Raw genomic sequence first — 54,926 nt, forward strand, 5'->3', positions numbered from 1 at the left:
GGTGGTCGCTGACGTGCGCGATGACTTCCGCCACCGAATAGATCAGGCGCTCGGTCCGGCATTCGATCCGTACGTCCTCGCCGGTGGCGAGGGTGATGCCGAGCCGGTCGGGGTCGGGGATCGCGTCCGTGGTCACGATCCACGGGCCGCACGGCTTGAAGCTGTCGGTGCCCTTGGCCCGCAGGTGGTAGGTGACCCTCATGTCCCCGTGCTCGAAGCCGGGCGCGGCCCGGGGCCGGCCGCTGTGCCGCCGGTTCAGCTCCACTGCCCCGGAGCCCGGTACCACCACCGTGTCGCCGGCCCGCAGCCCATGGGCGCGGACACGTCGTCGGTCAGGGTGTATCCGAAGACGTGGTCCAGTGCTTCGGCCGGTCGATCCGTGCCCTGCCGTCCGATCACCACGGCCGGCTCCGGCTCGGGATGGACGAGTCCGAACGACGGCCGGAGCCGGATCGGCTGCCGGTGTCCGACCAGCGCGGAACTGGGTGAGAAGAAGAACGGCGGATGGTCGGGGACGCTCGACGCGAACGCGGCGAACACCGGGCTGTTGAAGCCGACGCCCGTAGGTGACCGGCGGCAGCATCAGCGGCAGCAGGAAGGCCAGGATCAGCAACTTCTTGGCCGGGAAGTTCCCCCTTGCCAGCACATACGCCGCCGGTGCGCCGATGATCACGGCGAGCGCGGCCACGACCACCGCGATCCGCAGGGTCTTCCAGATCGTCTCGCGGAGATACGGATCCTCGAAGAACCGCTGCTAGCTGCTGAAGGTCCCGCCCTTGTCGGGGGTCACCGACAGGCCGATGCCGTAGGCGATCGGGTACAGGAACAGCACCCCGATCAGCGCCACCGCGGGCAGCATGGCCGGCAGCCCCCAGCGGATTCCGTGACGTCGCAGCCACGCCCGCCGGCGGTCGCCCGAGTCGGGCGGGTCTCCCGGCGCCCGGTCGGCGCGGGCCGGTGCGGTGTCCACGGTCGCCGTCATGACAGCGCGCTCGGTTCGAGAGCCGTGGACTCGCCGTCGTCGGAGCCCTCCGCCGGGGCGGTGGAAGCCTCTCCCGCGGCGAAGGCCCGGACGCTCGCCACCGGGACCGACAGCTTCAGCACGTGCCCGTTTCAGGCCGCACCGGTGTCCGTACGGACAGGGCCGCGCCGTCCGGCAGTTCGGCCTGCACGGTGAAGTCGCGGCCGTGGTACGGCGTGGAGCGCGCCACCGCCTCGAACGTGTTCACCGCGGAGGCGGAGTCCGTGACGCTCACCTCCTCCGGCCGGATCCGCACGGTCACGGACTGTGCGGGCCGCAGGTCTCGCGGGCGGGAACTCGGGGTGCGACGGTGTTCGGGGTGAGACAGTGTCCGTATGTCCTCACGCTGGCCGACAGGGTCACACAACTCGCTGCTGTCCATCGGGTGCACGGATTCGGTGCTGTCCATCGCCTCGGCCGGGTCGGTCCTGTCGATCGGTTCGGTGGCGTCGGTCCTGTCCATCGGGTCGCTCGGATCGATGATGTCCGCGACGTCCATCGGCTCGTTCCAGTCGGCCGGCTCGCTGCTGTCGGGCCAGTCGAATCGCTCCGCGCTGAGCTGGCAGTCCAACGGCGCCGTGCTGGCCTACCGTAAGGCCAGCCGGCCGGGACGGTTTCTGCCGCACGCGGCCCTCGCCGTGACCGCCGCCGCTCTGGCGGGAGCGGCCTGGTACACACTCCGTCGGCCCTCCGGCGCGTAGCCACGGCGACGCGGTGATCGGGGCGGGACGCGTGTGGAGGTGATCTCGGCGCGACGGCTGGCGGAGTCGTCGGCCAGGCGGGACGAAGGGCGGTCTGCCTGGCGGGAGTTGGGGGAACTCGTCCGTAGCCCCGTCCCGGAGCGACCGGCTTCACCGCTCCCGGTCAGCTCGGCGTCGGCGGAGCTGCGGGCGCTGGAGCGGGAGCCGGGTGACCTGCGGCGCGCGCAGGCGCTCAGCGTCACACTCGCGGAGCGCGCCGCCGTCGATCCGGACTTCCGCGCGGGCCTGGACGATTGGCGGCGCGGGAGCCGGGATGAGCCCAATGACCCCGCCTCCGCAGCCGGTTCGGCGAGCGACAGCGCTACGAAGAGGCGGCCGACCACCTCCGGCAGGCCGTCGCGCTCAGCCGGAAAGCGGTGCGCGCGGGCGAAGCGGAGTCGCAGAACCGCCTGGGCCTGGCCCTGTCCAAGACCGGTCAGGAGGCGGACGCCACTGCCGCCTTTCGCCAGGCGCTCGCCGTCTTCCGTGAACGCGGCGACAGCGAGCGCGAGGCGATCGTCCTCACCAACCTCGGCTCACGCCTCCTGGCCTCCGGATGCCCCGCGGAAGCCGACCTCGCGCTGCGACAGGTGATGACCCTCTGCCAGAGGCTCGGCGACATCCCCGTGAAGTCCGTGGCCGCGACGCTCCTGCTCGCAAGCCGCCTCAGCAGGTCGTCCGGGGCGTAGTGAGGAATCGGCGCGCGGCTGCCGCTCGTCGCCGGGAGCCGGCGCCGATTCCATGCCCTACGGGCGTCCCGCCCGGGCGATGACGGGCGCTTCCGGCTGCCGGGCGTCGCCACCGTCCGCCGGATCGACGGTCTCGGGTGCTATCAGGTCGAGGAGTTCTTCGGTGCCGCCGTGCGCGAGGGCGGCGCGCTGGCGTGCCGCACCGGTGCCCTTGTCGAGGAGTCGTCGCACGCCGGAGGTCACCCGGTCGAGGTCGTCGAGCTCCTTCAGGGCGGGGGTGACGCAGTCCAGGAGGGCGCCGAGTACGTCGGCGGCCTGGCCCGGCTCATTGGTGCGGGGGTCGACCAGGTTGGCGGTCAGGCCGTGGCGGGCGGAGTGCCAGCCCGCGGCCTGGAGGACGCTGGCCGGCGGGTCGAGGGGAGGGCCGCCCACGCTGCCCTCGCGCAGTGCGGTGACCACCAGGCCGCGGGCGAGCCCGGCGAGGGTGATCGCGCTGTCGACGTCGAGCTGGACGTCGGGGGCGCGGACCTCCAGCGTCGGGTACTCGTCGGAGAGCCGGGCGTGCCAGTAGAGCTGGTGCCGGTCGGCGATCACCCCGGTGCCCAGCAGGGCGTCGACCCGCTCCTCGTAATGGGAGGCACCGGAGAAGAACGGCGGCGATCCGCTGACCGGCCAGCGGCCGAAGATCACGGTGCGCCAGCTGGCGAAGCCGGTGTCCCGCCCGTCCCAGAACGGGGAGTTGGCTCCCAGCGCGACCAGAAGCGGCAGCCAGGGACGGATCCGGCCCAGCGCGGCGGCTCCGGCGTGGCGGTCGGGCACGGCCACATGGATGTGCATGCCGCAGATCAACTGCTCGTCGACCAGTCGCGCCGCGTCCACCCGCATGTCCCGGTACCGCTGCTCGCCGGTCACCGGCACCGACGCCTCGGCCATGAGGGGTGCGCCGCCCGTCGCCGCCAGTCGGCAGTCCACGCTGCGCGCCGCGGCGCTCAGCGACTTCCGGAACCGTGTGAGATGCGCGGCGACCTCGTCCAGGTCGGAGCACACCGGGGTCGCGACCTCCACCAGGGATTGCAAAAGCTCGGTGTCGACCTCCTCGCTCCCCAGGTCGGGCTCGCGCTCCGCCGCGATCCGGAGCCGGCCGACGCGTGGCGCCGGCAGTGCGGTCCTGCGGTCGAGCAGCAGGAATTCCTCTTCGACCCCAATGGTCACGCCTGTCGTCATAGCCGTCTGCTACCCCCGAACGGCCTCGTCACGGAGTAGACCTGGCATCGATCGGCATCTCGGGCCGCGCTCCCCGTCGAGCCCTCTCCCCCTCGGCGGCGAAACGGGCTCAGCCGAGACCGCGATGGGCGGCCCACAGCGCCCCGGCCCGGCCGGCGGCGCCGTCGACCAGGGCGGCGAGTTCGGGTCTGTCGGGGACGGGGAAGGAGACGTAGGCGCCCCTGCCGCCACCGACCGGCCGGCCGTAGGCCTTGGCGGCGAGTCGACCGTCCGGGAGCAGCCGGACGTTGAGTGTGGTCAGCGTGAACTCCTCGCCGCGTCGGGTGTCCGTCCAGCGGAGCTCGTGCGGGATCGTCACGTTGATCGCCAGAGCGCTCACTTCCAGGTCGCTGCTCATGGACCGATGATCCCACGCGGGTCGCGCGCCCCCGGATCGTGAGGTTCGCACGTCGGCCACGGCCCTGTCCGCGCCCCCGTCATCCCTGTGGCGCCGCCGCCAGCCGTCCTCGCGCGGCGGCCTGGATCTGGGAGGGCCCGAGCCCCCATTCGATGGTGCGGCCCACGGCCGTCGCGAGGGGCCTGTCCCAGCCGGTGCGGACGGCGGCCGGGCGGTGAATGCCCAATTCGGTACGGGCCCAGCCGGGGAGGAGTCCGACCGAGGCGTTCATGAGCCGGCCGACGACCAGCCGCTCCCGTCGTGTGCGTCCGAAGCGGCGCAGGAACCGTACCGAGTCCAACGCTGCTGCCGTGGCGTGGAGGTGGGGGCGCAGGCGGGCCAGGTAGCGCTCGGCTTCGAGGGATGTGCGCGGTATGTTCCGCGCGCCCAACGCCTCGGCCACGGGGGCGGCTTGGCGGTAGTAGGCGTCGCACTCGGCGGGAGTCAGCCGCAGCGGCCGGGGCGCGTAGGTCTGGTGGCCGGCGAGGAAGCTGCGCACCTCGGCGGTGTGCACCCAGGTGAGCAGATCGGGGTCGTCCGCACGGTACGGGCGGCCGTCGGGGGCGGTGCCGTGCACGCGGGTGTGGATCCGCCGGACGAGGTCGATCACCTCGCGGGCGGCGGTCGAGGAGCCGAAGGTGGTCGTGGTGATGAACCGTACGGTGCCGTTCAGCCGTCCGACCGGATCGGCGCGGAAGTCGGAGTGGTCGTCGACCCCCGCCATGGCCAGCGGATGCAGCGACTGGAGCATGAGCGCCGCGAACCCGCCGGTGAGCATCCCGGTGGCGTGCCCGTGCACCCGCCACACCGGGTCCCCCGGCGCGATCCCGAACAGTCCGGGATCGCCGGGCGGCGCCCCGTACCGTCCCAGTTCGAGGTCCCCGCCGTGCATGGTCGCGGTGAGTTCCCTCGCGATCCGTTCCCGCAGTCCCACCAGCGCCTCCAGGGGCCGTCTCCCTCCGCCGAGGGTACCGAGCCCGCCCGGCGATCGCGGCCTCCAGGACGAGCGGCCCGCACCGAGGGCGCCGAACCCCAGGAGCGGCGCGCCGCGGTTGACGCATGCCGATATAGGCATACGATGGATTCATGGCACGAGCGGCGACGACCTCGGACGCGTTCAACGCGATCGCCGAGCCGCAGCGGCGGGCGATTCTGGCGCTGCTGCGGGGCGGCGAGCGGCCCGTGACCGAGCTGGCGCGGGACCTGGGGATGACCCAGCCGCAGGCGTCCAAGCATCTGCGGGTGCTCCGCGAGGTCGGGCTGGTGCGGGTCCGCGGCGCGGGCAAGCAGCGGCTCTACGGACTGGACGCCCGCGGGCTGCGGCCGATCCACGAGTGGACGGGCGGCTTCGAGGAGTTCTGGAACGAGACCTTCGACCGGCTGGACACATACGTACGAGATCTGAGACAGGCAAGGCAGGAGGAACCACCGGATGACGACGACCAATAGCGGCGACGAGGCGGGCGACGCGGCGGCGGACCGCGAGATCGTGGTCTCCCGGACCATCGGCGCCCCACGGGAGCTGGTGTTCGAGGCGTTCACGCGGGTCCGGCACCTTTCGCGGTGGTGGGGCCCCGAAGGGTTCACGACCACGACGCGGTCCTTCGAATTCCGCGTCGGCGGGGTCTGGGACTTCGTGATGCACGGGCCGGACGGGACCGACTACCAGGAGTGGATCACCTATACCGAGATCGTCCCGTCGCGGCGGATCGCGCTGCTGCACGGCGAGTCCCGCGACGACCCCAACACCTTCGAGTCTGTCCTGACCTTCGAACCGGCGGACGAGGAGACCCGGCTCGTGATGCGCACGGTGTTCCCCACCAGGGAGCTGCGCGACGAGGCGGCGGAGAAGTACCACGCGGTCGAGGGCGGCGAGCAGACGCTGCGCAATCTGGCGGTCTACGTCGCCGAACTCACCGGGAACGGGACCGCGTCGAAGGGAGCGGATGACTGATGGCAGGCAAGGTGTTCTTCAGTGTGACGATGTCGCTCGACGGCTTCATGGCGCCGGACGCCGTGCCCGTCGAGGACGTCTTCTCGCCCGAAGGTCAGAGCGACCCCAGGGTCCGGCGCTGGATGGCGAAGTGGTCGGAGCTCCAGGCGTGGATCTTCCCGCAGCGGTGGTTCCGCGAGAACCTCAAGCTCGGCGAGGGCGGCGAGGAGGGGATCGACAACGACATCGCCCGGGCGACGTACGAGCGCACCGGCGTGAGCGTCATGGGCAAGCGGATGTTCGACGCCGGAGAGCTGGCATGGCCCCAGGAGGCGCCGTTCCACACCCCGGTGTTCGTCGTGACCCACGTCGAGCGTGACCCGTGGGAGCGGCCGGGCGGCACGACCTTCCACTTCGTCAACGACGGCATCTCCAGCGCGCTCGACCGGGCCCGCGAGGCCGCGGGCGACCGCGACATCCGTATCTCCGGCGGCGCCGAGACGATCCAGCAGTACCTGGACGCCAGCCTGGTCGACGAGTTCTCGATCACCCTCGCGCCCGTGCTGTTCGGCACCGGCATCCGCCTGTTCGAGCGCGTGGACCCCGACCGTCTCGCCCTCGACCAGGCCCGCACGGACGCGTCGTCCCGGGTGACCCACCTGACCTACACCGTCAAGCAGCGGTAGCGGGCGGCCCGGCCGCTCGGGAGCTGTGCGGAGACGTCACCGGGTGCGGAGGCTTCACTGACGCAGGATGTCAGTGAAGCGCCGGACAGTGGTGCCATGATCCTCAGTCGGCACTCCCGGCGGGCCGAGCGGCTGCTCGTACCCGCCGCCTTCGCCACCGCTCTCGGCAACAATGTCCAGCTCATCGTCGGTGCGCTGCTCATGATCAGGGAACAGCGCACCATGATGGCCGTCGGCTGGCTCTTCATCGCCGTCGCCGGGCCGCAGGCGTTGCTGTCCCCTTTCTTCGGGCGGCTGGCGGACCGCTTCGACCGGCGGGCCCTGTGGATCGGCTGCGACCTCTCCAGCGCGGTGCTGGCCCTCGCCCTGCCGCTATGGCTGGTCCGCGGCGGCTCTCCGGGAGCCGGGATCTACGGCGCCAATCTGGCGCTCGCCGTGGTCGGCGCGCTGTTCTTCCCCGCGAGCTCCGCCCTGATCAAGGAACGGGTCCCGGCGGACCGGCTGCGGCGGTTCAACGCCCGCTACGAGATGGGGACCCAGGCGGGGATGCTGTTGTCGGCGACGGTCGGCGGGCTGTCCGTCCAGGCGTTCGGCGCCGTGCCGCTGCTGGTGTTCAACGCCGGGACCTTCGCCGTCTCGGCGCTGTGCGTGGCCGCGGTGGGGCGTCGCCCGGAACGGGCGCCGACGGCCACCGCCGCCGGGGAGTCGGCGCCGGTGGCGGCGGCGCGTACGCCGATGCGGACACCGATGCGGATGCGGCACTTCATCCTGCTCTACGCCCAGGGAAGCGTGGTCGTCACGGTCTTCAACGCCCTGCTGCCCACCGCGGTCATCGGTGAACTCCGTCTGGGGGCGGGGACGTTCGGCGCGGTGGACGCTTTGGGCTGCCTCGGCTTCCTGGCAGCGGCCGGTGCGTACCGGATCGTCAGCAGACGCAGTCCCGACCTCCGCATCGCCGTCGTGGGCTTCCTGCTCTGCGCCGTGGGCCTGGTACTCCAGAGCCAGTTCGGGATCGCCGGCTATCTCATCGGAGTGCCGGTGGGCGCGTTCTTCTTCGGGCAGGCCCGGATCGCTTCGCGGACCATGCTGATGACCTCGGCCGACGACGCCTCGGTGGGCAGGGTCTTCGGGCTGGCGAACGGCGGCGGGCTGGCGGCCACGGTCGCGGTGATGTTCCTGGTCGGGAAGGTCACCGACAGCACCGACACGCGCTACGGCTTCGGGGTCCTCGCCGCTCTCGCCCTGCTGGCGACCCTGTCCGCCGGAGTGCTGCTGCGGTCGTCCGCCCCTGCCCGGCCGGGCGAGTCCGCCGGCCGGTACCGGTCGAGCACGGCCGCCGCCCTCTCCGCGATCGCGCGGCGCAGCTCCTCGGGGCCGAGCACCTCGATGTCCGGGCCCAGTGACAGCAGTACGGGCACCGCCAGCTCGACCGATTCCAGCGGCACCGTAGCCGTCACCCAGCCGTCCGCGTCCGGCGGCCCCGCCGAGGTCTCGACAGCGCGGACCAAAGCCGCGTCCAGGCGGTCCGGCAGCGCGGACAGCAGCGCGGGAGCGATCCGTACGGAGCCCTGAAGCCGCAGCCTTCGGGCGTCGTAGACGGCGAGGTACCGCTGCCAGTGAGCGGCCAGGTCGAACCCGTCCGGCCGCTCGAAGCCGGTCGTCCCGACGTCCAGGCGGAGGATCGAGGACACCCGGTACGTGCGCACCACGCCGTCCACCGCGGCGACGAGGTACCAGACCCCCGCCTTGAGGACCAGGCCGTACGGGTCGAGGTCGCGCTCGACCTCTTGCGGCGCGGCCCAGCGGCGGTAGCGCACCCGGATCCGCCGCTGATTCCACACCGCGTCGGCGAGCGGTACGAGAGCGGACGGGGAGTCCTGTTCCCGGTACCAGCCGAGAGCGTCGAGGTGGAACCGCTCACGGATCCGCCCGGCCCGGTCCCGCAGCGGTGGCGGCAGGGCCGCGGTCAGCTTCAGCTCCGCCGCCGCCAGCACCTCCCCCAGGCCCAAGTCGTCCGCCGCGCCCGGCAGTCCGGCCAGGAACAGCGACTCCGCCTCGTCGACATGCAGCCCGGTCAGCCTGGTCCGGTAGCCGCCGAGCAACTGGTATCCCCCGCCGTGCCCGGCGTCCCCGTACACCGGAATGCCCGCGGCGCTCAGCGAGTCGATGTCCCGGTAGACGGTCCGCACCGAGACGTCCAGCTCCTGCGCCAGCTCACCGGCCGTCAGCCTCCCCCGGTTCTGCAACAGGAGGATGAGCGAGAGGAGCCGGGCGGCGCGCATGGCCCGATCATTCCAGGTCCGGGAGCGGGGGCGCCGGATCGACGGCGACCGCACGGGCGGTCGGGCGGTCGGGCGGTCGGGCGGTCGGGCGGTCGGGCGGTCGGGCGGTCGGGCGGTCGGGCGGATAAAGCGGTGGCCGTCCGTCCGGCTCGCCTGCCACGCTCGGGGCGTGACCACGTTGTTCCTGATGGTCGGCCTGCCCGGGGCCGGAAAGACCACGAGGGCCCGCCTGCTCGCCGCGGAGCACGGCGCGCTGCGCCTGACACCCGACGAGTGGATGATCCCGCTGTTCGACAGATCGGACGCGGACGGGAAGCGCGACGTGCTGGAGGGCCGCATGCTCTGGCTCGGCCTGGAGGCGCTCCGGCTCGGCACCAACGTCGTGGTGGACTACGGCTGCTGGTCCCGGGACGAACGGTCCGCGATCCGCTGGCTCACCGAGGCCGAGGACGCCCGCTTCCGCATGATCTACCTGCCGGTGGACGACGCGACCCAGCGTGCCCGGATCGCCCGGCGCTGGGCGCACACCCCCGCGCAGACCTTTCCGATGACCGACGCCGACCTCCTGCGCGGGCGAGCCCACTTCGAGGAGCCCGAAGCGGCGGAGCGGACAGGCCGCGAGCCCGCCCCCGCCCCACCGCCCGGTTGGACGGACTGGCACCAATGGGCCGCCCACCGCTGGCCGTCCTTCGCCTGAAGGCTCCGCCCCTGCGGCGCGGAAGGCGGGCCGGGTCAAGGGGATCTGACATTCGGCTGGCGGTCGCTGAATTCGGCTGGCGAGGACTTGTGGAATCTGACGGAGTCCTGAATCGGGGTGTCTTGAGCGGGGGCCGGTTTCCCTGGAACCTTGAGGTTGAGGTGCGGCGCATTTCCGGTGCCGGTGTGGCCTCGACTTTCCCGACCGCGCGAAGAAGGATGTGTGATGACCGACTCGATCGATTCTCGTCAGCTGCGCGTGGTGCGCGGTTGTGCGACTCCTGAGGAACTGGCCGCGCTTGTCGCCGTGCTCTTCGCCCGTACGGCGGCGGGGCCCGATCTGCCGGTGGCGGGGGACGTGGTGTCGGTGCCCGCCGCGCGGTGGCGGCGGTCGGAGCGGGTGCACCTGTTCGACGCGCCTCGCGTCTGGCACGCGTACGCGCGCGCGGCCGGATGAGCCGCTGAGGTCCTGAGCCATGAGGAACCGGCCGGCTCCCGCCCGAGGGCGGGGGTCGGCCGGTGGGGTGTTCAGGCGCTCGGGAGCAGAGTGCTGAAGTGCCGGTAGAGCAGACCGGTGCCGCCGAGGTCCTTCAGGACCGGCTCCCAGACGGCTTCGATGTGGGCGACGGCGTTGGCCTCCGTCACCCATTCGGAGAAACTGAGGACGCTCGTGCCGTCCACGCTGATGTGCATGTTCGCCGATATCCCGCCGGGGTAGTCGCGGTCCTGGCCCTCGGTGGCCTCCTCACCGGCGAACAGGGCGTCCACGAAGGCACGGGCGGCCTGGTCGTTCTCCGCGCCGAAGAAGGCCACGGGGAAGGACTCGGCGACGGGGGCGGGGTCGGCGATGCCGGAGCCGCGGACCGCGCGGTACAGGCGATAGGGCACGGGCGCCGGGGCGCCGGGGACGGCGGACGCCGTGTCGGAGAGGCTGCCCTCCTCCTTCAGGGACTGCCGCAGCGGCTCCTGCGCGGACCACTGCGCGTAGGTCAGCACCGAGTCGCCTTCGCTGCTCGTGTAGACCGTGAGCGACAGCAGCTCCGGCGGCCACTCGCCGGACCGCCAGTGGGCGACGACGGCTTCCGCGGTCTGCGCCGCCTTTCCGCTCTCCGTCGGCACCGTGCCGACGAGCACGATGTCGCTCTGGGGATTCTCGATGACGGGCCGCGAGGTGGACGCGTGGGACATTCTTCGGCTCCTCGGGAATGAGGTGGCTCCACGAAAGGCGCGGGCCACGGCGTGGTACGGAACATTCTCCGACCAGCGGTGACCCGCGCCCAGGAATCCCGGCTCAGGATTGTGAAAAGAACATCAATTCCGCTTGTGACACCTTCTGGGGACCGTCAATTCCTGCCGGTACCGCCGGTGCGCCTCCGGTGCTCCTCCAGGATCCGCTCGGTGGCAGCGTCGAGGCGTTCGGCCGCGTCCGGCGCGAAGGACCTGTCCTTCACCCCGATCCGAAGCCCCTCGACGAACGCGCTCAACGGCTCGGCGGGAGGGGCGTCGATGGCGTCGACGATCGGCGGGAGGGCGGCCTCCACCGGCTTGGCGAACGACTGCATCGACAGGATCTGACGCAGCGTCACCTCGTCGTACTCGCCGGAGAAGCTCGTCGCGGTGACGCCCGGGTGGATCAGGACGTAGCGGATGCCGCTGTCCCCGTACCGCTCGGCGAAGGTGACGCCGAGCAGGTCGTTGAGCTTCCCGCCCTGGCCGAGCGCGGCGCCGCCGTGGTAACCGTGGCGCAGCTCCAGGTCGTCCCAGCGGACCACGCTCAAACTCGCGCCGGGACCGGCCACATTGACCACCACGGGCCGTTCGGCGGCGGACAGCGTGTCGACGAGGCCGTGTCCGAGCAGGTAGCGGCTGAGGTAGAACAGCGCGAAGTTCTCCTCGATGCCGTCGGCCGTGAGGGCGCGCTCGGTGCGGTAGTGGCGGGCGCACAGGACCAGGGCGTCGATCCTCGGGAACCGTGCGCGCAGCTTCTTGAGGACCCGTTCGTTCTCGCCCAGCAGGCTGAGGTCGGCCGGGATGAAGAAGGCCCGGTCCTGGGCGCCGACGGTCGCGGCGGTCTCCAGGAACGCCTTCCCCTTCACCTCGCTGCGGCCGATGACGACGACGGTGTCGCCGTTGCCGAGCCGGGTGGCCGCCAGCGCCTTTCCGATGCCGTCGGTGCCGCCGGCGATCACAATGGTCTTCACAGGGTGTCCCCTTGGGCGGCCAGGGAGGCGGGAGCCTCCGCGGAGCGGATGTCGGAGCCGACCGCGGAGTGGACGTCGGATTGGACGTCGGCGTGCTGTTCCTGCGGCGTACCGCCGTCGGATTCCTGCGGCTTGGGACGGCCCGGCAGTTGGGTCGCGGCGATCAGGGCGAGGACGAGCGCGCCGGTCACGCCCCAGTATGCGTGCCGGAAGCCGCCGAGGGCGTCGCCGCTGCCCGCGCTCTGGACGAGCAGCGCGACCAGGGCGATGCCGATCGCGGCGCCGAGCTGGTTGAGCATGTACAGCACGGTGCTGCCCTGAGGCACCAGATGCGGCGGGAGCGTGCGGTAGAGGGAGGCGATGGTGGGCGCGCCCACGCTGCCGAGGCCGAGGCCGATCGTGAACGCCACCACGGCCGTCCAGACTTGGGACGTGTCCGCGCTGAGCTGGGTGAAGGCCAGCGCGCTCAGCGTGGCGACCGCGCCGCCGCACATCACCAGAGTCCGTGATCCGACCTTGTCGGACAGCCGTCCGGTCAGCGGCATCGACAGGGCCGACCCCACACCGAGCGGAGCGAGCAGCAGCGCGGACGCGAAGGTGTCGTGGCCGCGTACCTGCTGGTAGTACAGCGGCAGCGCGAACAGGCTTGCGAAGGTCGCCAGACCGACCAGGGCGCCGACGGTGACGCTGGCGGAGAAGCTGCGCGAGACGAACAGCCGCAGGTCGATGAGTGGTTGCGTGGTGCGCTCGCGGAGCGCGTGGAAGGCGTAGGCGCCGAGCAGCACGACCGCGGCGACCAGCGGGACGAGCACCTGCCAGGCGGAGAACTCGGTCCGCTCGGCGTACTGCGACAAGGTCAGCACGGCGGCCGCGACTCCCGGGCCGATCAGCGCGACGCCGACGGTGTCGAGCTTGCCCACCGGCTGCTCGCCGGTCGGCTTGTCGTCCGGGATCACCCGCAGGGCGAGCACCAGCGCGAGCAGGCCGATCGGGACGTTGACCAGGAACATCCAGCGCCAGGACACGCCTTGCAGGATGAATCCGCCGATCACCGGGCCGAACACCGGGCCGCTGGAGCCGACGACGCCCATGAGGCCCATGACCCGTCCGATCCGGCTGGGTCCGGCCGAACGGGCCAGCAGGGTCAGCATCAGCGGGTCGAGCAGACCCGCGCCGAGTCCCTGGAGCACGCGGAAGGCGATCAGACTGCCGATGTTCCACGCGAGTCCGGAACTGATGGAACCGGCGAGGAAGATCACCAGGCCGAGCAGCCACAGCCGTCGACCGCCGAACCTGTCGACGGCCCAGGTGGTGACCGGGATGCTCACGGTCAGGGCGAGCAGATAGCTCGTGGACACCCAACTGACCGCACTGAGTGAGGTGTCGAAGTCCTTGACCAGGGTGTCCGCTGCGACGGCGATCATCGAGCCGTCGAGGATCCCCATGATCCCGCCTAACAGGATCACTCCGATCAGTCGCCGCAGCGCGGGGTCAAGGCCCTCGTTCGACGGATGCGCCATGAGTCTCTCCGGTGGCGTGAAGTGGCATGAGGTGGCATGAGGCGGCCGCGCGTCAGGTGGCGGCACGTCGGATGACAGCGAGCCAAATTGCACTCGCCAGTGCAGATTAGGGCACCACTCAGGACGCTGACAACGTCGGTGGGCAACAAACTGCACCGGCCGGTGTAACTCAACGCCCGTATCGGGTACGCTGCGAGGGTGGGCGGAACTGTGACACCGGCATCAGGCAACCGAACGGCCTCGCGAGGCCGCATCGACAAACGTCAGGCGATCCTCGACGCGGCCTTCGCCGTGTTCGCCAAGCGGGGGTACGCCGGTGCGTGCATGGAGGAGATCGCCGAAGTGGCGGGCGTCGCCAAGCACACCGTCTACAACCACCTCGGCGACAAGGAGAACGTCTTCCACGCCGCGATGGAGGCGACGGGGAACGCGGTGATGGACGGAAACCTCGCCCTGGCCGAGCAGTTGACGGTCGAGGGCGGCGCGAACAGCCGAAACGGCGAGGCCGGCGAGGAGAGCGGGGACGGCGAAGGCTCCGACCCGGTCAGGTCCCGCTTGGAGGAGGTCGGATACCGCATGCTGCTCCAGTGTTGCGACCCCCGCTCCTGGGCGCTGCGCCGACTGCTGCACGCGGAGATCACCCGCTTCCCCGGACTGCTCGAAGTCGTCTGGGGGCGCGGCGCCGACCGGCTCCGGCAGACCCTCGCCGACCGGATGGCCCGGCTCTCCCTGGCCGGTCTGCTGCGCCCCTGCGACCCCGTCGAGGCCGCGGAGCAGTTCCTCGCTCTGCTCACGGGCCCCATGGAGGCGCGGTCCCAACTCGGCACCCGACCCGTACCGGACACCGAACTCCACACCGTGGCCGACGCCGCGGTCGACACATTCCTGCGCGCGTTCCGAGATGTCCAGCAGAACCGCTCCCTGCCGGTGACCGCTCCCTGACCTCTGACGATTCGACACGGTTTACCGCGCCTTCCCGCGAACGGATATGTCCGAAGCGGATCCGCGAAGTCCGTGTGTCCTCGCATGAACTCCCTGGCTCGAATCGATGAGAACGGTTTGAGAATCCGCGCCGCGGATCAGCACTAGATGGATGTGTCCACCTAACAGCTATGCAGGCAATGGAGCTTGCGGCCGTGAATCCACCTTCGGTCCGTACAACTCCAAGGGAGATACCGTGCGCATACTCGTTGTGGAGGCGCAGGAGCACGAAGCCGCGGCGCTGGCCCGCAATCTGGAGCGGTACGGCCACGAGGTGACGACCGTGGATTCCGGAACCGCGGCTCTGGAGACCTTCGGGCAGGCGAACTTCGTCCTGCTCGATCTCGATCTCCCGGACATCGACGGCCTGGCCGTCTGCCGCAGTATGCGGGAGACGGGTGACATCCCCGTCATCGCGTTCGCCAGCGGCGGCACCGAGCTGGACCGGGTCCTGGGGCTGCGGGCGGGCGCCGACGACTGCATCGACAAGCCGTACGAGATCCGCGAGTTGGCGGCCCGCATGGAGGCCGTCATGCGGCGGCGGGAGCCGCGCCGACCGGTGGTCACCCCCAAGACGACGGTGTCGATCGGCGGTCTGCGGATCGACGCGGCCTCGCGCAAGGTGCAGGTGCACGAGAAGCCGGTGAAGCTGACCCGCAAGGAGTTCGACCTGCTGTACTACCTCGCGCGGCACCCCGAGATGGTCGTGACCCGGCAGCGGCTGCTCGCGGAGATATGGGAGATCCCGACGGTGCTCGCGGTCGGTTACCAGGCCAGCCGCACGGTGGACACCCATGTCAACTCGCTGCGCAACAAGTTGGGCCGAAGCAGTTGGATCGTCACCGTCCGCGGGGTCGGATTCCGCGTCGGCCTCGGCTGATCCGGCCCCCGGACCCGCCCGCGCGGCGACGGAAAAGGAAGCGGAAGCGCGCGTACGGTGTGGGCCCCCACCGTACGCGCGCCCGCGTCACGCTCCGCTCAGCGCGGCATGTCGCTCACAGGTACAGCGAGTTGGGCTCAAGGCCGGTCAGGGACCTGCCGTACAGCTCGATGTTGGTGCTCGGCGTGATCAGGGCGTGCAGGGACGTCGCGTGCACGTCCCGCTGGATGCGGGTGATCGGCACGTCCCGGAAGATCGAGGAGCCGCCGCTGGCGGCGGCCAGGATCTCCACGGCCTGCTTGGTCTGCTTGGCGATCCAGCCGATCTGCACCCGGGAGAAGACCCGGTCGTCCTGGGACCACGGCTCGTCCCGCCGGATCTTGTCGGCCAGCAGATCGGCGAACCGGTGGGCGCGGGCCTCGGCGTCCTCGATCAGCAGGGCCGCCTCGCCGACCTGGAGATGCGTGATCGGCGCCTCCAACTGGCTGGGGTAGCTGGTGTACGTCAGCGGCCGACCGGGGAGCCGCTCCAGGAAGCTGGACAGGGCGTACTTGGCGGCGCCGACGAGCTGGCCCGTCTGCATCGCCGTGGCGCTGACCAGCATCGGCACCCGGTAGGCGCCCTTGGCCGCGTTGGCCTGCGACTTCGACACGTTCTGGTAGAAGTCGGCGCCGGAGATGACCCGGTGGTCGGGGACGAAGACGTCCTTCGCCACGGTGGTCACACTGCCGGAGCCCGCCAGGCCGATGGTGTTCCAGTCGTCGACGATCTCCAGTTCGGAGATCGGGATGAGGGCGAAGACCGGCAGGGTCTCCCCCGCGGGTCCCTCGGGCATCGCCGCGGTGATCTTCCAGTGGGCGTGCAGCACGCCGCTGTTGTAGCCCCAGCTACCGTTGATCAGGTAGCCGCCGTCGACCCGGGTCGCCTTGCCGGACGCGGCCGTCGTGCCCGTCACCCGGACATGGGGCTCGGCGAACACCTCGTCCAGCGCCTCGTCGGGCCACAGGCCGACCATCCAGGTCAGCGAGGCGTAGATGGACAGGACGAAGGCGGCCGAGCTGTTGCCCTTCGCGACCTCGGCCAGCACGTCGACGAAGGCGCGCGCGTCCGACTCGTATCCGCCGTACTGCGTGGGCACCTGCATCTTGAGCAGACCCGACGCCTCGATCGCCTCGATGACGTCCTGCGGGAGCCTGCGGTTCTCGTCGATCCACAGCGCCCGGGAGCGCAGCAGGGGCACGAGTTTCCCCGCGGCCTCGACGAGATCGTCCCGGGACGGCGCGGTGGTGGTCATGATGGGTTCCTCCCGATGTGGGTAGCACTTGACGCGCCCGCTGCCGGGCACCGGTATTCCGGACGGTCCGCGCGCTGACATCGCCGGCGGGAAAGGGGAGTTGAGAACGGAATGCGCTCGGTGCTCTGATCACCGACCGACCGTTTTCCCGATCCTCGCACCCTCGGCGAAGCGGCGGCGAAGGAGCCGGGGAAACCTACGGTTCGCCCGCAGGTTTGTGTCGCACTGCCGGGGATTCCCCGACCGCGCTCAGTACCATGACGAGTTCGCCTCTGCCGGAGATGGCGAGTTTGCGGTAGACGCCCGACAGATGGAATTCGACGGTTCTGACGTTGAGGAAAAGGGCTTCCGCAATGCGCCGGTTGCTGTATCCGGCGCGGGCCAGCTGCGCGATCCTGGCCTCCTGCGGGGTGAGTCCGCGCGAAGCGCCCGGTCCGCCCAGCCGGCGCAGCGCGGACTCGGCGCGGTGCGCCCAGAAGGTGTTGCCGCAGGTGCGCGCGACCGCGGCGGCGGCCGTGAACCGGCTCCGCGCCCCGGCCGCGTCCTTGCGTTCGGCCCGCAGCGCGCCGAGGTCGTAGAGGGCCTGAGCCACCTCGCCCTGGGCGTCCGCCAGGCGGAGCAGATCGACGGCCTCCTCCAGCAGTACGAGGGAGGTCTTGTCGCGGCGCGCCACGGCGACGGCGCGCAGGGCCGTCCCCAGGACGCGCGCCGACCCCCACTTCCGCGCGGCGACGAGTTCGTCCTCGGCCAGGGCGACGGCGAGGTCACGGCGGCCCGCGACCGCGGCCCCGAGCGCGCCCGCCGAACGCCAGGCGACCACCGCGGGATTGTCGATGCCGTACGAGGCCAGCAGTCGGCCGCTGCTCAGGCAGTCGTCGATCCCCTGCCGGAACTGGCCCGCGGCCAGGTGCAGCGCGCCGCGGGCCGCCAGGACGTGGGCCCGGTCGTGTCCTTCGAGGTCGAGCGCGCCGACCATGCCGTTCTCCTGGAGCACCGTCCACGCGCCGTCGAGGTCGCCGGTGCCGACCAGCGCCTCGGTCAGCCAGACCGCGGCGAGGGGGACGCGGGTACCGGACCGGCCCCGGGCGAGGACCGCGCGCAGAATGCGTACGGCCCCGCTCGTATCCCCTCCGAGCAGCTTGATCCGTGCGCGCAGCAGGGCCAGCGTCTGGCGGTGGCGGACCGAACCCGACCAGAGCGGTTCGCGGGCCAGCCGGGCGCAGTGCGCGCTCGCGGACGAGGTGTCCCCTGCGTACAGCAGGGTCAGTACGGCCTGCCACACGCTGTCGGCGTCTGCTCGCCGCTCGTCCGCGGCGAGCAGGCGCTCGGCCTGGCGCATCGCCGTGGAGCGGTTCACCCCGCGGTGCGCCAGTTCGAGGACACGGGGGGCCGCGTACACCTCGGTCTCGGCGGGACGCGCGCGCTCGCCGTCGTCGGCGCGGCGGATGCCCGGTGCGGGCGGGTGCGCCGCCGCGTATTCCTCGTGACGCCACCGTGCGACCGCCGAGGGTGCCTCGGCGAGACGCAGCGGCGCGGATTCGTTCCTTCCGCCCTGCACGGTGGACTCCGTTCGGTAGGTCGGTGGATCGGTGGATCGGTGGGCCGGCGGGCCGGTGGCCGCGCGGATGTGACGTGGTGTCAGGCGGTGAGGCTGTGCAGGAGGTGGTAGCGCTTGAAGCCGATCGGCCGGACGCCGGGAGTGTCGTGGGTGGCGCGCAGGGTGGCCGCCCGCGTGGCGCCCTCAAGGAACGAGATGTGCGCCTCGTCGCTGGTCCACTCGGCGTAGTTGAGGACGCGGGTGCCGTCGGTGCTGAGGTGGAAGTTGGCCGAGAGCAGGCCGGGGTGCTGCGCGCCGGGGGCGCTTTCGAGGGCGCCCGCGATCGACTCGACGATGTGCTCCTGCGGGGCGGGCCCGTCCACGTCGAAGGTCGCGACCACAAAGCTGGACGGCACCAGCGGCCCCTTGTGCAGCACGATCGCGCGGCGCAGCGTGTACGCGACCGTCGCGGCGCCCGCCAGTCCCGTCAGCCCCGAGGTGAAGTCGCGGTGGGCCGAGGCTCGCGAGGTCTGGAGGTAGGTCAGCACCGTGTCGTCCTCGGTGCTGAGATACGCGGAGGCCGACAGGAGCCCGGTCGGCCAGTCGGCGACGCGCCACTGCTCGACGGTCTCGGCCACGGCCTCGACCCCGGACTCGCGGTCGGGGACGTGCCACTGCGCGACATGCGCGGCCGTGCTGTCGGCGCGCCGGATGTCCGGCGGTGCGGAGGAGATCTGCTGGGTCATTGCCGTCGTCCTTCCAGAGGACCGGGGTCCGGGGGTCCGGGGTTCGGGGCGGGAAGCGGGCGGTGCGTGGGGAGTCACCGGCCGGGTGCGCGCTCAGCGCGGGTACGGGCTCGCGGGTACGGATTGGGCGCGGGCTCAGCGCGGGTACGCGCGCTCGGCGCGGGCCGCCCGCAACGCGTCGCCCCACCAGTGCAGTTGGTCCAGGAGCAGCCCGGCCGACAGGACGCTCGGCTCCGGGTCGATCAGCCGGCCCGCCTCGTCGAAGCGGTTTCCCGCCAGCGGAAAGGCGACGTTCTCCCGTACGGTCAGGGTGTGCACCTCGGCGAAGACCTGCCGGAGCTGCTCGACGGCGCGGATGCCGCCGCTGAGGCCGCCGTACGAGACGAAGCCGACCGGCTTGGCGGTCCACTCCTCGTAGAACCAGTCGACGGTGTTCTTCAGCGCGGCAGGGAAGCTGTGGTTGTACTCGGGCGTGACCACGACGAAGGCGTCGGCCGCCACGAGCACGGAACGCAGCGCTTCGCGGGTCCTGGCCGTCTCCAGCGACACGTCCTTGCCGGGCCCCGGCAGGACCAGCGGCAGCGGATGGTCGATCAGATCGACGCTGTGCACGGTGAATTCGGGACGTTCCTTGACCTGGGACAGGAACCAGTCGGCCACGGCGGGACCGAGCCGCCCGTCGCGGACGCTGGCGGTGATGATGGCGAGGGAGAGCTGGTCATCCGTCATGGTGCGACCTGTCTGTGAGGGGTACGGAGTCCGGTCAGGGCGGCCAGCAGGCCGATCCCGGAGACGGCGGTGATGAGGGACAGCGCCGGGCGGTGGCCGTGGTGGGAGCCGAGCAGCGCGGCGGTGGCCGGGAGCATCACGACGGCGCCGACCTGCACGGCGGTCTGGAACAGCGGGACGGCAGCGGCCCGTTCGGCAGGCGGGAGGGCCCCGGTCGCCTGGAGATTGAGGGCGGCGAAGGAGAGTACGAACCCGGCGCCGACCAGAAGGAGCGTCGGCAGCATTCCCGTGAGGTACGAACCGCTGTCGGGCCGCCACAGGTAAAGGGCGTAGCCCAGCAGCGGCGCGGTCGCGCCGAGGGCGATCAGCCGCCCGGTGCCCCACCGCGCCGTCATGGCTCCGGCGAAGGGCACGGTCACGGCCAGCGGCACGCACGCGGGCAGCAGGGCGACCGCCGACTGCCAGGGAGACCAGCCCAGTTGGCGCTGGGTCTGGAAGACGAGCAGCAGCAACAGGCTCTGGTACGTGCCGTTGAGACAGGCCGCGCCGACGGCGGAGCGCAGCAGTTGGCGGTTGCGCAGCAGCGCGGGGGTGACGCGCGGGGCCGGGACGGCGCCCCGGTCGCGCGGGATGATCCGCAGGGCGAAGACCAGCAGGATCAGGGCCACGGGTGCCGGGAAGAGAAAGGTCCAGCGCCAGCTCTCGGTCAGCAGCGCGCCCGACAGCAGCAGTCCGACCGTGAAACCGGCCGCGCCGAACAGGGCGTAGACGGACACCGCCCGCCGCTGCTGCGGTCCGCTGGGGAAGGTGGTGCCGATGATGGCGAGACCGGTCGGTGCGGTGAGCGCCGCGCTGAGGCCCTTGATCACCCGGGTGGCGATCAGCAGGGCCGCGCTGTCGGTGAGTCCGCCGACCACCGAGGCGGCGGCGAAGAGCAGCATCGCGGCGAGGTAGACCCGCCTGCGGCCCAGTCGGGCGTTGAGCCGGGGGCCCAGGACGAGCAGCGTGGCGAATCCGACGGCGAAGCCGCTCATCAGCCACTGCGCCGTCCACAGGTCCAGGCCGAGCGCGGCGCCGATGGAGGGCAGCGCGACGAGCACCAGGGAGACCTCGATCGCGTCGAGGATCATGTTGGCCGACAGGATCAGGAGGACGGTCCAGAGCCGGGCGTCCCAGCGAGTCGATTCCGCCGCCGTTCCTGGTCCCGTGCCCGTTCCTGTACCCGTGGCCTCGGAGCCGGAGCCGGAGCCGGAATCGGCATCGGCATCGGCATCGGCATCGGCATCGGCATCGGCATCGGCATCGGCATCGGCATCGGAGGAGTCGGTCCACGAGGGAGCTGTCATGAGGGGCCGCCGTGTCTGTGTCGGATGGGGTCGCGGTGTCGGCTTCGGCGTCGGGTCCGGCTCACGGCAGCAGCGCAGGCAGCTTCTCGGTGACGAGCCGGATGTTCTCGGCGACCAGCTCGTCCGGCATCCCGGCGATGCTCGCCCAGAAGATGAGGTGCTTGACCGGCAGGTCACCGGTCAGTTCCTTGATCCGGACGGCCGCGTCCTCGGGGGTGAGGATGTCGAGCAGGCCGCGGGTGTCCTCGGCGTTCGGGTCGCGGAGATCCTCGGCGGTGAGCAGCGGTTCGGACTTCTCCCGGCCCTCCACCGACAACTGCCGGTAGGAGTTGACCTGGTGGGCCAGGTGCGGCGCGACCTGGTGCCACGCCTTCTCCGGGTCCTCGGCGAGGATGATCGGCATCAGGTCGCTGACCCGGGCCGCCTGCGGGTCGTGGCCCGCCTCGACCAGGCCCTTGCGGTAGTGCTTGAACATGGGGCGCGAGATGTGCAGCAGCCCGATGCCCAGCTCCCCCGCGAGCTTCGCGCCGCGCGGACCGTAGAAGCCGCCCCACAGCGGCGGCGGGTCCTGGATCGGCAGCGGCGAGATCACCCGCTCCTGCCACAGGCGCAGGATCTCGCGGATGTTGCGGCCGGTGCCCGCGAACCGGCGGCCGAAGTCCGCGCCGAACAGCTCGTATTCGGGCACCCGGTACCCGGCGCCCAGGCCGAGTTCGAGCCGGCCGCCGCTGATCAGGTCGACGAGCGCGGCCTGTTCGGCGAGGTCGACGGGGTGGTGCAGCGCGGGCAGCACCACCGAGGTGCCGATCCGGGCCCGCCGGGTGCGCGCGGCGACGGCCGCCGCGACGGTCAGCGGCTGCGGCAGATAGCCGTCCTCGAAGCGGTGGTGCTCGGTGAACCACAGGCCGCCGACACCGCGTTGGTCGGCCTCTTCGCAGAGTTCCAGAGTATGCGCGTAGTGGTCGGCCCACGGCCGGTGCCACTGCTCGGGGTTGCGCAGGTCGAAGAGGAGTCCGACGTCCATGCCACGATCCTTTTCACTGGGGTGGGTTGCCGTGCTTGCGGTGCGGCAGGTCGGCGCCCTTGGCGCTGAGCATGTTCAGGGCGCGGCAGAGCACCGGCCGGGTCAGGCGCGGGTCGATCACGTCGTCGACGAGGCCGCGTTCGGCCGCGTAGTACGGATGGACCAGCTCGTCGCGGTACTCGGCGATCTTCTGGGCGCGCATGGCGGCCGGGTCCTCGGCGGCGGCGATCTCGCGCCGGAAGACCACGTTGGCGGCGCCCTCGGCGCCCATGACCGCGATCTCGTTGGTGGGCCAGGCGAAGGCCAGGTCGGCGCCGATGGAGCGGGAGTCCATGACGATGTACGCGCCGCCGTACGCCTTGCGCAGGATCAGTGAGACCCGCGGCACGGTGGCGTTGCAGTACGCGTAGAGCAGTTTGGCGCCGCGCCGGATGATGCCGTTGTGCTCCTGGTCGACGCCGGGCAGGAAGCCGGGGACGTCGACGAGGGTGACCAGCGGGATGTTGAACGAGTCGCAGAACTGGACGAACCGGGCGCCCTTCTCGCTGGAGTCGATGTCCAGTACGCCCGCCATCGCCGCGGGCTGGTTGGCGACCAGGCCCACCACTCGGCCCTCCAGCCGGGCGAGCGCGCAGACCAGGTTGGGCGCGAACGCCGCGTGCACTTCGAGGAGTTCGCCGTCGTCGACGATCTCCTCGATCACCCGCCGGACGTCGTAGGACCGGTTGCCGTCGGCGGGCACCAGGTCGAGCAGTGCCTCGGACTCGCGGTCGGGCGGATCCGCGGTGATGGCCCGCGGCGGCAGTTCGCGGTTGTTGGCGGGCAACAGCGAGAGCAGATAGCGGACTTCGGCCAGGCAGGTCTCCTCGTCGTCGTAGACGAAGTGCGCGACCCCCGAGGTCGCGGCGTGCACGTCCGCGCCGCCGAGACCGTTCTGGGTGATCTCCTCGCCGGTCACCGCCTGGACCACGTCCGGGCCGGTGATGAACATCTGCGAGGTCTCCCGGACCATGAACACCAGGTCGGTGAGGGCCGGGCTGTAGGCGGCTCCGCCCGCGCACGGGCCGAGCATCACGCTGATCTGCGGGATCACCCCGGAGGCGCTGGTGTTGCGCCGGAAGATCCCGCCGTAACCGGCGAGCGCCGAGACGCCCTCCTGGATACGGGCGCCCGCCCCGTCGTTGAGCGAGACCAGCGGGGCGCCGGCCGCGATGGCCAGGTCCATGATCTTGTGGATCTTCTCGGCGTGCGCCTCTCCCAGCGCGCCGCCGAAGATCCGGAAGTCGTGGGCGTACACGAAGACCGTGCGGCCCTCGACCGTGCCCCAGCCGGTGACCACACCGTCGGTGTGCGGCTTCTTCGCCTCCAGGCCGAAGCCGCTGGCGCGGTGCCGCCGCAGTCCTTCGACCTCGGTGAAACTGCCCTTGTCCAGGAGCAGTTCGATCCGCTCCCGCGCGGTGAGCTTGCCGCGTGCGTGCTGTCGTTCGGTCGCCCGCGGATCGGGTCCCTGCCGGACCCGATCCTTCAGGGCGCCGAGTTCGGACGTGCGGTCCGCGATGCTTCCCGGGACGTCTGTCGGCATGCCGGGCCACCTCCTCTCCCGTTCGATTCGGTCGGTTGCCTGCTCCCCCGGGCGGTCAGCCCAGCAGCGTGCCGCCGGTGGCGTCGATGAAGGCGCCGGTGATCCACCGGGCCTCGTCGGTGGCGAGGAAGGTGACCACGTCCGCGACGTCACCGGCCTTGCCGACCCGCTTGAAGGCCGAGAGCTGAGCCATCTGCTCGACCGCCTCGGGGATGTCGAAGACGGCGCTGCCGTTGTCGGTGATCCCGGGCGCGACGCTGTTGATGGTGATGCCGCGCGGCGCCAGGTGGCGGGCGAGGTGCAGGGTGAGCTGCTCGATCGCGCCCTTGGTCATCGCGTACGCGACCTGGTCGGGGTTGGCGACCCGGGTCAGGCCGGACGAGATGTTGATGATGCGACCGCCCTCGGGGATCTGCGCCAGGGCCCGCTGCACGATGAGGTACGGGGCCTTGGCGTTCACCGCGAAGAACAGGTCGAGCTGCTCCGGGGTCACGTCCTCGGGGGCGATGCCGCTCGCGCTGGTCGCACCGGCGTTGTTCACCAGGATGTCGAGGGTGGTGCCGCCGGACCGCTCCTTGAGGCCCTTCTCCAGGCCGAGGAAGAGTTCGTGCACATCGCCGGGCGCGCCCAACTCCGCGCGGACGGTGAACGCCTGGCCGCCGTCCTTCTCGATGAGTTCGACGGTCTCCTGCGCCGCCGCCTCGTTGGCGGCGTAGTGCACGGCGACCAGTGCGCCCTCCCTGGCCAGCCGTACGGCGATGGCGCGGCCGATGCCGCGGCTGGAGCCGGTGACGAGCGCCGTCTTGCCGATGAGCCTGCTCATGATGCCCCTCCTGGGGTGACGTCATCTGTGGTGGTCTGGTGCGGTGCCGCGGGGCCGGATGGGACGGGGTCGGGGTCGACGGGGTCGGGGTCGGCCGGACCGGGTTCGGCGGGGTCGGGTTCGGCGGCGCCGAGGCCGCTGATCGCGCGGGCCAGATGACGCCGGGCCGAGTCGATCTCCAGCAGTTGGCCGAAGACCGACCGCAGGCCGTCCACTTCGGGACCGCCGAGCAGCAGCCGGGCCTGGGCCTGGATGTTGGTGAGGGTCGCGACGCCGATCCGGTGCCGGGTGTCGTGGTAGCTCTCCAGCAGGGCAGAGCCGCTGTCCTCGCTGCCCCCGTCGCCCTTGGCGATCTGTTCCGCGAGCTTGCGGCCGAGGTCGGCGGCGTCCTGGAGGCCGAGGTTGAGCGCCTGGCCCCCGACCGGCATCTGCACATGGGCCGCGTCGCCCGCGAGGAGCACCCGGCCCTTCACGTAACGGGTGGCCTGGATCGTGGTGTTGTCGAAGGCGTTGAGCCAGACCGGGGTGCCGGCGCCGATGTCCTCGCCGGTCACCAGGGCCCAGGCCCGGACGACCTCGTCCAGGCTCGGGGCGCCGGTCCGCCGTCCGGGGCCGGGGCCGGCGCCGGTTTCGTTTTCGGTTTCGGTTTCGGCGGACGGACCGCTGCCTTCGTCGTGCACATGGACCATCACCCGCGTGCTGCCGTCGGGCCAGCGGAAGGCGGTGGCCAGCCCGTTCGGATGCCGCTCGAAGCGCCGGTTGGGGATGTCGATGCCCGCGAGGTCGGCCCGGAGCATCTCCAGCGTGCCGTCCCCGCCGTCCACCTCGAATCCGGCCAACTGCCGTACGGTGCTGCGCTCGCCGTCGCAGCCGACCGCGTAGGAGGCGGTCAGGACGCCCGGTTGGGAGCCCAGTTCGATGAATCCGGCCTCCACCCGGTCGGTACGCGAACGCAGGCCCGTCACCACGTGCCCGCGCAGCACCCGCGCGCCCAACTCCGTGGCCCAGGCGTACAGCACGGCCTCCAGATGTGCCTGGGCGCACTTCCACTGCCCGGCCCAGCGGTGGCCGGGAGCCGCCGCGGTCAGGTCGAGGCGCAGGCCGCCGAAGTGGCCGGGGCCGCCGCTGGGCAGCGTGCCGAGGCGTGTCAGCAGCCCGCGTTCGTCCAGGATCTCCATCGTGCGGGTGTGCAGCGTGGACGCCCGGGACTCGGTGGTCGGTTCGGTGAGCTGCTCCAGCACGGTCACCCGTGCTCCGCCGAGGCGCAGTTCACCGGCGAGCAGCAGCCCGACGGGGCCTGCTCCGACCACGACGACATCGGTGTCCAGTGGGCCCGCCATGCTCAGCGCCGCGCTTCCGCGTGCTCCTTGGCGTGGTTCAGCGTGGCCCGGCTGTTGTTGCCGAGCGCCTCACGGATGAACCGGCGCGCCTCCTCCACACCCGCCTCGGGGCCGAGCACCTTGCCGATGTTCTCGGCGTTGAGCACGACGGTGTGCTGTGAGGTGGCGGTGGTGACCCCGTCCTCGCCCTCCTCGAAGGTCCAGTAGCCGGTGTGCAGGTCGAGCAGCGCGGGCAGCGTGGTCTGCTTGTAGGCGATCTTGTGGTGCGGGAAGCAGACCCGGACCGACTCGGTGGTGTGGGTCGAGCCGTCCTTGGTGAGCGTGTCCATCCGCAGGGTCTGGAGGCCGGGGGTGTCCTCGGTGAGTTCGACCTTGGCGACGTGCGGCAGCCGCTCGGTCCACAGGTGGGCCTCGTTCACGAAGTCGAAGACGTCCTTGGCCGCGCCCTCGACCCGCACGCTGTCCTCGAAGGACAGGCTCAGCCCGGCGTCCTGCGCCGACAGCTCCAAATTGGTCTTCAGGCCCGGCAGTTCGGCCCGGCTGTTACGGTCGACCGCCTCGTCGATCCAACGCAGGCCCTCGGGGTCGTCGTCGATCGCGCGGTAGCTGTGCAGCAGCCGTACCCGCGACTCCCGCTCCCCCAGCCGCTCGATGATCCAGGTGCCGGTCATCTCGGCCACCGGGGGCGCCGAGACCTCCTGCCAGAAGCGGATACGCAGGGCCTCGGGGTCCAGCGTCCGCCGCGAACTCCAGTTCTTGGCCTCGCCGTTGGCGGTGGCCCAGATCCGGATGCGCTCCTCGTTCCCGTCGCGTTCGAGGTAGTCGACGTAGACGGACGGCGGGAACAGCCGGGGCCAGTTCTCGACCTCGGCGAGCAGTCGGTAGACGTCGGCGGCGGGTGCGCGCACGGTGATCTCGTGTTCGACCTCACGGGTCGTCATGTCACAGCTCCGATCGGTGGTGGAAAGGACCGCGGGACCGGGGCGGTCCTGTGCGGTCGGTCAGGGGCCGGGCAAAGGGCTGCCAGGGATCGGCCGGAGATCGGCCAGGGCTCAGAAGTTGCCGAGGCCGCCGCAGACGTTGAGCGCCTGCGAGGTGATGGAGGCGGCGGTGTCGGAGGCGAGGTAGCCGACCAGTCCCGCCACTTCCTCGGGCGAGGAGTAGCGGCCGAGCGGGATCTTGGACTGGAACTTCTGGAGGATCGCGTCCTCGCTCGTGTCGTAGGCCGCCGCGTATCCCTGCCGGACCCGCGCGGCCATCGGCGTCTCGACGTAGCCGGGGCAGACCGCGTTGACCGTGATCCCGGTCGGGGCAAGCTCGTTGCCCAGGGCCTTGGTGAAGCCGACGACGCCGTGCTTGGAGGCGGAGTACGGGGCGCCGAGCACCACGCCCTGCTTGCCCGCGGTGGAGGCGATGTTGATGATCCGGCCGCGGCTCTTGTCGCGCAGACCGCCCGTGTTCAGCACCTCGCGGGTGACCCGGAAGACGCTGTTCAGGTTGGTCTCGATCACGTCGTACCACAGCTCGTCGGTGATGTCGGCGGTCACTCCGCCGCCGCTGCGGCCCGCGTTGTTGACGAGCACGTCGATGGTGCCGAAGCGGTCGACGGCCGCCTGGACGAACGACCTGACCTCCTCGTCGCTGCGGATGTCGACGACCGCGCCGTCGACCTCCAGCCCCTCGGCGCGCAACTCCTTCACGGTGGCCGCGACGTTGTCGGCGTTGCGGGCGCCGATGAAGACCCGATGCCGCTGGCCGGCCAGCAGGCGGGCGACCGCCAGGCCGATACCGCTCGTCGCGCCCGTCACCAGGGCGACCCTCTGCGTGTTCTGCGACATGTGCCGTCTCCTCAGACGCTCGGGGCAGCGGAGAGCTGCGAGTTGACGGCATCGATGAGGCCGCGCGGTGTGACCGCGTCGGTCAGGGCGGAGTCGTCGAGCGAGATGTCGTACTCGCGCTCGATCCGGCTGCCGGTCTCCAGCAGGGCGAGCGACTCGTAGCCGAGCGCCTGGAACTCGGTGTCGATGATGTCGCCGCTCAGATCGACGCCCTCCTCTTCGCCCGCGGCCTCCAGCAGGATGCGGCGGAGGTCGTCGAGGGTGAACGGGCTGGTGGTGGACATGTCCGGTGCCTTTCGTGGTGGGGATGGTGGCCGGGGCGCCGAGGCCGGAGCCCGCGGTGGCCGGTGGTCCCGGCGGCGGGCGGCCTCAGCGATCGGCGGCGGGTGACTACAGCGGTCGACGGCAGGTGGCTTCAGCCGTCGTGGGCGGGCGACAACAGCCGTCGGCGCCGGGTGGGTTCAGCGGTCGGCGGCGCGTACGACGAGGGCCGAGTTGAATCCGCCCTGGCCGCGGGCGAGCACCAGGGCGGTGCGTACGGACGCGGGGCGGGGGGCGCCGACCACCAGGTCGATGTCGTACCGGTCGGCCAGGGCCGTGCCGATCGTCGGCGGGATCACGCCGTCGCGGATGCTCAGCAGCGCGGCGGCGACGTCCAGCGGCGCGGCGCCGGAGTAGAGGCGGCCGGTCATGGTCTTGGGCGCGGTCACCGGGACCCCGTGCGGGCCGAAGGTCTTGGTGATGGCCTCGGCCTCGATACGGTCGAGTTCGGGGATCGCGGCGGCGTCCGCGAAGACCACGTCCACCTCGTCGGGGCCGGTGCCCGCGTCCAACAGTGCTTCCTCGATGGCCCGTTCGATGCCGGGCGCCCGTCCGCTGCCCGGCCGGGGATCCATGGTGGCGGCGTGGCCGACGAGTTCGCCGTAGATGTTCCCCGCGCCGCGGGCCCGCGCGTGCTCGGCGTCCTCGACGACCAGCAACGCGCCGCCCTCGCCGGGCACATGGCCACGGGCGGACGCGTCGAAGGGCAGGTAGGCGCGCTCGGCGTCGTCCCCGGTGGCCAGCCGTCCGCCGGCCAGTTGGGCCACCCACCCCCAGGAGCAGATCGACGCGTCGACGGCGCCGGCCACCACGACCGACGTCCCCTTGCGGATCTGGCGCCTGGCCTGGGCGAGCGCGTCGAGGCCGCCCGCCTGGTCGCTGACGACCACGCTGCTGGGGCCGCGCAGTCCGTGCCGGATGGAGATCTGTCCGCTGTTGACGGCGTAGAACCAGGCGAAGGACTGGTAGGCGGAGACGTACCGGCCGCCCTTGCTCCACAGGGCCTTGAGTTCGTTCTGGCCGAACTCGAAGCCGCCGGAGTGGCTGGCGGTGATCACCCCGGCCGCGTAGGCGGGCAGGTCGTCGGCGTCGATCCCGGCGTCCTTCAGCGACCAGTCCGCGCCCACCAGGGCCAACTGGGTCATCCGGTCGGTCTGCGGCAGCAGCCTGCTGGGCAGGTGCTCGCGGGCGTCGAAGCCGCCGATCTCACCGGCGAGCCGCGACGGGTAGTCCGAGGGGTCGAAGCGGGTGATCCGTCCGATGCCGCTGCGACCTTCGAGGGTGGCGGCCCAGTACTCCTCGACGCCGAGGCCGTTGGGCGCGACGACACCGAGTCCGGTCACCACGGGGTGGGCGTTCATCGAGCGCTCCGATCCGGTCGGGCGAGCACTACCGCGCTCTGGAAGCCGCCGAAGCCGCTGCCGACCGACAGCACCGTGTCCGTACGCCAGTCGCGCGCGGTCAGCGGCACGTAGTCCAGGTCGCACTCCGGGTCCGGGTGGTGCAGATTGGCGGTGGGCGGTACGACGCTGTGCTCCATCGCCAGCACGGAGGCCGCGATCTCGATCGAGCCGATGGCGCCGAGCGAGTGGCCCACCATCGACTTGATGGAGCTGACCGGCGTCCGGTAGGCGTGGTCCCCGAGGCTGCGCTTGAAGGCGGCGGTCTCGTGGCGGTCGTTCTGCTTGGTGCCGGAGCCGTGCGCGTTGATGTAGTCGATGTCCTGCGGATCGATCCTGGCCTCGTCGAGCGCCACCCGGATCGCCTCGGCCATCTCCGCGCCGTCCGGGCGCAGTCCGGTCATGTGGAAGGCGTTGGACCGGGTCGCGTAACCGGCGACCTCGGCGTAGATGTGGGCGCCCCTGCGGCGCGCGCTCTCCAGTTCCTCCAGGACGAACACGGCCGCCCCTTCGCCGAGTACGAAGCCGGTGCGGCTGGCGTCGAACGGCCGGGAGGCGTGCTCCGGGTCGTCGTTGCGCGCCGTGGTGGCCTTGATCGCGTCGAAGCAGGCGACGGTGATGGGCGAGATCGGGGCGTCGCTCGCCCCGGCCACGACCACGTCGGCCGCCCCGTCGCGGATCAGGTCGGTCGCGTAGCCGACGGCGTCGAGGCCGGAGGTGCAGCCGGTGGAGACCACCGTGCCGGGCCCCTCAGCGCCCACGGCCCAGGCGACCTCGGTCGCGAAGGAACTGGGCACCAGGAAGTTGTAGAGGTGCGGGACCGCGTACTCGTGGTCGACGAGGTCCAGCCGTCCGCCGTCGCTGACCGCGCGGTACTCCTGGTCGAGGCCGGTGGTGGCGCCGACGGCGCTGCCGATGGTCACGCCCACGCGGTGCGGGTCGACGGAGTCGAAGTCCAGTCCGCTGTCGGCGACCGCCTCGCGGGCGGTGACCACCGCGAACTGCGCGGCGCGGTCCATCCGGCGGATCTCCTGCGGGGTGAGCCCGGACAGTTCGGCGTCGAAGTCCGCCTCTGCGGCGATCTGGGAGCGGAACGGCGCCGGGTCGAAGAACGAGATCCTGCGGGTCGCGGTGCGTCCGTCGGCCAGCAGTTGCCAGAAGTCCTTGACCCCGATGCCGCCGGGGGCCGTGACACCGACTCCGGTGATCACGACGCGGCGGCCGGTCGACCTGCTCACGAAGCGCTCCAGTGGTAGAAGCGCTGGGCCATCGCGTCGGCCGGCGAACGCCAGGTGGCGGGGTCGTACGCCTCGATGTGCGGCTTGAGGTCGTCGCTGATCCGGATGAACCGCGGGTCGTTCTTGGCGGTCTCGATGCGCTCGCCACCGTTCTCGGCGTCGAAATCCTGGAGGTGGAAGTACAGACCGCGGTACGAGAACAGCTCACGGCGGCGCGTGCCCATCAGATGCGGCATGTCGGTCCCGTCGAAGGCGCCGAATATCTGGGCGACCTCCTCGGCCGAGCCCAGGTTCATTCGGGCGACGATCAGTGTGCTGTGCATCTCTACCTCTCTCGCGAATCGAGTCGGGCGGGACCGAACCAGCGGTCCAGTGCCGCCGGAAGGTCGTAGTGGCTGCCGGGTCCGGCCCACGCCACATAGCCGTCGGGGCGGATCAGCACCGCGGTGGTGCCGTCGAGCGGGTCGGGTCCGTCGCCGCGCGGGGCGGCGGTGACGATGTCGATCCGCTCGCGCCAGTCGGCCGCGCGGCGGCGCACGTGCGGGTTGTCGGCCAGGTCGAGCAGGACGCCGCGGCCGGCGTGCAGCAGCGCGGTGCTGCTGGTCGGCCGGCCCCGCACGCTGAGTTCCACATGCGGCATCCGGGCCCCGAGGAGCGGATTGGGCCCGGGTCCTACGTCGTACCGGATCGCCAACCCGCTGACCTGCGCGGCGAGATGGCGGGTCACGTCCTGGTACGCGGTCAGCTCGGCGAGCACGTCGCGCAGCGGCTGCGCCTCCTTGCCGCCGAGGATCAACTGGCTCTGCGCGCCGGTGTTGGCGAGCAACTGCCTGCCGACCTCGTGCCGTTCGGTGTGGTACGTGTCGAGCAGGGACCGCGGCGCGGTACCGCGCAGGACCGCCGCGAGCTTCCAGCCGAGGTTCACCGAGTCCTGGATGCTGGTGTTCATACCCTGGCCGCCCGCGGGGAAGTGGATGTGGGCGGCGTCGCCGGTCAGCAGGACCCGGCCCCTGCGGTAGTCGGAGACCTGACGTGCGGCGTCGGTGAAGGCGCTGATCCACACCGGCTCCGCGCCGGAGATGTCGTCCCCGGTGAGCCGCTTCCAGGTGTCGGCGACCTCGTGGAAGAGCGGCGGGCCGCTCCGCCTGCGCGGCGGTGTGCCGCGCTCGCCGACGATGACACGGTGCACGCCGCCCGCAAGCGGCGCGGACATCACCATGCCGCCGGCCGACAGTTCACCGGTCATGCGGGGCGCCACGTCGATGCCGCGGATGTCCGCGAGCAGCAGTTCGGTGGCGCCCGCGGTGCCGGGGAAGTCGAAGCCGCCGGCCTTGCGGACGGTGCTGCGCCCGCCGTCGGCGCCGATCAGGTAGTCCGCCCGCAGCGTCCGCTCCCCGTCCGGGGTGGCGACGCGTACGGCGACGGACGCGTCCTCCTCCTGGTAGGAGCGGACCTCGTGACCGCGCCGGATCTCGGCGCCGAGTTCGAGCGCCCAGTTCTGCAGAACGGTCTCGGTGACGGACTGGGGCACGGTCTTGGCGCTGCGGTACGGGCCGTCGAGCACGCCGAGGTCCAGCGGGACCCCGCCGAAGTGGCCCTGCTCGCTCGTCGTGAGCTCGCCGAAGCGGCGGAGCAGTCCGCGCTGGGCGAAAGTCTCGACTGTTCGAATCGCCAATCCTATTCCGCGTGATTCCGCGGTGGGTCCGGAAAGGCGCTCCAAAACAATGACGTCAATACCGGCCAGCCGCAGTTCCCCGGCGAGTACGAGCCCGGCCGGTCCGGCTCCCGCAATGATGACCGAAGCGCTCATACACCTCTCCCATCTGAAAGGGCAATCGCGTCCGCCGGGTTTCCGTTGGACGCAAATATCGTCCGTCACGCCCTGCCCAGAATTCAAGCAAATATCTCAAGGGTATCTGAAAATGACCGTCAGAGGAACGTCAAACCGTGTCTTCAGGTTCCTGACACTCCGACCATGAAGCCGACGTCAGGCACCACACCGCTCGACGGCGATTCATAAGAAACCGTCAAGGGATGTACAGATTTCTTGACTGAGCACGACCGACTGCTCCGCCCCAACTGCGCGTATGCGCCGGATAGTTGCGGGAACCTTGCAGGAGTATGAAATGTCCCGCCGGATCTTCAAAGCGGGCCCGGCGGCCGCTAATCTGCCAAAGAAATTTGAGCGATCCCCATCGAGGTTGGAAAGTCATGCGGGTGCTGGTAGCGGATTCCGACACGATTGGGGTCGGCAGCCTGAGTACCGAGTTGCAGCGGCACGGATTCGACATCGAGCAGTGCGGCACCGGTGCGGAGGCGCTGGAGAAGTACTCCAAGTTCGATTTCTTCCTCATCGACCTGGCGCTGCCCGACATGGACGGTCTCGAAGTGTGCCGATTGCTCCGGTCAGCGAGCGACATACCGATCATCGCCTTCACCGACCCCGACACCGAACTCGACCGGATCCTGTGCTTACAGGCCGGTTGCGACGACTGCATGGCCAAGCCTTTCGGATACCGCGAACTCCACGCGCGTATCGAGGCCGTCCTGCGGCGTTCAGGACCGCAACTCTCGGCCGCCGTCCGGTCGCAGCCGATCATGATCGGCTCGCTGTGCGTCGACCCGGACACCCGGGAGGTCCGGGTGAACGGCCGGCTGATCAGGCTCACCCGGATCGAGTTCTGCCTGCTGCTCCAACTCGCGTCACAGCCGCAGACGGTCTTCACCCGTACGCAGTTGATGGCCGACGTGTGGGGTTATCAGCACGACGGCCGCCCGCTGAGCGCGCGGGCGAGCCGCACCATCGACACCCATGTCAGCGCGCTGCGGAAGAAGTTGGGCGACCCGAGCTGGGTCGTCACGCTCCGCGGGATCGGGTTCCGGATGGGTCACGGCTGAACGACTCCCGCCGCCCCCACCTCACTTCACCGCCGGAACACCCGTTCCGGTATCTCGCACCCCGGAACTTGTGTCCGGTACATCTCGCCCGGAAGGCCCTGCCTCATGCCCGGCTCACGCCACCAAGCCCACCTGCTCGCCACCGCCGTCGTCCTGTCCCTGACGCTGGCGGCCTGCTCGTCGTCGGACTCCACGTCCCCGTCGACCGACGGGAAGGCGGCCAAGCCCCACGCGGGCGGTCATCTGACCGTCGCGCTGGGCTCGGACCCGATCTGCGTCGACCCGCACCAGGCGGCCACCAACGACGCGGTCTACGCCGCGCGCGGGCTGGTGGACTCGCTCACCGACCAGGACGCGGCGACCGGGAAGATCGCCCCCTGGCTCGCCACCTCCTGGGACGTGAGCCCGGACGCCTCGGCGTTCACGTTCCATCTGCGCGACGGCGCGACCTTCAGTGACGGCAGCCCGGTGGACGCGAACGCCGTGAAGGCCAACTTCGACGCCGTGGTGAAGCTCGGGGCGAAGTCGATCTTCGGATCCGGCTATCTCAGCGGCTACCGGAGCACCGAGGTCATCGACGCGCGCACCGCCAAGGTCACCTTCGACCACCCCAACGCCCAGTTCCTCCAAGCCACTTCCACCACCACGCTCGGCCTGCTGGCCCCCGCGAGCCTGAAGGACAGCGCCGAGAAGCTGTGCGCGGGGCCGCTGATCGGCTCGGGCCCCTTCACCCTGGCGAGCTACACCCCGGGACGCTCGGTGGAACTCAACCGGCGCGCCGACTACACCGGGGGCTCGGCCCTGTGGAAGCACAGCGGCCCCGCCTACCTGGACAAGATCACCTTCAAGGTCGTACCGGAGTCGGGCGTGCGCACCGGCAGCCTGGAATCCGGGCAGGTCGACGCCATCGCCGGGGTCGCGCCGCAGGACGAGGCGGGCCTCACCGGCCAGGGCGCGAAGCTGCTGTCCCGTTCCAACCCGGGCGTTCCGGTCGCGCTGAGCGTCAACACCTCGCGGCCCCAGGCGGGCGACATCGCGGTACGCCGGGCGCTGGAGGTCGCCATCGACCGCAAGGAGGTCGTCGACACCGTCCTCAGCGGCAGTTACCACCCGGCCACCAGCTCGCTGTCCAGCACCACCGACGGCTACCAGGACAACTCCAAGCTGCTCGCCCACGACCCGGCCGCCGCGGGGCGGATTCTGGACGCGGCGGGCTGGAAGCCGGGGCCCGACGGCATCCGCGTGAAGAACGGCGCGAAGCTCGACCTCAAGGTCATTCTCGCGCCCAACTTCGGCCCCAACCAGTCCGTCCTGGAACTCGTGCAGCAGCAGGTGAAGAAGGCCGGCATCGGCCTCACCCTCAAGGTGCTGAGCATCGCCGACTACCAGGTCGCCCAGAAGAGCGGCGACTACGACCTGTCCTGGGGCAACGGCACCAGGGCCGACCCGGACATCCTGCGCACCGCCTTCTCCAGCAAGCTGCTCAACCTCTCGCACATCGACGACCCCGAGTTGCAGACGCTGCTCGACACCCAGGCCGCCGCGGCCGACCCCGCCAAGCGCGCCGACATCGTCGCCTCGGCGCAGCGCCGCGTCCTCGAACAGGCTTACCAGATACCGGTGTTCGAGATGACCAGCGTGTACGCGCTCAGCGGCAAGGTGCACGACATCACCCTCGGCTCGTCGTCCCAGGCGCAGTTCCACGACGCCTGGCTCTCCTGAACGAAGGCGACGATGAGGACCTATCTCCTACGGCGGCTGCTCCAGGCCGTGTTCGTGCTGTGGGCCGCCTACACGGTGTCCTTCGGTGTGCTGTACCTGCTGCCCAGCGACCCGGCGACGATCATGGCGGCGGGCGGCGGTGACGCCAGTACGGTCACCCCGGCGCAGACCGAGGCACTGCGCCATCAGTACGGCCTGGACCAGCCGTTGGCCGAGCAGTACGGCACCAGGCTGCTCCATGCCCTGCACGGCGATCTGGGGCGGTCGGTGCAGAACGGTGTCCCGGTGACCCGGCTGCTCTCCCACGACCTCCCGACCACCGTCCAACTGGCCGCCTGCGCCCTGCTGCTGGCCCTGGTACTGGGCAGCGCCGTGGCGCTGCTGGCCAGTTGGACGCGGAGCGGGCCGCTGCGTCAGCTCCTGCTCTCCTTACCGGCGTTGGGGGTGTCGGCGCCGACCTTCTGGGTGGGGCTGGTGCTGGTCCAGTTGTTCTCGTTCCGCTGGCATGTCTTCCCGGCCTTCGGCGACGAGGGCTTCGACTCCCTGGTCCTGCCGTCCGTCACGCTCGCGCTGCCCGGTGCCGCGCTCATCGCGCAGGTTCTCGCCAAGAGTCTGCGCACGGCACTGGCGGAGCCGTACGTCCAGACGGCCCTGGCCAAGGGGGCGAACCGGCGGCGGGTGCTGTTCGGACATGCCCTGCGCAACGCGTCGATCGCCCCGCTGACCCTGGTCGGCATCATGATCGGCAATCTCCTGGCCGGGGCGGTGGTCGTGGAGACCGTCTTCGCCCGTGCCGGGATAGGACGTGAGACGGCCGCGGCGGTGACGGCCCAGGACATCCCGGTCGTCCAGGGCGTCGTCGTCCTCGGCGCCGTCACGTTCGTCCTGACGACTCTCGCCGTCGACCTGCTCCTGCCCCTGCTGGACCCGCGGATCACCGCGACGACGAAGCCGACGGTGCGGACATGACCGAACTGAGCCTCCCGGACGCGGACACCGCAGGACCGGGCGCGGGCCTGACCCGCGCCGAGCCCGCGCGGCCGCCTCACCCGCGGTCCCGGCCCCGCCGGTACACGCGGTTCTGGCTGACGCGGCCGGGGCTGCTGCTGTCGGCGCTGCTGATCGCGGTGCTGCTGCCGACCGCGTTCTTCCCCCGGCTGCTCACCTCCCGCGATCCGCTGGCCGCGGCGCCGCGGGACAAGCTCGCGGCCCCGAGCGCGGAACACCTCTTCGGCACCGACCAGTTGGGCCGCGACGTCTTCGCCCGTGTCGTGCACGGCGCCCTGCTCACCCTCCACGCGAGCGGGCTTGCCGTGCTGGTCGGACTCGTCGTCGGGTCGCTGGCGGGGCTGCTCGCCGGCTACCTCGGCGGGGTCGTGGACGACACGCTGATGCGGCTCACCGACGTCCTGCTGTCCATCCCCGGCCTGCTGCTCTCGCTCGCGCTGGTGACGGCGCTGGGATTCGGCACCGTCAAGGTGGCCCTCGCCGTGGGGGTGACCAGCGTGTCGACCTTCACCAGAATCATGCGCGCCGAGGTGCTGAAGGTCGCGGGGTCCGGCTATGTGGAGGCGGCGCGGGCCTCGGGCACCCGATGGCCCGCGGTGCTGTGGCGGCACGTGCTGCCGAACGCGGCCGGTCCCGTACTGGTCTACGCGGCCATCGACTTCGGCGCGGTCATCCTCCAGGTGTCCTCGCTGTCGTTCCTCGGCTACGGCGCGCAGCCCCCGGCGCCGGAGTGGGGCTCGCTGGTCTCGGACGGCCGCAATTACCTCGCCACGGCCTGGTGGCTCACCACCTTGCCGGGGCTCGTGATCGCGGCCACCGTGCTCGCCGCCAATCGCATCGCCCGCTCCCTCGACGGCGAAGACACGGAGGACCGATGACGCACACGACACCGACGGACGGCGGATCCCCGCCGTCCGCAGGGCCATTGCTCGACATCCGGGGTCTGCGGATCTCCTACCGCACCCGCACCGGAACCGTGCCCGCCGTCCGCGGCATCGACCTGACCGTCCAGCCGGGCGAAGTGGTCGCCCTGGTCGGCGAGTCGGGCTCGGGCAAGAGCACGGCGGCGCTCGCGGTGACGGGGCTGCTGCCGCGCGGCGGCTCGCTCGACGCGGGGGCCGTCCTCTTCGACGGCGCCGACGTGGCGCGCGCCGGGGAGACGGGGCTGCGCGGGCTCAGGGGCCGGGAGATCGGCCTGATCCCGCAGGATCCGATGCTGTCGCTCAATCCCGTGCGGCGGGTCGGGTCCCAGGTGGCCGAGGCGCTGCTCATCCACCGGCTCGCCGACCGGGCGGGGGCGGCCCGGCAGGCCCTCGACCTGCTCGGCGAGGCGGGGCTGCCCGACCCGGTCCGGGTCGCGCGCCAGTACCCGCACGAGCTGTCCGGCGGTATGCGCCAGCGGGTGCTGATCGCCATCGCGCTGGCCGCGCGGCCCCGGTTGGTCATCGCGGACGAGCCCACGAGCGCGCTGGACGTCACCGTCCAGCGGACGATCCTCGACCACATCGACACGCTGACCCGGGACCGGGGCATCGCGGTTTTGCTGATCACCCACGACCTCGGGGTCGCGGCGGACCGGGCGCACCGGGTGAGTGTCATGTCGCGCGGCGAGGTCGTCGAGACCGGACCCGTACGACAGGTGCTCGAAGAACCGGAGCACCCCTACACCCGCGCCCTGCTCGCGGCGGCCCCGAGTCTGGCCCGGTCGCCGGTACCGGCTCCGGCCCGGTCACGAGCCGCGTTCCGGTCCGTTCGGGAGCGGGCGTACGGAGCCGACCCGGTCGCGGGGAAAGCGCCGCTCGTGGCCGGGGAGCCGAGCGCGGCGAACGACCTGGTCGTGGCCGAGGACCTGGTCAAGGAGTACCCCGGCCGCCGAGGGGACCGGCGCCTCGGTGTACGGGCCGTCGACGGCGTCAGCCTGCGGGTCGGCCGGGGCGAGACCGTCGCCCTCGTCGGCGAGTCGGGCTCGGGCAAGTCGACGACGGCGCGGATGCTCGTACGGCTCACCGAGCCGACCTCCGGGCGGATCACCTTCGACGGGCGGGACATCACCGGCCTCGACGGCGGTGAGCTGCGCCGACTGCGCCGCCGTATGCAGATCGTCCAGCAGAGTCCGTACGCCTCGCTGTCGCCCCGGATGTCCGTCGCGGAGATCGTCTGCGAACCGCTGCGGGCCTTCCGGATCGGCTCCCGCGCCGAGCGCGCCCGGCGGGCGGCGGATCTGCTGGACCTGGTCCGGCTGCCCGCCGCGTTCCTGGGCCGACGCGCATCCGAGCTGTCCGGCGGCCAGCGCCAGCGGGTCGCGATCGCCCGCGCGCTGGCACTGGACCCGGATCTGGTCGTCTGCGACGAGCCCGTCTCCGCGCTCGACGTGTCGTCGCAGGCGCAGATCCTGGACCTGCTCGCCGGTCTCCAGGACCAGCTCGGTCTCAGCTATCTCTTCATCTCGCACGATCTGGCCGTCGTCCGCCAGATCGCCTCCCGGGTCGGCGTGATGCGGGCGGGACGGCTCGTCGAGAGCGGCACGGCGGAGGAGGTCTTCGCCGCGCCCTCCCACCCGTACACACGGGAACTGCTGGCCTCCGTGCCGGGCAGCCTCGTCCGGTGACCGATCGTCCGTACCCGGCCCGCAGTTCATCGCGGGCCGGGCACGGACGTCGGCGCGGGCGGTTCTAGCCCGCGCTGAAGGAGACCACCGGCGTGTAGGCGGTGCCGGCGTTGAACTCCACCTGCTGGGTGCCCCTGGGTGAGCCGAGGGCGGTCAGCGGCAGCGTCCAGGTGTACGTCGAGCCGCTGATCGTGGTGGTCGGGGCCGGTGTGGCGGCGGCCCACGCCCAGCCGGTCGAGGTGCTGCGGTAGAGGGAGCCGTTCTCGATCATGTAGTCCGCGCCGAGCGGTGAGGACGACGGCGCGGGCGCCTGGTAGCCGGTCGCGGTGTTGCCGTCGGTGTTGATGAAGACGTGGTGGAAGCTCTCGGAGCTGTTGAAGGTCGCCTTGAAGACGGCCGTGCCCGCCGAGGCGCACGCCGAGTACGAGGTGATGGCGCCGGAGCCCGCGGTGGTGGTGCACCCGGTGCCCCCGCCGGAGCCGCCGGTGCCCCCGGACCCGCCCGATCCGGCGGCACCGGCCTTCGCCAGTTCGTCGGACCAGTACGCGCCGGTGGGCAGGGTGTCCCACGGATTCGGCAGGTTGTCCGGGGTGACGTACAGATATCCGGCGTTGCGCTGCTTGCTCAGCGCGACCGCGTTCTCCATGTCGGCCTGCGACGGGGTGTCGTAGACCAGGTGCCAGAACTTGTCGGGGTTGGCGTAGTTCAGCTCCCAGTCGGGCGCGGTCCAGGAGGCGTAGACGCTGTAGGTGTTCTCGAACATCACCAGGACGTCGGCCGCCGACGCGTAGCAGGACTCGGCGGGCGAACCGGGGTTGTCCACGGTGAGGGCGCCCGGGTGGGCCTGTTTGGTGGTGGAGTTGATGCCGCTGTAGAGGTTCACGTGCGCGTTGGCCGAGCCGCAGTCGCCCAGGGCGTCGTCGAAGAAGATGCCCGCGAGGCCCGACGAGCCGTACCAGGAGTACCAGTTGGCCACGTCGGCGTTGATCTGCGCGGTCCACGCGGCGACGCTGGTCTGTCCGCCGCGGGTGGTACGCCCTGTGGTGCCGAAGTAGCCGGTGTCGACGTAGCCGAGCACCTTCGCCCCGGCCCCGGCCGCCGCGCTCACGACCGAGGCGTAGCCGCTGTCGACCGCGGTGCCGGGACCGTTGGAGGGGTTCGCGACGGCGATGCCGACGCGGGACCCCGCCTGGTCGATCTGGGTCCAGAAGGCGCGGCCGGCGGCGTCCGAGGGGTTGAAGTACGCGGGTACGGCCAGATGCTGCGCCCCGGCTGCCGCGCTCGCCTGGCCGGACAGCGTGCCGAACATGGTCAGCGCGAGCGCGGCGGCGACCGCCGCGCTCACGGCGGCCCTGGTCCGGTGCACGGCGGTGAGGCGATGCCGCGACCGGGTGCGTGCGAGTGATCGGATGAGGGACATGTGATCCCCTTTCGACGGTGGGGGGGTGCGTGAACAGGGGGTGGGACCAGGGGGACAGGAAGCGTCAGCCCTTGACCCCGGTGTGCGCGATTCCCTGCACGAACTGCCGTTGCAGGAGGACGAACACGGCGATGACCGGGAGGGAGGCGAGCAGCGATCCGGCCATCAGCACGGGGTAGTCGGTCTGGAACTGCCCCTGGAGCGAGGCCAGTCCGGCGGACAGGGTCATCTTGTCCGGGTCGGTGTTGACCACCAGCGGCCAGAACAGGTCGTTCCAGGACCACAGCAGCGCGAGGACCGCCAGCGCGACGAGTCCGGGGCGGACCAGCGGCAGCATCACCGACCAGTAGATCCGCCAGGGCCCCGCGCCGTCGATGCGCGCCGCCTCCTCCAGCTCCTTCGGCAGGGCCAGGAACGACTGCCGGAGCAGGAAGACGCCGAACGCGCTGAACATGCCGGGCAGGATGAGCGCCTGAAGGCTGTTGAGCCAGCCGAGGTCGGACATGATCTGGTACTGCGGGATGATGAACAGCTGCGGCGGCACCATCAGCACCGACAGGAACAGCCCGAACAGCATCCCGCGGCCGGGGAAGCGCAGCCGCGCGAAGGCGTAGGCGGCCATCGGGCACAGCACGACCTGGCCGAGCGTGCGCCCGAGCGACATCAGCAGCGTGTTGAGGAACTGCCGGCCGAACGGCAGCAGGTCGAAGACCTTGCCGTAGTTGTCCCAGTGGCCGCCGGGCAGCGGCGACGGCGGCACATGGGTCGCGTCGCTCAGCGACTTCAGGGAGGTGACGATCTGCCAGAGGAACGGGGCGACCATCGCCAGCGACGCCGCGATCAGCACTGTGTGCACCAGCGGATGACGTCCGCGCCGGGAGCGGCGTGCGGTCCGGTCCGCGGCCCGGCCGGCCGCGTGGACCTCAGCCATAGTGCACCCACCTCTTCTGCAAGCGGAACTGAAGGGCCGTCAGCGCGACGATGATCAGCAGCAGAACCATCACGATCGCCGCCGCGTAGCCCCGGTCGTTGGTGACGAACGCGCGGTCGTAGAAGAGCTGCACGACCGTCTCCAGGCGCGGGAACGCCGGGTTGGAGCGGGCCGCGGCGCCCGATCCGGCCATCACGTAGACCAGGTCGAACAGTTGGAGCGAGCCGATGACCGAGATCACCGAGACGAAGAACGCGGTGGGCGACAGCAGCGGCAGGGTGACCGAGCGGAACTGCCGCAGCGGGCCCGCGCCGTCGATCTCCGCGGCCTCGTAGTACTCGCGCGGGATCGCCTGCATCCCGGCCAGGAAGATCACCAGGTTGTAGCCGATGCTGCTCCACACGCCCACCACGACCAGGGCGTACAGCGCCACCCGAGGGTCGGCCACCCAGTTCGGGCCGTCGATGCCGACCAGCGACAGCAGGTAGTTGATCAGCCCGTAGTCGCCGTTGTAGAGCCAGCGCCACACCATGCCGATCGCCACCGGCATGGTGACCACCGGCAGGAAGAACAAGGTGCGGTAGACGCCGACGCCGCGCAGCCCCCGGCGGTTGAGCAGCGCGGCGAAGACGATCGCCAGCGGGATCGACAGCAGTCCGAGCCCGGTGTAGGCGAGGGTGTTGACCAGCGCCCGGCCGAACTCGCCGTCGTGCAGCATCCGGTGGTAGTTGTCGAGCCCGCTCCAGGTGTGGCCGCCGAAGGCGCCCCAGCGGGTGAACGAGAAGTACGCGGTCTGCACGACCGGCCACAGGTAGAAGACCGCGAGGCCCAGGCCGGTCGGCGCGATGAAGGCGTAGCCCCACAGCGCCTCGGTGACGCGGTCGCGGCGCGGTCGCCGGAAGCGGCCGGGCAGCCGCGACAGCCGCCCGGTCCGCGACCGGGCGCCCGTGGCCGCCTGCACGTCCCCGGCGGCGGCGCCGGGGGTGGACGTGAGGGTCATGTCACTCCTTGGCGAGCAGGTCGTCCATCGCCGCGGCCAGCCCGCGCGCCGCCTTGTCCACCGGCTCCTGGCCGTTCCACGCCTTGGTGAGATACGTCAACTCGGCCTCGTTCCACGCGGCGGTGTTCTTCGAGACCGGGTACGGGACGCCGTACGGCACCTCGTCGAGGAAGGTCTGGAGGTGGAACTGCGGGTAGGCGGCGATCCAGGCGCCCTGCGTGCCGTTGTACGCCGGCATCGCCCCGGACTTGGCCAGGATCTCGGCGGCCGGCTTGGAGCCGAGGAAGTTCACGAACTGCCATGCCTGGTCGGCGTGTTTGGTCCGCGCCGAGACCACGTTGGCGAGGCCGTGGATGATCGTGGCCCGCTTCTCGCCCGTGGGCAGCGGGGCGACGTCGACCCGGTCCTTGGTGTAGGCGTTGCCGCCGAACTCCAGGGAGTCCCAGGAGCCACCCCAGTACATCGCGAGCTTGCCCGCCTCGAAGAGCTGGAGCGGCGCGGTGTCCGTCATGGTCTTCAGGTCGGGCGACTGCTTCTTCTGGATCAGGTCGGTCCAAAAGCGCAGGCCCTCCATCGTCTTCGGATCGGCGTAGCCCGACTTCTTGCCGTCCGGTGAGATCACATAGCCGCCGGCCTGGGCGATGGTGTTGTACTGGTACTCCTGGAAGCTGGTCAGCTCCGCGCCGGTGGCGTACTGGCCCTTGCTCGCGTCCGTCAGCTCCGCGGCTGCCTTCCGGAAGTCGCTCCAGGTCCAACCGGCCTTCGGGTAGGGGACCTTGGCGGCGTCGAAGAGCGTCTTGTTGTACCAGACGCCGACCGTGTCCAGGTCCTTCGGCAGTCCGTAGTGCTTGCCCTGGTACGTGTAGAGGTCGACCAACTGCTTGGGGTAGGCGGACAGGTCGGTCTTGTCCTTGGCGATTCCGTCGTCCAGCGGGCGGATCACGCCGTTGGAGGCGTAGAGCTGGAAGTTGGGGCCGTTCATCCAGAAGACGTCAGGGGCGGCGCCGCCGGTGGCAGCCGCCTTGAGCTTGGTCCAGTAGTCGGCCCACGGGGTGAGCTGGACCTTGACCGTGATGTCGGGGTGGGTGCGGGTGAACTCGCGGCCGAGCTGCTCCATGGCCGTCTTCTGCGTCGCGTCCCACACCCCGTACGACAAGGTGACCTTGCCGCCCGAACCGCTCGCGTCCGAGCCGCTCCCGCCCGACGAACAGGCTGAGGCGGCCAGCACCACCCCGAGCGCCACCGCACACCATCGCACCGACTTCCGCATACCGGGCCCTCCCAGGATCCACACGCCCCGGCGGTGGACCGTCAGCCGGAGTCGTCAAGTGGCATTAATCATGGAGTCCATGGAAATTAAGTCAAGACCCGTGAGATGAAGAATTCCTCTCAGTGGTCTCCGCGCCCGGTCAGACGCGGCGGGAGAAGTGCTCCACGCCGCCCAGTTCGTGCCGTTCGCGTAGTTGCCGGTCCACGTGGTCGAGGGCCAGCCGCAGCGCGCCCAGCGCCACCCCCTCGTCGCCGAACTCGGAGATGCGCACCTCGGGCGTGCGGATGCACCAGCGGTCCAGCTCGCGCCGCAGCGGCTCCGCGATCAGGTCGGCCGACCGGGAGAAACCGCCGCCGATCACGACCAGTTCGGGGTCCAGGGTCAGCACCAGCGCCGCCGTCCCGACGGCCACGTCCCGCACATAGCGCCGCACCACCGCCGCGGCCTTGCGGTCGCCCGCGCGCGCCGCCTCGAACACCGCCTCGGCCGCGGCCTCCTGGTCAACCGCCTTGTCCGCGTGCGCTCCTGCGCCCCGCCCCGACCCCGACGACCCGGTCCGCTCCGGCGCGGGACCGGCCTGCGGCGGCCACGCGCGCAGGTGCTCCTGCGCCCTGATCCAGCCCGAAGCGGGCAGTGCTCCGATCTCTCCGGCCGCGTTGCCGAAGCCGCGGTGCAGCTTGCCGTCGATGATCAGCCCGGCGCCGGTGCGCAGGCCGGCGAGGATCACCACCACGTCCTTGGCGTAACGCGCCGCCCCGCACCACGACTCGGCCAGCGCGGCCAGCTTGCTGTCGTTCTCGACCAGCGCCGGGCCGCCGACCAGGCGGCGCAGATGCGCTCCGACGTCCACGCCGGTCCACTCCGGCAGCGCCTCGGAGAGCATCACCCTGCCCGCGCCGTCCACCAGTCCGGTGGTGGCCACGCCCGTCGCCCACAAGTCGCCGGTGGTCAGGCCGCCGCCCGCGAGCGCCCCGGCCACCGCGCCGTCCAGCGCGGCCAGGCGCTCCTTGCGGCCCATGGCCGGCGCCACCGCGACCCGGGCGCTGTGCAGCACCGTTCCGTCCAGGTCCGCCACCAGCGCCAGGATCTTGTGGCCGCCGATGTCCACGCCGAGCACGCGGCCCGCGTCGGCGCGGAACCGGAACCGCCGGGCGGGCCGGCCCACCATCCCGGCCGCGGCGGGCACCTCGGCCAGCCAGCCGTTGTCCAGCAACTCGCGCACCACGTCCTCCGTGGAGGCGCGCGACAGCCCGGTCCGCCGGGACAGCTCGGTCAGGGTCATCGCCGGTGCGGACCTCAGCTCCCCCAGCACGGCGAGGGAGTTGAGCTGCCGGAGCCGGGAGAGGTCGCCGCCGCTCGGAGTCTCGGTCACGACGTCCCCTTGAGTTTGGTTGCTGCGCGCTTAATAATGAGAGAGTCCATGATAAATAGGAAAGGATCCTATGTCTCGGGTGACTCTAGCTCTCGTCGGCGCCGGGCTGCGCGGACAGACCTACGCACGCCACGCGCAGGTCACCGGCACAGGGCGGGTGGTGGCACTGGCCGAACCCGATCCGGTGCGGCGCGCCGCCGCGGCCGAGGAGTTCGCCGTCCCGCAGGACCGGGTGTACGCCGACTGGTCGGAACTGGCGGCGGCCGGCCGGCTCGCCGACGCCGCGATCGTGGCCACCCAGGACAGACAGCACACCGAACCGGCCGTCGCGCTGGCGGACCTCGGCTATCACGTGCTCCTGGAGAAGCCGATGGCCACCACGGAGGCCGAGTCCGCGGAGATCGCCGAGGCCGCCGAGCGGAACAAGATCATGCTCGCCGTCTGCCATGTGCTGCGGTACACCCCGTACACGCAGACGCTCAAGCGGATGCTGGACGAGGGCGCGATCGGCCGTCTGGTCAGCGTCCAGCACCTGGAGCCGGTCGGCTGGTGGCACCAGGCGCACTCGTTCGTCCGGGGCAACTGGCGCCGCTCGGACACTTCGGCGCCGATGCTGCTCACCAAGTCGTGCCACGACATCGACTGGCTGGTGTACCTCTTCGGCCGCTCGCCGCGCCGGGTCAGCTCCTTCGGCAGTCTCACCCACTTCCGGGCCGAGGCCGCCCCCGCGGGCGCCGCCGCGCGCTGCACCGACTGCCCCATCGAGAGCACCTGCCCGTACTCGGCCAAGCGCCTGTACCTGGACTGTCTGGAGGACCCGGAGCGGCGCTACTGGCCGCTGTCCGCGGTCACCGAGGACCACACCGAGTCCGGTGTCCTGGAGGCGCTGCGCACCGGTCCCTACGGGCGCTGCGTCTACGCGTGCGACAACGACGTCGTCGACCACCAGGTGGTCTCCATGGAGTTCGACGACGGCGCCACCTGCTCGTTCACGATGAGCGCCTTCACCCCGCAGGAGCACCGCAGGACCCGGCTGCTGGGCACCCACGGCTATCTCGACGGCGACGGCGTCACCATCAGGACGGTCGACTTCCGTACCGGCGAGGAGGGCGTCGTGGACACCAGCACCACCGCCGGCGCCTCGGCCGCGGACGGCCACGGCGGGGGTGACGAGGCGCTGATGGACGCCTTCCTGGAGGCGGTCGCCACCGGAGACGGCGGCGTCCTGAAGTCCGACGCGGCGGCGAGTCTGGCCAGTCACCGCGTGGTGTGGGCCGCGGAGGAGGCCAGGACGACCGGCACCGTCGTCGCGCTCGCGTCCGCGGTCTGAGAAGCCGCGCCCCGGCGCAGACCGGCCCGCGCCCCGGAGAAAATCGCCCGGCGCCCCCGGACACGACCGACTCGCGCGCCACCGCCGGTCAGTCGGCCACCGGACGCCGCACCCCCGTCGTGGACTCCCCCACCTCCAGCCGGTACGGGGCCACGTGCACCGCGTGTCCCGGCGGGGTCGCCGCGCCGATCCGGCCGGCCAGTGACGTGACGGCCAGCGAGGCGATGGCCGCTTTGTCGGGCACCACCGTCGTCAGCGAGGGAGTGGCGTAACGGCCCTCCTCGCTGCCGTCGACGCCGGCGACGGCGATGTCCCCGGGCACGGCGAGACCGGCCTCGTGGAAGGCGCGGATCGCGCCGACGGCGAGCATGTCGTTGAAGCAGAACACCGCGTCCGGGCGGCTCCCGGCGGGCAGGGCGGCCAGCGCGCGGCCCGCCCGCAGCCCGCTGCGCCGGTCGAACTCCTCGACCTGCGGCGCGAGTCGGGGATCGAAGGGCAGACCCGCCGCGTGCAGGGCGAGTTGGAAGCCCTCCAGGCGCTGCCTGCTGGTCGCCGAGCCCTGCCGGTCCACGCCGACGACGGCGAGCCGGGTCCGGCCGAGCGAGACCAGGTGGGCGGTGGCCTCACGGGCGGCGGCCACATTGTCGATCAGGACGTGGTCGGCGTGGAGTTGCTCCCGGCCGTCCTCGCGCTCGCCCAGCAGCACCAGCGGGAAACCGGCCGTGGTGGCGGCGAGTTGGTCGAAGGGTACCCGGAGCGGGGAGAGGATCACTCCGTCGAGCAGGGCCGCGCCGAGCCCGGTGGCCAGCCGCAGCTCCTCGCGGGCGTCGCCCAGCGTCTCCTCGATCAGGACGGTGAGTCCGATCCGGGACGCCTCGGTCCTGACGTGGTGGGCGAGTTCGGCGAAGTAGGGCGTGGCCAGGAACGGCACCGCCAGGGCGATCAGCCCGCTGCGGCCGGTGCGCAGCCGTACCGCCGACGGGTTCGGACGGTACCCCAGTTCGCTCACCGCGACCATGACGCGCTCTCGGGTGGCGGGGGCCACTCTCGACATTCCGCGTACAACGTTGGAAACAGTCTTGACTGAGACGCCCGCACGATCGGCGACGTCCTTGAGCCTCACTGCTGTCACGTACCCGCCCTTCTTGGAGACGCCTCATTGTAGGGCAGTTCAACGCAGAGCGTCCCGGAGACGCGTGCAGATGGCAGTCGTCCGCGGCCAAAGGGGTTGACCGCCAGGACACACACTGGTTACAACGTTGGAACAGCCGGGCGAAGGAACCACTGGCCGACCCTGCCGGGGTCTCCGTGCGCCCGTACGCCGTGGGCGCGTGGCGGACCGCCGTCGCACCCCCGGCGGTCGAGCGGCGGCCGGACAGCCCGTTACCGCGCCACCGCCCGTGACGTACCGCCAGCCTCACGAGAGGGCCCGCATGTCCCCGCACCGCCCGAATCTCCCGCTGCGCACCGCCGTGGTGGGCACCGGATCCATCGCCCGAGGAAGTCACCTGCCCGCGCTCGCCGCTGTGGCGGCGGAGGGCTCGGTGGAGATCGTCGCCGTGGTCGACGTCGCCGAGGAGGCGGCCCGCGCCGCCGCCGAGGAGTTCTCCGTGCCGGGCGCCTTCACCGACCTCGACACCATGCTCGGCGAGGTACGCCCCGACCTGGTCGTCCTCTGCACGCCGCCCTCGCTCCACCGGGAGCAGGCCGTCGCCGCGCTACGGACCGGCGCCCATGTGTGGTGCGAGAAGCCGCCGTGCCCCTCGCTCGCCGACTACGACGCGGTGACGGCCGCCGCCGAGCGGGGCCCCGGCGCCCCGACCGCGGCCTTCGTCTTCCAGCACCGGTTCGGCTCCGGCGCCCGCCACGTCCGCGAACTGCTGCGCGAGGGGGCCTTCGGACGGCCGCTGGTCGCGCACTGCCAGACCACCTGGTACCGGGGGGCGGACTACTACGCCGTGCCGTGGCGGGGCCGTTGGGACACCGAGGGCGGCGGTCCCGCCATGGGGCACGGCATCCACCAGAACGACCTGCTGCTCGACCTGCTGGGCCCGTGGCGGGAGATCCGCGCGATGGCCGCCCGGCTGGTGCACGACGTGCAGACCGAGGACGTCTCCACCGCCCAGGTCCGGTTCGCGAGCGGCGCGGTCGCCACCGTCGTCAACAGCGTGCTCAGCCCCGACGAGGTCAGTCGGATACGGATCGACTGCGAGCTGGCGACCGTCGAGCTCACCCACCTCTACGGCTACCGCAACGCCGACTGGCGGATCACCCCGGCCCCCGGCGTCCCGGCGCGGACGGCACGGGCCTGGAACGACTTCGGCCTCGACGAGCCCAGTTCCCACCTGGCCCAGCTACGCGCCCTCGTCGCCGACATCCGGGCCGGAACCCCGCACCCGACCGGAGGCGAAGGCGGCCGCAGGATCGTGGAGTTCACCGCCGCGCTCTACAAGTCCGCCTTCACCGACGCCACCGTCCGGGCGGGCGAGATCGGCCCCGACGACCCGTTCTACACCGCCATGCACGGCGGTGAACCCGACCGGCTGCCGGTCGACGCCCGCGAGGAGGAGCAGGCCGCATGACGCTGTCGCTGACCCACGTCCACGACGACCGGATCACCGTGACCCACCGGGCCACCGGTACCGAGCTGTTCGCCTACGTGTACCGCCCGGAGGCCGCCTGGGAGGCGCCGAAGCCGTACCTCCACCCGATCCGCACCCTCGGCGGTGGTCCGGTCACCGACTACCGCCCGAACGACCACCGTTGGCACAAGGGCCTCCAGCTCACCGCCTCGCACCTGTCGGGTCAGAATCTGTGGGGCGGCAACACGTATGTGCACGGCGAGGGGTACGTGGCGCTGCCCGAGCGGATCGGCTCGATGGCGCACGTCGGCTTCGACGAGGTGTCGGCGGGGCCCGACGGCGTGGTGATCGCCGAGCGCCTGACCTGGCACCCGTACGACGGCTCGCTCTGGGCCGAGGAGGACCGCAGGATCAAGGTCACCGCCGAGGAGGGCAGTTGGACCCTGACCTGGTCCTCGGCCGTCACCAACCGGCGCGCCGAGCCGTTGCGGTTCGGCAGCCCCACCACCGCCGGGCGGCCCGACGCCGGTTACACCGGGCTGTTCTGGCGCGGGCCGCGCGCCTTCCGCGACGGACACGCCTTCACCGCGGAGGGCGACAGCGCCGAGCGTGACCTGATGGGTGAGCAGGCGCCGTGGCTCGCCTACAGCGGTGAGCACGACGGACGCGACGGGCACGCCACCGTCGTCTTCGAGCACGCGCCGGGCAACGACCACGCGGGCGAGAAGGGCACCCACCCCGCCCACTGGTTCGTGCGCACCGACCCGTTCGCCGCGGTCGCCCCCTCCTTCGCCTTCCACGAGGAGCTGGTCCTGGCTCCCGGCGAGGTCCTGGACCGTACGTACCGCGTCCATGTCGCCGACGGCGCCTGGGACCGTGCGGCGGTCACCGCCCATCTGGAGCGGCACCCGTGGTGACGGCGGGCTACGACGGGTTCCCCGGGGCGGTCGCGGTCTCCCGGCTGAGCGTCTACGACTGGCCGACCGTGGACGGCAGGCCGGGCGGCGGCACCCCGCACCTCCATCTGACGTGCAGCGAGGGGTACGTGGTGACGGACGGCGAGGGCGCTGTGCAGACCCTGACCGCCTCCGGTTTCGAGGAGACCCCGCTGCGCGCGGGCACCGTGGCCTGGTTCACCCCCGGCACCATCCACCGGCTGATCAACGACGGCGGGCTGCGGATCACCGTCGTGATGCAGAACGGCGGACTCCCCGAGGCGGGCGACGCCGTCCTCACCCTGCCCCCCGACCGGCTGACCGACCCCGAGGCGTACGCGGCGGCGGTCCGGCTGCCGACGAGCGGGAGCGAGCGGGAGCTGGTCGGCGCGGCGCGGGCCCGCCGTGACCTCGCCACCCGCCGGTTCTTCGAACTGCGCGACGCGGTCGCCGCGGGTGATCCGGAGCCGCTGGCCGCCTTCCACCGCGCGGCGGCCGAGCTGGTGCGGCCACGCCTGGCCGACTGGGAGCGCCGCTGGCGTGAGGGCGCCCACGCGGCCGTGACCGCCACGCACGACCAGTTGGCCGCTCTCGGTGACGGCGACGCACGCCATCTGGCCGACGCCCGTACCCACGCGAGCGGACCCACCGCGACCGGACGGTTCGGGATGTGCGGCCGTCTCGACGTCTACCACGACGGGTGAGCCGAACGGCCCGTCCCCGCCCCTCGACGTCTACCCACGACGGGTGAGCCGTACGGCCCGTCCCCGCCCCTCGACGTCTACCCACGACGGGTGAGCCGTACGGCCCGTCGCCGTTCCCAGCCCCCGTGCGGCGGCGGGCACCCCGTGCCACCGATCCGCCCACCCAACCACCCCGGAAAGGCCACCATGCCCGAGCCCCGAAGAGGCCGGCGTCGGTTCCTCCGCCGCCGAGCGGTCGCCACGGCGGTCGCCGCCGGTTGCAGCACCGTTCTGCTGGCCGCGCTCACCTCCTGCGGCGCCTCAGGCGCCTCGGGCGGTCACATCACCCTCACCTTCTCCTGGTGGGGCAACGACGAACGCCAGGCCCGTACCGAGAAGGCGGTGCACCTGTTCGAGAAGGCGCACCCGGACATCAGCGTCCAGATGTCCAACGCCGACTTCGGCTCCTACAAGCAGCGGCTGTCCACCCAGGCCGCGGGCGGCGGGATACCGGACCTGGCGCAGCTCGACTACCGCCAGATCTCCCAGTTCTCCACCGGCGGCGCGCTGCTCCCCCTGGACCGGTACGTCAAGGACGGCACCCTCGACACCGCCGAGATGGACACGTCCTTGGTGCGCACCGGCTATCTGGCGGGAAAGCAGTACGCGCTGCCGATGGGCCGCGGGATCACCGGTTACGTCTACGACGCCGACGTCTTCGACAAGGCCGGTGTCCCGGCGCCGCAGCCCTCGTGGACCTGGCAGGACTGGGCCGACGCCAGTGCGAGGATCGCCGGGCTGAAGCTGAAGTCCCCCGACGGGCGGACCGTGGCGGGCGGCAATGACGGCGGGAGCAACGAGGACGTCTTCGAGGACTGGTTGCGCAGCCACGGCAAGCAGCTCTACGCGAGCCCCACCAAGCTCGGCTACACCGAAAAGGACCTCGCCGACTTCTGGACTTTCTTCCACAAACTCCAGAAGGCGGGGGCGGTGGTCTCGGCCAAGGACAGCGCGCAGGCCGACGCGACGGGCATCAGCGCCTTCAGCCGCGGCCTGGACGCCATGGACTACTCCTGGGACGCGACCTTCACCGGCTTCACCAGCCCGACCGGGCACGCCATGCGCTTCGCGCCGGTGCCCACCATCGACGGCAAGGCGGGGTCGTACTTCAAGCCGACGATGCTGATCGGCATCGGCGCCCACTCGAAACACCCGCAGGCCGCAGCCCAGTTGATGAACTTCCTCCTCAACGACCCGCAGGCGGGCGACATTCTGGGCGTCACCCGGTCCCAGCCGCCCAATCAGAAGATCGCCGCCGAGGTGAACAGCAAGCTGACAGGGCCGGAGTTGAAGGTCTGGCAGTTCGACGAGGTGATGCAGAAGTACGGCGTGCAGCCGCCGCCGTCCGCGCCTCCCAAAGGTGACGTCGCGATCCAGAGCGCCTTCGTCCGCGAGTACCAGCGGGTGGAGTTCGGCCTGGCGTCCCCCGCGAAGGCGGCCCATGAGCTGGTCGTCCAGGCGAAGCAGGAGTTGGAGTCATGAGCGTCTCGCGGATCGAGGTGGCCGAGGCCGCCGGGCGGGCCGAGGACACGCCGGGACCGGACCGGCGCACCCGCCGCGGCCGGGAGGCACGCTGGCCCGCGTATGTGTTCCTCACCCCGTGGATGATCGGCGCGGTCGCGGTGACGCTGGTGCCGATGGCGGTCTCCCTCTATCTCTCCTTCACCAGTTACGACATGCTCTCCACCCCGCACTGGGTGGGCCTGCGCAACTACTCGGAGATGCTGACCGCCGACCCGCGGTTCTGGCGGTCGGTCCTGACCACCCTGAAGTACGTGGTGATCGCCGTCCCGCTCAAGCTGGCCCTCGCACTGGGCGCCGCGATGCTGCTCAAGCGGCTCAGCAGCCGGGGCCGGGGTTTCTACCGGTCGGCGTTCTACGCCCCGTCCCTGCTCGGCGCGAGCATGTCGATCGCGCTGGTGTTCCGGGCGCTGTTCAACGACGGCGGCACGATCGACAACGTCCTCGGCACCTTCGGCATCCACATCGGCGGCTGGGTCGGCAATCCGCATCTGGCGACCTACGTCGTGGTGCTGCTGACCGTCTGGCAGTTCGGCGCCCCCATGGTCATCTTCCTCGCCGGTCTCCAGCAGATCTCGCCGGAGCTGTACGAGGCGGCGGCGCTCGACGGGGCGGGCGCCTGGCGGCAGTTCGTGTCCGTCACGGTGCCGATGCTCTCGCCGGTGGTCTTCTTCAACCTGGTGCTCGAAGTGATCCAGTCCTTCCAGGTCTTCACGCCCGCCTTCGTCGTCAGCGGCGGCAACGGCGGACCGGCCGACTCGACGCTCTTCTACACGCTCTATCTGTACGAGCGCGGCTTCACCGCCTCGCACATGGGCTACGCCTCGGCCATGGCCTGGCTGATGCTGCTCGCCATCGCGGCCGTCACCGCGGTGCTGTTCAAGACCTCCCGGTCCTGGGTGTTCTACGCGGACGAGGCGGAACGATGAATCTGACCCTGCGCCGCTGGCTGCCCCACACGGTCGCCCTGATCGCGCTGCTCGCCCTGCTCTACCCGCTGCTCTGGCTGCTGGTGACGTCCGTCAAGCCCGCCGACGAGGTGGTGACCAGCGTCGACCTGTGGCCCCGGCACTTCGAGTGGAGCAACTACACCACCGCGCTCGACGGCGTCTCCGGCGTCTCGGTGACCCGGCTGCTCGGCAACAGCATGCTGATCGGCCTCGGTTCGGTGATCGGCACCGTGACGTCCTGCTCACTGGCCGCGTACGCCTTCGCGCGGCTGCGGTTCCGAATGCGCGGCCCGATGTTCGCCTTCACCGTGGCCACGCTGATGCTGCCGCAGCACGTGGTGCTGATCCCGCAGTACATCATCTTCAACAAGCTCGGCATGATGAACACCTACTGGCCGCTCGTCCTGCCCAAATTCCTCGCGGTGGACGCGTTCTTCGTCTTCCTCATCGTGCAGTTCATGCGCAATCTGCCCAGGGACCTGGAGGAAGCGGCCAGGATCGACGGCTGCGGCCCGTTCCGCTCGTTCTTCCACATCGTCCTGCCGCTGAGCCGGCCCGCGCTGATCACCACCGCGATCTTCTCGTTCATCTGGTCCTGGAACGACTTCTTCGCCCAGATGATCTACCTGCTCTCGCCGGAGAAGGCCACGATCACGCTGGCGCTGCGGAGCTTCGTCGACCAGTCGAGCACCTCCGCCTACGGGCCCATGTTCGCCATGTCGGTGATCTCCGTGCTGCCCATCGTGCTGTTCTTCCTCGTGTTCCAGCGCTATTTGGTGCAGGGCATGGCCACCTCCGGACTGAAGAGCTGAGGAGGACCGATGAGTCACCCACCCGTCGTTTCCCGCCGGGCCCACCGCGAGCCGGGCGAGGTGTTCGGCTCCGGCTTCACCCTCTTCGCCGACATGCTGCTGGTGGGCGTGGTCACCGCCGTGGCCTGCCTGCCGGTGGTCACCGCTCCGGCCGCGCTCTCCGCCGCCTGCGCCGTACTGCGCCGGACCGCGGCGAACGGCGTGCAGGTCCGGCTCGGCGACCTGGTGGCCGAGGTGCGAGCCCGGTTGACCCTGCCCGCGCTGCTCAAGGGCCTGGTGCCGCCCGCGTTCGCCGTGCTGTTCCTGCTCGACGAGGAACTGCTGCGCTCCGGGCTGCCCGGCGCGGCCCTCATGGCGCCGGTCCTGATGCTGCTCGCCCTCGGCGCGGCGGCCGTCGGCCTGCGCGCGGTCGCCCTGGACGGACCGCACCGGCTCTCGGGCCGGGAGGCGCTGGCGCGCTCCCTGGCCGACCCGCGCGGCACCGCCCTGCTGGCCGGAGCCGTCGTCCTGGCGGCGCTGCTGCTGTGGGCCATGCCCGTTCTCCTGCCGCTGCTGCCCGGCCCGTTGGCGTTCGCCGCGACCGCCGTGGACCTGCGGCGCCCCGCCGACCCGTACGACCGCTGACCGGCGCACCCGCCCGCCGCCCGCGTCCCGCCATCCGTCAAGACTCACCTCCGGAGCACTCCCCCATGCCCCACACGCACCTCGACGCGGCCGGTCACCCCCGGCCGCAACTGGTCCGCGACCCCGACTGGCACGACCTGTGCGGCCCCTGGCTCTTCGCCCACGACGACGCCGACACCGGGCGCGCCGAGCGCTGGATGGACCCGGCGGTCACCGAGCCCTTCACCACGACGATCACCGTCCCGTACCCGCCCGAGTCCAAGGCGTCCGGCGTCCACGACACCGGCCACCACCCGGTGGTCTGGTACCGCCGCTCCCTCGATCTGCGCCGGCCCGCCTCCGGCCGCCTGCTGGTGCACTTCGGCGCGGTGGACTACCGCGCCGAGGTGTGGCTGGACGGGCGGCTGGTCGGGCGGCACGAGGGCGGGCACACCGGGTTCACCTGCGACCTGACGGACGTTCTCGACGGCGACGGCGAGCATGTGCTCGTGGTCCGCGCGGAGGACCAGCCGCTGGACGCGGCGCAGCCACGGGGCAAGCAGGACTGGCGGCGCGACCCGCACGTCATCTGGTACGACCGCACCACCGGGATCTGGCAGCCGGTGTGGCTCGAAGAGGTCCCCGAGGAGCACGTCACCGTCCTGCACTGGCTGCCCGACGTCGCCCACGCCCGGGTCGGCTGCCGGGTCCGCC

At 71.3% G+C, this 54,926-nt stretch carries 56 protein-coding genes and 2 pseudogenes (2 of these 58 running past the window's edge); 25 read left to right on the top strand and 33 right to left on the bottom strand.

Annotated features, from left to right (window positions below; all coding sequences use genetic code 11):
* Both ACFZBB_RS22850 and ACFZBB_RS22855 read right to left on the bottom strand, forming a co-directional pair.
* Positions 1-202 carry the 5' portion of a fumarylacetoacetate hydrolase family protein gene (locus ACFZBB_RS22850; protein ID WP_391125281.1) on the bottom strand. 113 nt of this gene lie to the left of the window's left edge, so the window shows 202 of its 315 coding nt (coding positions 1-202); it begins with the start codon at positions 200-202; its stop codon lies off the left edge, out of view.
* Positions 203-255: 53 nt separating this feature from the next.
* Complete coding sequence (locus ACFZBB_RS22855) at positions 256-540, bottom strand: fumarylacetoacetate hydrolase family protein (RefSeq protein WP_391125284.1); 285 nt, start codon at positions 538-540, stop codon at positions 256-258.
* Positions 541-566: 26 nt separating this feature from the next.
* Between ACFZBB_RS22855 and ACFZBB_RS22860 the strand changes: the two genes are divergently transcribed.
* Entirely contained in the window at positions 567-758 is a 192-nt protein-coding gene (locus tag ACFZBB_RS22860; RefSeq protein ID WP_391125287.1) for a hypothetical protein, read from the top strand.
* Here the strand turns inward: ACFZBB_RS22860 and ACFZBB_RS22865 are convergent.
* From ACFZBB_RS22865 to ACFZBB_RS22875, 3 genes are read right to left on the bottom strand one after another with little or no spacing between them, the layout of a single operon-like run.
* Positions 755-982, bottom strand: coding sequence for a hypothetical protein (locus tag ACFZBB_RS22865; protein WP_391125290.1), 228 nt, complete (start codon positions 980-982; stop codon positions 755-757). The two genes, ACFZBB_RS22860 and ACFZBB_RS22865, sit on opposite strands and share 4 nt — an antisense overlap.
* Positions 979-1,104 carry a hypothetical protein gene (locus ACFZBB_RS22870; protein ID WP_391125292.1) on the bottom strand — a complete coding sequence of 42 codons (126 nt, stop codon included), beginning with the start codon at positions 1,102-1,104 and terminating at the stop codon, positions 979-981. Before ACFZBB_RS22870 ends, ACFZBB_RS22865 begins: the two co-directional genes overlap by 4 nt.
* Positions 1,098-1,277 (bottom strand): TOBE domain-containing protein, encoded by a 180-nt coding sequence (locus ACFZBB_RS22875; protein WP_391125295.1) that lies wholly within the window; start codon positions 1,275-1,277, stop codon positions 1,098-1,100. Before ACFZBB_RS22875 ends, ACFZBB_RS22870 begins: the two co-directional genes overlap by 7 nt.
* Before the next feature lie 79 nt (positions 1,278-1,356).
* Here ACFZBB_RS22875 and ACFZBB_RS22880 point away from each other — a divergent pair, with 79 nt between their 5' ends.
* Both ACFZBB_RS22880 and ACFZBB_RS22885 read left to right on the top strand, forming a co-directional pair.
* The gene (locus ACFZBB_RS22880) at positions 1,357-1,722 is read left to right on the top strand and encodes a hypothetical protein (protein WP_391125298.1); all 366 of its coding nucleotides are present in this window, start codon (positions 1,357-1,359) and stop codon (positions 1,720-1,722) included.
* A gap of 416 nt (positions 1,723-2,138) precedes the next feature.
* Positions 2,139-2,450: a tetratricopeptide repeat protein gene (locus ACFZBB_RS22885; RefSeq protein ID WP_391125301.1), complete on the top strand. Its 312-nt coding sequence runs from the start codon at positions 2,139-2,141 to the stop codon at positions 2,448-2,450.
* Between the two features lie 57 nt (positions 2,451-2,507).
* On the opposite strand, the gene ACFZBB_RS22890 is transcribed toward ACFZBB_RS22885, so the two are convergent.
* The 3 genes from ACFZBB_RS22890 to ACFZBB_RS22900 form a co-directional block, all read right to left on the bottom strand.
* Complete coding sequence (locus ACFZBB_RS22890; RefSeq protein ID WP_391125304.1) at positions 2,508-3,662, bottom strand: glutamate--cysteine ligase; 1,155 nt, start codon at positions 3,660-3,662, stop codon at positions 2,508-2,510.
* Between the two features lie 121 nt (positions 3,663-3,783).
* Entirely contained in the window at positions 3,784-4,071 is a 288-nt protein-coding gene (locus ACFZBB_RS22895; RefSeq protein WP_391125307.1) for a hypothetical protein, read from the bottom strand.
* Positions 4,072-4,150: 79 nt separating this feature from the next.
* A complete protein-coding gene (locus ACFZBB_RS22900) occupies positions 4,151-5,044 on the bottom strand; it encodes an oxygenase MpaB family protein (RefSeq protein WP_391125311.1) in 894 nt (297 codons plus the stop codon).
* Positions 5,045-5,196: 152 nt separating this feature from the next.
* Here ACFZBB_RS22900 and ACFZBB_RS22905 point away from each other — a divergent pair, with 152 nt between their 5' ends.
* The 4 genes and pseudogenes from ACFZBB_RS22905 to ACFZBB_RS22920 all read left to right on the top strand — a co-directional run.
* Positions 5,197-5,559 carry a metalloregulator ArsR/SmtB family transcription factor gene (locus ACFZBB_RS22905; protein WP_391125314.1) on the top strand — a complete coding sequence of 121 codons (363 nt, stop codon included), beginning with the start codon at positions 5,197-5,199 and terminating at the stop codon, positions 5,557-5,559.
* Positions 5,543-6,064: an SRPBCC domain-containing protein gene (locus ACFZBB_RS22910; RefSeq protein WP_391125318.1), complete on the top strand. Its 522-nt coding sequence runs from the start codon at positions 5,543-5,545 to the stop codon at positions 6,062-6,064. Before ACFZBB_RS22905 ends, ACFZBB_RS22910 begins: the two co-directional genes overlap by 17 nt.
* Positions 6,064-6,729 carry a dihydrofolate reductase family protein gene (locus tag ACFZBB_RS22915; RefSeq protein WP_391125321.1) on the top strand — a complete coding sequence of 222 codons (666 nt, stop codon included), beginning with the start codon at positions 6,064-6,066 and terminating at the stop codon, positions 6,727-6,729. Before ACFZBB_RS22910 ends, ACFZBB_RS22915 begins: the two co-directional genes overlap by 1 nt.
* 201 nt (positions 6,730-6,930) lie before the next feature.
* Positions 6,931-7,815, top strand: a pseudogene (locus tag ACFZBB_RS22920) (MFS transporter); the annotation flags it as partial.
* Between the two features lie 125 nt (positions 7,816-7,940).
* Here ACFZBB_RS22920 and ACFZBB_RS22925 read toward each other — a convergent pair.
* Positions 7,941-9,011: a WYL domain-containing protein gene (locus ACFZBB_RS22925; RefSeq protein ID WP_391125325.1), complete on the bottom strand. Its 1,071-nt coding sequence runs from the start codon at positions 9,009-9,011 to the stop codon at positions 7,941-7,943.
* A 169-nt stretch (positions 9,012-9,180) separates the two neighbouring features.
* Here ACFZBB_RS22925 and ACFZBB_RS22930 point away from each other — a divergent pair, with 169 nt between their 5' ends.
* Together ACFZBB_RS22930 and ACFZBB_RS22935 are read left to right on the top strand one after the other, a co-directional pair.
* Complete coding sequence (locus ACFZBB_RS22930; protein ID WP_391125328.1) at positions 9,181-9,708, top strand: AAA family ATPase; 528 nt, start codon at positions 9,181-9,183, stop codon at positions 9,706-9,708.
* Positions 9,709-9,933: 225 nt separating this feature from the next.
* A complete protein-coding gene (locus ACFZBB_RS22935; RefSeq protein ID WP_391125331.1) occupies positions 9,934-10,164 on the top strand; it encodes an acyl-CoA carboxylase epsilon subunit in 231 nt (76 codons plus the stop codon).
* 71 nt (positions 10,165-10,235) lie between these two features.
* On the opposite strand, the gene ACFZBB_RS22940 is transcribed toward ACFZBB_RS22935, so the two are convergent.
* The 3 genes from ACFZBB_RS22940 to ACFZBB_RS22950 form a co-directional block, all read right to left on the bottom strand.
* A complete protein-coding gene (locus ACFZBB_RS22940; protein ID WP_391125333.1) occupies positions 10,236-10,895 on the bottom strand; it encodes a hypothetical protein in 660 nt (219 codons plus the stop codon).
* 155 nt (positions 10,896-11,050) lie between these two features.
* Positions 11,051-11,908 carry an SDR family NAD(P)-dependent oxidoreductase gene (locus ACFZBB_RS22945; protein WP_391125336.1) on the bottom strand — a complete coding sequence of 286 codons (858 nt, stop codon included), beginning with the start codon at positions 11,906-11,908 and terminating at the stop codon, positions 11,051-11,053.
* Positions 11,905-13,428 carry a DHA2 family efflux MFS transporter permease subunit gene (locus tag ACFZBB_RS22950; protein ID WP_391125339.1) on the bottom strand — a complete coding sequence of 508 codons (1,524 nt, stop codon included), beginning with the start codon at positions 13,426-13,428 and terminating at the stop codon, positions 11,905-11,907. Before ACFZBB_RS22950 ends, ACFZBB_RS22945 begins: the two co-directional genes overlap by 4 nt.
* 210 nt (positions 13,429-13,638) lie before the next feature.
* On the opposite strand from ACFZBB_RS22950, the gene ACFZBB_RS22955 reads away from it, so the two are divergent.
* On the top strand, positions 13,639-14,370 hold the full coding sequence (locus tag ACFZBB_RS22955; RefSeq protein WP_391125342.1) for a TetR/AcrR family transcriptional regulator C-terminal domain-containing protein: 732 nt from the start codon (positions 13,639-13,641) through the stop codon (positions 14,368-14,370).
* A 235-nt stretch (positions 14,371-14,605) separates the two neighbouring features.
* Complete coding sequence (locus tag ACFZBB_RS22960; RefSeq protein WP_391125345.1) at positions 14,606-15,289, top strand: winged helix-turn-helix domain-containing protein; 684 nt, start codon at positions 14,606-14,608, stop codon at positions 15,287-15,289.
* A gap of 115 nt (positions 15,290-15,404) precedes the next feature.
* Here ACFZBB_RS22960 and ACFZBB_RS22965 read toward each other — a convergent pair whose 3' ends face one another.
* From ACFZBB_RS22965 to ACFZBB_RS23035, 15 genes and pseudogenes are all read right to left on the bottom strand, one after another.
* The gene (locus tag ACFZBB_RS22965) at positions 15,405-16,583 is read right to left on the bottom strand and encodes an acyl-CoA dehydrogenase family protein (protein ID WP_391125349.1); all 1,179 of its coding nucleotides are present in this window, start codon (positions 16,581-16,583) and stop codon (positions 15,405-15,407) included.
* 196 nt (positions 16,584-16,779) lie between these two features.
* Positions 16,780-18,141 carry a LuxR C-terminal-related transcriptional regulator gene (locus tag ACFZBB_RS22970; protein WP_391125352.1) on the bottom strand — a complete coding sequence of 454 codons (1,362 nt, stop codon included), beginning with the start codon at positions 18,139-18,141 and terminating at the stop codon, positions 16,780-16,782.
* Between the two features lie 80 nt (positions 18,142-18,221).
* Entirely contained in the window at positions 18,222-18,866 is a 645-nt protein-coding gene (locus tag ACFZBB_RS22975) for a hypothetical protein (RefSeq protein ID WP_391125355.1), read from the bottom strand.
* Between the two features lie 135 nt (positions 18,867-19,001).
* On the bottom strand, positions 19,002-19,595 hold the full coding sequence (locus ACFZBB_RS22980; protein ID WP_391125358.1) for an NAD(P)H-dependent oxidoreductase: 594 nt from the start codon (positions 19,593-19,595) through the stop codon (positions 19,002-19,004).
* Positions 19,592-20,941 carry an MFS transporter gene (locus tag ACFZBB_RS22985; protein ID WP_391125361.1) on the bottom strand — a complete coding sequence of 450 codons (1,350 nt, stop codon included), beginning with the start codon at positions 20,939-20,941 and terminating at the stop codon, positions 19,592-19,594. Before ACFZBB_RS22985 ends, ACFZBB_RS22980 begins: the two co-directional genes overlap by 4 nt.
* A gap of 61 nt (positions 20,942-21,002) precedes the next feature.
* Complete coding sequence (locus tag ACFZBB_RS22990; RefSeq protein WP_391051276.1) at positions 21,003-21,965, bottom strand: LLM class flavin-dependent oxidoreductase; 963 nt, start codon at positions 21,963-21,965, stop codon at positions 21,003-21,005.
* Between the two features lie 13 nt (positions 21,966-21,978).
* A complete protein-coding gene (locus ACFZBB_RS22995) occupies positions 21,979-23,547 on the bottom strand; it encodes a carboxyl transferase domain-containing protein (RefSeq protein WP_391125364.1) in 1,569 nt (522 codons plus the stop codon).
* Between the two features lie 55 nt (positions 23,548-23,602).
* Positions 23,603-25,710, bottom strand: a pseudogene (locus tag ACFZBB_RS23000) (SDR family oxidoreductase).
* A 2-nt stretch (positions 25,711-25,712) separates the two neighbouring features.
* A complete protein-coding gene (locus tag ACFZBB_RS23005; RefSeq protein ID WP_355335462.1) occupies positions 25,713-26,651 on the bottom strand; it encodes an aromatase/cyclase in 939 nt (312 codons plus the stop codon).
* 111 nt (positions 26,652-26,762) lie between these two features.
* Complete coding sequence (gene fabG, locus ACFZBB_RS23010; RefSeq protein WP_391125368.1) at positions 26,763-27,548, bottom strand: 3-oxoacyl-ACP reductase FabG; 786 nt, start codon at positions 27,546-27,548, stop codon at positions 26,763-26,765.
* Positions 27,549-27,559: 11 nt separating this feature from the next.
* Positions 27,560-27,832 (bottom strand): acyl carrier protein, encoded by a 273-nt coding sequence (locus tag ACFZBB_RS23015; protein WP_355335466.1) that lies wholly within the window; start codon positions 27,830-27,832, stop codon positions 27,560-27,562.
* Between the two features lie 177 nt (positions 27,833-28,009).
* Complete coding sequence (locus tag ACFZBB_RS23020) at positions 28,010-29,230, bottom strand: beta-ketoacyl synthase N-terminal-like domain-containing protein (protein WP_391125371.1); 1,221 nt, start codon at positions 29,228-29,230, stop codon at positions 28,010-28,012.
* Positions 29,227-30,507 (bottom strand): beta-ketoacyl-[acyl-carrier-protein] synthase family protein, encoded by a 1,281-nt coding sequence (locus ACFZBB_RS23025; protein ID WP_355335471.1) that lies wholly within the window; start codon positions 30,505-30,507, stop codon positions 29,227-29,229. The genes ACFZBB_RS23020 and ACFZBB_RS23025 overlap by 4 nt, the downstream gene beginning before the upstream one ends.
* Entirely contained in the window at positions 30,504-30,830 is a 327-nt protein-coding gene (locus ACFZBB_RS23030) for a TcmI family type II polyketide cyclase (protein ID WP_391125374.1), read from the bottom strand. Before ACFZBB_RS23030 ends, ACFZBB_RS23025 begins: the two co-directional genes overlap by 4 nt.
* A 2-nt stretch (positions 30,831-30,832) precedes the next feature.
* Positions 30,833-32,317 carry an FAD-dependent monooxygenase gene (locus ACFZBB_RS23035; RefSeq protein WP_391125377.1) on the bottom strand — a complete coding sequence of 495 codons (1,485 nt, stop codon included), beginning with the start codon at positions 32,315-32,317 and terminating at the stop codon, positions 30,833-30,835.
* Positions 32,318-32,718: 401 nt separating this feature from the next.
* Here ACFZBB_RS23035 and ACFZBB_RS23040 point away from each other — a divergent pair, with 401 nt between their 5' ends.
* The 5 genes from ACFZBB_RS23040 (at position 32,719) to ACFZBB_RS23060 (ending at position 38,743) form a co-directional block, all read left to right on the top strand.
* Positions 32,719-33,405, top strand: a complete 687-nt coding sequence (locus ACFZBB_RS23040; protein ID WP_355335477.1) for a response regulator transcription factor — start codon at positions 32,719-32,721, stop codon at positions 33,403-33,405.
* Between the two features lie 105 nt (positions 33,406-33,510).
* A complete protein-coding gene (locus tag ACFZBB_RS23045) occupies positions 33,511-35,127 on the top strand; it encodes an ABC transporter substrate-binding protein (RefSeq protein ID WP_391125380.1) in 1,617 nt (538 codons plus the stop codon).
* A 12-nt stretch (positions 35,128-35,139) separates the two neighbouring features.
* Positions 35,140-36,096: an ABC transporter permease subunit gene (locus ACFZBB_RS23050; protein ID WP_391125383.1), complete on the top strand. Its 957-nt coding sequence runs from the start codon at positions 35,140-35,142 to the stop codon at positions 36,094-36,096.
* Entirely contained in the window at positions 36,093-37,013 is a 921-nt protein-coding gene (locus tag ACFZBB_RS23055; protein ID WP_391125385.1) for an ABC transporter permease subunit, read from the top strand. Before ACFZBB_RS23050 ends, ACFZBB_RS23055 begins: the two co-directional genes overlap by 4 nt.
* Positions 37,010-38,743 (top strand): dipeptide ABC transporter ATP-binding protein, encoded by a 1,734-nt coding sequence (locus tag ACFZBB_RS23060; RefSeq protein ID WP_391125388.1) that lies wholly within the window; start codon positions 37,010-37,012, stop codon positions 38,741-38,743. The genes ACFZBB_RS23055 and ACFZBB_RS23060 overlap by 4 nt, the downstream gene beginning before the upstream one ends.
* A gap of 64 nt (positions 38,744-38,807) precedes the next feature.
* Here the strand turns inward: ACFZBB_RS23060 and ACFZBB_RS23065 are convergent, their stop codons facing one another.
* The 5 genes from ACFZBB_RS23065 to ACFZBB_RS23085 all read right to left on the bottom strand — a co-directional run bounded on the left by ACFZBB_RS23065 (position 38,808) and on the right by ACFZBB_RS23085 (position 44,736).
* A complete protein-coding gene (locus ACFZBB_RS23065; protein ID WP_391125391.1) occupies positions 38,808-40,163 on the bottom strand; it encodes a spherulation-specific family 4 protein in 1,356 nt (451 codons plus the stop codon).
* A gap of 64 nt (positions 40,164-40,227) precedes the next feature.
* Positions 40,228-41,094 carry an ABC transporter permease subunit gene (locus ACFZBB_RS23070; RefSeq protein WP_391125394.1) on the bottom strand — a complete coding sequence of 289 codons (867 nt, stop codon included), beginning with the start codon at positions 41,092-41,094 and terminating at the stop codon, positions 40,228-40,230.
* The gene (locus ACFZBB_RS23075) at positions 41,087-42,094 is read right to left on the bottom strand and encodes an ABC transporter permease subunit (protein WP_391125397.1); all 1,008 of its coding nucleotides are present in this window, start codon (positions 42,092-42,094) and stop codon (positions 41,087-41,089) included. The genes ACFZBB_RS23070 and ACFZBB_RS23075 overlap by 8 nt, the downstream gene beginning before the upstream one ends.
* A 1-nt stretch (position 42,095) precedes the next feature.
* A complete protein-coding gene (locus ACFZBB_RS23080; RefSeq protein WP_391125400.1) occupies positions 42,096-43,364 on the bottom strand; it encodes an extracellular solute-binding protein in 1,269 nt (422 codons plus the stop codon).
* 139 nt (positions 43,365-43,503) lie between these two features.
* Positions 43,504-44,736: an ROK family protein gene (locus tag ACFZBB_RS23085; RefSeq protein ID WP_391125403.1), complete on the bottom strand. Its 1,233-nt coding sequence runs from the start codon at positions 44,734-44,736 to the stop codon at positions 43,504-43,506.
* Positions 44,737-44,806: 70 nt separating this feature from the next.
* Between ACFZBB_RS23085 and ACFZBB_RS23090 the strand changes: the two genes are divergently transcribed.
* Complete coding sequence (locus tag ACFZBB_RS23090) at positions 44,807-46,066, top strand: Gfo/Idh/MocA family oxidoreductase (protein ID WP_391125406.1); 1,260 nt, start codon at positions 44,807-44,809, stop codon at positions 46,064-46,066.
* A gap of 88 nt (positions 46,067-46,154) precedes the next feature.
* Here the strand turns inward: ACFZBB_RS23090 and ACFZBB_RS23095 are convergent, their stop codons facing one another.
* Entirely contained in the window at positions 46,155-47,198 is a 1,044-nt protein-coding gene (locus ACFZBB_RS23095) for a substrate-binding domain-containing protein (RefSeq protein ID WP_391125409.1), read from the bottom strand.
* A 301-nt stretch (positions 47,199-47,499) separates the two neighbouring features.
* On the opposite strand from ACFZBB_RS23095, the gene ACFZBB_RS23100 reads away from it, so the two are divergent.
* The 8 genes from ACFZBB_RS23100 to ACFZBB_RS23135 all read left to right on the top strand — a co-directional run.
* Entirely contained in the window at positions 47,500-48,648 is a 1,149-nt protein-coding gene (locus ACFZBB_RS23100; protein WP_391125412.1) for a Gfo/Idh/MocA family oxidoreductase, read from the top strand.
* Entirely contained in the window at positions 48,645-49,565 is a 921-nt protein-coding gene (locus ACFZBB_RS23105; RefSeq protein WP_391125415.1) for a DUF6807 family protein, read from the top strand. The genes ACFZBB_RS23100 and ACFZBB_RS23105 overlap by 4 nt, the downstream gene beginning before the upstream one ends.
* The gene (locus tag ACFZBB_RS23110; RefSeq protein ID WP_391125417.1) at positions 49,559-50,287 is read left to right on the top strand and encodes a cupin domain-containing protein; all 729 of its coding nucleotides are present in this window, start codon (positions 49,559-49,561) and stop codon (positions 50,285-50,287) included. Before ACFZBB_RS23105 ends, ACFZBB_RS23110 begins: the two co-directional genes overlap by 7 nt.
* Positions 50,288-50,473: 186 nt before the next feature.
* A complete protein-coding gene (locus tag ACFZBB_RS23115; protein WP_391125420.1) occupies positions 50,474-51,808 on the top strand; it encodes an extracellular solute-binding protein in 1,335 nt (444 codons plus the stop codon).
* Positions 51,805-52,776, top strand: a complete 972-nt coding sequence (locus ACFZBB_RS23120; protein WP_391125423.1) for an ABC transporter permease subunit — start codon at positions 51,805-51,807, stop codon at positions 52,774-52,776. The genes ACFZBB_RS23115 and ACFZBB_RS23120 overlap by 4 nt, the downstream gene beginning before the upstream one ends.
* Entirely contained in the window at positions 52,773-53,609 is an 837-nt protein-coding gene (locus tag ACFZBB_RS23125) for an ABC transporter permease subunit (protein WP_391125426.1), read from the top strand. Before ACFZBB_RS23120 ends, ACFZBB_RS23125 begins: the two co-directional genes overlap by 4 nt.
* A gap of 9 nt (positions 53,610-53,618) precedes the next feature.
* Positions 53,619-54,233, top strand: coding sequence for a hypothetical protein (locus ACFZBB_RS23130; protein WP_391125429.1), 615 nt, complete (start codon positions 53,619-53,621; stop codon positions 54,231-54,233).
* 65 nt (positions 54,234-54,298) lie between these two features.
* Positions 54,299-54,926 carry the 5' portion of a glycoside hydrolase family 2 TIM barrel-domain containing protein gene (locus ACFZBB_RS23135; RefSeq protein WP_391125432.1) on the top strand. Its footprint extends 1,172 nt past the window's final position, so only the first 628 of its 1,800 coding nucleotides appear in the window; the start codon lies at positions 54,299-54,301; its stop codon lies off the right edge, out of view.

The sequence above is a fragment of the Streptomyces sp. NPDC008139 genome (genome assembly GCF_042957025.1).
Taxonomy (GTDB): Bacteria; Actinomycetota; Actinomycetes; order Streptomycetales; family Streptomycetaceae; genus Actinacidiphila.

Bases quoted from the DNA above. Each gene is read 5' to 3' on its own strand.
- ACFZBB_RS23060 (WP_391125388.1), top strand. From the start codon at position 37,010: ATGACGCACACGACACCGACGGACGGCGGATCCCCGCCGTCCGCAGGG.
- ACFZBB_RS22935 (WP_391125331.1), top strand. From the start codon at position 9,934: ATGACCGACTCGATCGATTCTCGTCAGCTGCGCGTGGTGCGCGGTTGT.
- ACFZBB_RS22915 (WP_391125321.1), top strand. From the start codon at position 6,064: ATGGCAGGCAAGGTGTTCTTCAGTGTGACGATGTCGCTCGACGGCTTC.
- ACFZBB_RS22980 (WP_391125358.1), bottom strand. From the start codon at position 19,595: ATGACGGATGACCAGCTCTCCCTCGCCATCATCACCGCCAGCGTCCGC.
- ACFZBB_RS23125 (WP_391125426.1), top strand. From the start codon at position 52,773: ATGAATCTGACCCTGCGCCGCTGGCTGCCCCACACGGTCGCCCTGATC.
- ACFZBB_RS22990 (WP_391051276.1), bottom strand. From the start codon at position 21,965: ATGGACGTCGGACTCCTCTTCGACCTGCGCAACCCCGAGCAGTGGCAC.
- ACFZBB_RS22905 (WP_391125314.1), top strand. From the start codon at position 5,197: ATGGCACGAGCGGCGACGACCTCGGACGCGTTCAACGCGATCGCCGAG.
- ACFZBB_RS23050 (WP_391125383.1), top strand. From the start codon at position 35,140: ATGAGGACCTATCTCCTACGGCGGCTGCTCCAGGCCGTGTTCGTGCTG.
- ACFZBB_RS23120 (WP_391125423.1), top strand. From the start codon at position 51,805: ATGAGCGTCTCGCGGATCGAGGTGGCCGAGGCCGCCGGGCGGGCCGAG.
- ACFZBB_RS22925 (WP_391125325.1), bottom strand. From the start codon at position 9,011: ATGCGCGCCGCCCGGCTCCTCTCGCTCATCCTCCTGTTGCAGAACCGG.
- ACFZBB_RS23130 (WP_391125429.1), top strand. From the start codon at position 53,619: ATGAGTCACCCACCCGTCGTTTCCCGCCGGGCCCACCGCGAGCCGGGC.
- ACFZBB_RS22895 (WP_391125307.1), bottom strand. From the start codon at position 4,071: ATGAGCAGCGACCTGGAAGTGAGCGCTCTGGCGATCAACGTGACGATC.
- ACFZBB_RS22995 (WP_391125364.1), bottom strand. From the start codon at position 23,547: ATGCCGACAGACGTCCCGGGAAGCATCGCGGACCGCACGTCCGAACTC.
- ACFZBB_RS23015 (WP_355335466.1), bottom strand. From the start codon at position 27,832: ATGTCCACCACCAGCCCGTTCACCCTCGACGACCTCCGCCGCATCCTG.
- ACFZBB_RS22940 (WP_391125333.1), bottom strand. From the start codon at position 10,895: ATGTCCCACGCGTCCACCTCGCGGCCCGTCATCGAGAATCCCCAGAGC.
- ACFZBB_RS23100 (WP_391125412.1), top strand. From the start codon at position 47,500: ATGTCCCCGCACCGCCCGAATCTCCCGCTGCGCACCGCCGTGGTGGGC.
- ACFZBB_RS23105 (WP_391125415.1), top strand. From the start codon at position 48,645: ATGACGCTGTCGCTGACCCACGTCCACGACGACCGGATCACCGTGACC.
- fabG (WP_391125368.1), bottom strand. From the start codon at position 27,548: ATGTCGCAGAACACGCAGAGGGTCGCCCTGGTGACGGGCGCGACGAGC.
- ACFZBB_RS23065 (WP_391125391.1), bottom strand. From the start codon at position 40,163: ATGTCCCTCATCCGATCACTCGCACGCACCCGGTCGCGGCATCGCCTC.
- ACFZBB_RS23030 (WP_391125374.1), bottom strand. From the start codon at position 30,830: ATGCACAGCACACTGATCGTCGCCCGAATGAACCTGGGCTCGGCCGAG.
- ACFZBB_RS23045 (WP_391125380.1), top strand. From the start codon at position 33,511: ATGCCCGGCTCACGCCACCAAGCCCACCTGCTCGCCACCGCCGTCGTC.
- ACFZBB_RS23075 (WP_391125397.1), bottom strand. From the start codon at position 42,094: ATGACCCTCACGTCCACCCCCGGCGCCGCCGCCGGGGACGTGCAGGCG.
- ACFZBB_RS23020 (WP_391125371.1), bottom strand. From the start codon at position 29,230: ATGAACGCCCACCCCGTGGTGACCGGACTCGGTGTCGTCGCGCCCAAC.
- ACFZBB_RS23070 (WP_391125394.1), bottom strand. From the start codon at position 41,094: ATGGCTGAGGTCCACGCGGCCGGCCGGGCCGCGGACCGGACCGCACGC.
- ACFZBB_RS23035 (WP_391125377.1), bottom strand. From the start codon at position 32,317: ATGAGCGCTTCGGTCATCATTGCGGGAGCCGGACCGGCCGGGCTCGTA.
- ACFZBB_RS23040 (WP_355335477.1), top strand. From the start codon at position 32,719: ATGCGGGTGCTGGTAGCGGATTCCGACACGATTGGGGTCGGCAGCCTG.
- ACFZBB_RS22975 (WP_391125355.1), bottom strand. From the start codon at position 18,866: ATGACCCAGCAGATCTCCTCCGCACCGCCGGACATCCGGCGCGCCGAC.
- ACFZBB_RS23090 (WP_391125406.1), top strand. From the start codon at position 44,807: ATGTCTCGGGTGACTCTAGCTCTCGTCGGCGCCGGGCTGCGCGGACAG.
- ACFZBB_RS23115 (WP_391125420.1), top strand. From the start codon at position 50,474: ATGCCCGAGCCCCGAAGAGGCCGGCGTCGGTTCCTCCGCCGCCGAGCG.
- ACFZBB_RS22985 (WP_391125361.1), bottom strand. From the start codon at position 20,941: ATGACAGCTCCCTCGTGGACCGACTCCTCCGATGCCGATGCCGATGCC.
- ACFZBB_RS22910 (WP_391125318.1), top strand. From the start codon at position 5,543: ATGACGACGACCAATAGCGGCGACGAGGCGGGCGACGCGGCGGCGGAC.
- ACFZBB_RS23055 (WP_391125385.1), top strand. From the start codon at position 36,093: ATGACCGAACTGAGCCTCCCGGACGCGGACACCGCAGGACCGGGCGCG.
- ACFZBB_RS22865 (WP_391125290.1), bottom strand. From the start codon at position 982: ATGACGGCGACCGTGGACACCGCACCGGCCCGCGCCGACCGGGCGCCG.
- ACFZBB_RS22950 (WP_391125339.1), bottom strand. From the start codon at position 13,428: ATGGCGCATCCGTCGAACGAGGGCCTTGACCCCGCGCTGCGGCGACTG.
- ACFZBB_RS23080 (WP_391125400.1), bottom strand. From the start codon at position 43,364: ATGCGGAAGTCGGTGCGATGGTGTGCGGTGGCGCTCGGGGTGGTGCTG.
- ACFZBB_RS23005 (WP_355335462.1), bottom strand. From the start codon at position 26,651: ATGACGACCCGTGAGGTCGAACACGAGATCACCGTGCGCGCACCCGCC.
- ACFZBB_RS22880 (WP_391125298.1), top strand. From the start codon at position 1,357: ATGTCCTCACGCTGGCCGACAGGGTCACACAACTCGCTGCTGTCCATC.
- ACFZBB_RS22965 (WP_391125349.1), bottom strand. From the start codon at position 16,583: ATGACCACCACCGCGCCGTCCCGGGACGATCTCGTCGAGGCCGCGGGG.